General features: G+C 75.0%; 50 protein-coding genes and 1 pseudogene. 26 read left to right on the top strand and 25 right to left on the bottom strand.

Annotated elements, in window-relative coordinates:
- Window positions 1–11: 11 nt before the first annotated feature.
- Both SJ20_RS06425 and SJ20_RS06420 read right to left on the bottom strand, forming a co-directional pair.
- Window positions 12–1289: an acyl-CoA desaturase gene (locus SJ20_RS06425; protein WP_044659333.1), complete on the bottom strand. Its 1278-nt coding sequence runs from the start codon at window positions 1287–1289 to the stop codon at window positions 12–14.
- 67 nt (window positions 1290–1356) lie between these two features.
- Window positions 1357–2409: a ferredoxin reductase gene (locus SJ20_RS06420; RefSeq protein WP_044659332.1), complete on the bottom strand. Its 1053-nt coding sequence runs from the start codon at window positions 2407–2409 to the stop codon at window positions 1357–1359.
- A gap of 90 nt (window positions 2410–2499) precedes the next feature.
- Here SJ20_RS06420 and SJ20_RS06415 point away from each other — a divergent pair, with 90 nt between their 5' ends.
- The 4 genes from SJ20_RS06415 to SJ20_RS06400 all read left to right on the top strand — a co-directional run bounded on the left by SJ20_RS06415 (window position 2500) and on the right by SJ20_RS06400 (window position 5904).
- The gene (locus tag SJ20_RS06415) at window positions 2500–3729 is read left to right on the top strand and encodes a CdaR family transcriptional regulator (RefSeq protein ID WP_020624876.1); all 1230 of its coding nucleotides are present in this window, start codon (window positions 2500–2502) and stop codon (window positions 3727–3729) included.
- 99 nt (window positions 3730–3828) lie between these two features.
- A complete protein-coding gene (locus tag SJ20_RS06410; RefSeq protein ID WP_041104120.1) occupies window positions 3829–4173 on the top strand; it encodes a hypothetical protein in 345 nt (114 codons plus the stop codon).
- 267 nt (window positions 4174–4440) lie between these two features.
- Window positions 4441–5556 carry a type I restriction endonuclease gene (locus SJ20_RS06405; protein ID WP_036314529.1) on the top strand — a complete coding sequence of 372 codons (1116 nt, stop codon included), beginning with the start codon at window positions 4441–4443 and terminating at the stop codon, window positions 5554–5556.
- A gap of 135 nt (window positions 5557–5691) precedes the next feature.
- Window positions 5692–5904 carry a hypothetical protein gene (locus SJ20_RS06400; RefSeq protein ID WP_010079881.1) on the top strand — a complete coding sequence of 71 codons (213 nt, stop codon included), beginning with the start codon at window positions 5692–5694 and terminating at the stop codon, window positions 5902–5904.
- Between the two features lie 35 nt (window positions 5905–5939).
- Here the strand turns inward: SJ20_RS06400 and SJ20_RS06395 are convergent, their stop codons facing one another.
- The gene (locus tag SJ20_RS06395) at window positions 5940–6485 is read right to left on the bottom strand and encodes a GNAT family N-acetyltransferase (RefSeq protein ID WP_020624710.1); all 546 of its coding nucleotides are present in this window, start codon (window positions 6483–6485) and stop codon (window positions 5940–5942) included.
- 72 nt (window positions 6486–6557) lie between these two features.
- Here SJ20_RS06395 and SJ20_RS06390 point away from each other — a divergent pair, with 72 nt between their 5' ends.
- Complete coding sequence (locus SJ20_RS06390; RefSeq protein WP_044659331.1) at window positions 6558–7067, top strand: GNAT family N-acetyltransferase; 510 nt, start codon at window positions 6558–6560, stop codon at window positions 7065–7067.
- Here the strand turns inward: SJ20_RS06390 and SJ20_RS06385 are convergent.
- Both SJ20_RS06385 and SJ20_RS06380 read right to left on the bottom strand, forming a co-directional pair.
- Window positions 7057–7746: a M23 family metallopeptidase gene (locus SJ20_RS06385; protein WP_020624712.1), complete on the bottom strand. Its 690-nt coding sequence runs from the start codon at window positions 7744–7746 to the stop codon at window positions 7057–7059. The two genes, SJ20_RS06390 and SJ20_RS06385, sit on opposite strands and share 11 nt — an antisense overlap.
- A gap of 12 nt (window positions 7747–7758) precedes the next feature.
- Complete coding sequence (locus SJ20_RS06380; protein ID WP_041104118.1) at window positions 7759–9015, bottom strand: NAD(P)/FAD-dependent oxidoreductase; 1257 nt, start codon at window positions 9013–9015, stop codon at window positions 7759–7761.
- A 73-nt stretch (window positions 9016–9088) separates the two neighbouring features.
- Here SJ20_RS06380 and SJ20_RS06375 point away from each other — a divergent pair, with 73 nt between their 5' ends.
- The gene (locus SJ20_RS06375) at window positions 9089–9856 is read left to right on the top strand and encodes a sulfite exporter TauE/SafE family protein (protein WP_044659330.1); all 768 of its coding nucleotides are present in this window, start codon (window positions 9089–9091) and stop codon (window positions 9854–9856) included.
- Between the two features lie 21 nt (window positions 9857–9877).
- Here SJ20_RS06375 and SJ20_RS06370 read toward each other — a convergent pair whose 3' ends face one another.
- Window positions 9878–10486, bottom strand: a complete 609-nt coding sequence (locus tag SJ20_RS06370) for a TetR/AcrR family transcriptional regulator (protein ID WP_020624715.1) — start codon at window positions 10484–10486, stop codon at window positions 9878–9880.
- 72 nt (window positions 10487–10558) lie between these two features.
- Here SJ20_RS06370 and SJ20_RS06365 point away from each other — a divergent pair, with 72 nt between their 5' ends.
- Genes SJ20_RS06365 through SJ20_RS06355 form a run of 3 tightly spaced genes read left to right on the top strand, consistent with a single transcriptional unit; the run spans window position 10559 to window position 14370 of the window.
- A complete protein-coding gene (locus SJ20_RS06365) occupies window positions 10559–11344 on the top strand; it encodes an ATP-binding cassette domain-containing protein (RefSeq protein ID WP_041104115.1) in 786 nt (261 codons plus the stop codon).
- The gene (locus SJ20_RS06360; RefSeq protein WP_044659329.1) at window positions 11344–13803 is read left to right on the top strand and encodes a YhgE/Pip family protein; all 2460 of its coding nucleotides are present in this window, start codon (window positions 11344–11346) and stop codon (window positions 13801–13803) included. Before SJ20_RS06365 ends, SJ20_RS06360 begins: the two co-directional genes overlap by 1 nt.
- Before the next feature lie 6 nt (window positions 13804–13809).
- Window positions 13810–14370, top strand: a complete 561-nt coding sequence (locus tag SJ20_RS06355; protein ID WP_020624718.1) for a GNAT family N-acetyltransferase — start codon at window positions 13810–13812, stop codon at window positions 14368–14370.
- Window positions 14371–14382: 12 nt separating this feature from the next.
- Here SJ20_RS06355 and SJ20_RS06350 read toward each other — a convergent pair whose 3' ends face one another.
- The gene (locus tag SJ20_RS06350) at window positions 14383–14913 is read right to left on the bottom strand and encodes an SgcJ/EcaC family oxidoreductase (RefSeq protein ID WP_020624719.1); all 531 of its coding nucleotides are present in this window, start codon (window positions 14911–14913) and stop codon (window positions 14383–14385) included.
- Between the two features lie 29 nt (window positions 14914–14942).
- Window positions 14943–15083: a hypothetical protein gene (locus tag SJ20_RS11995; RefSeq protein ID WP_017488522.1), complete on the bottom strand. Its 141-nt coding sequence runs from the start codon at window positions 15081–15083 to the stop codon at window positions 14943–14945.
- 311 nt (window positions 15084–15394) lie between these two features.
- On the opposite strand from SJ20_RS11995, the gene SJ20_RS06345 reads away from it, so the two are divergent.
- The 3 genes from SJ20_RS06345 to SJ20_RS06335 are packed head-to-tail and all read left to right on the top strand — an operon-like array spanning window position 15395 to window position 17558.
- Window positions 15395–16645, top strand: a complete 1251-nt coding sequence (locus SJ20_RS06345; RefSeq protein ID WP_044659328.1) for a polysaccharide deacetylase family protein — start codon at window positions 15395–15397, stop codon at window positions 16643–16645.
- Between the two features lie 10 nt (window positions 16646–16655).
- Window positions 16656–17210, top strand: coding sequence for a TIGR03086 family metal-binding protein (locus SJ20_RS06340; RefSeq protein WP_036339014.1), 555 nt, complete (start codon window positions 16656–16658; stop codon window positions 17208–17210).
- A 39-nt stretch (window positions 17211–17249) separates the two neighbouring features.
- Window positions 17250–17558: a hypothetical protein gene (locus tag SJ20_RS06335; RefSeq protein WP_036314546.1), complete on the top strand. Its 309-nt coding sequence runs from the start codon at window positions 17250–17252 to the stop codon at window positions 17556–17558.
- 17 nt (window positions 17559–17575) lie between these two features.
- Here the strand turns inward: SJ20_RS06335 and SJ20_RS06330 are convergent, their stop codons facing one another.
- The 4 genes from SJ20_RS06330 to SJ20_RS06315 form a co-directional block, all read right to left on the bottom strand.
- Window positions 17576–18373 (bottom strand): TVP38/TMEM64 family protein, encoded by a 798-nt coding sequence (locus SJ20_RS06330; protein ID WP_020624722.1) that lies wholly within the window; start codon window positions 18371–18373, stop codon window positions 17576–17578.
- A gap of 162 nt (window positions 18374–18535) precedes the next feature.
- The gene (locus SJ20_RS06325) at window positions 18536–19378 is read right to left on the bottom strand and encodes a GTP pyrophosphokinase family protein (protein ID WP_044659327.1); all 843 of its coding nucleotides are present in this window, start codon (window positions 19376–19378) and stop codon (window positions 18536–18538) included.
- 65 nt (window positions 19379–19443) lie between these two features.
- Window positions 19444–19899, bottom strand: a complete 456-nt coding sequence (locus SJ20_RS06320; protein WP_044659326.1) for a thioesterase family protein — start codon at window positions 19897–19899, stop codon at window positions 19444–19446.
- Window positions 19896–21359: an FAD-binding oxidoreductase gene (locus tag SJ20_RS06315; protein ID WP_254629292.1), complete on the bottom strand. Its 1464-nt coding sequence runs from the start codon at window positions 21357–21359 to the stop codon at window positions 19896–19898. Before SJ20_RS06315 ends, SJ20_RS06320 begins: the two co-directional genes overlap by 4 nt.
- An 86-nt stretch (window positions 21360–21445) precedes the next feature.
- Between SJ20_RS06315 and SJ20_RS06310 the strand changes: the two genes are divergently transcribed.
- From SJ20_RS06310 to SJ20_RS06300, 3 genes are all read left to right on the top strand, one after another.
- Window positions 21446–22108 (top strand): GNAT family N-acetyltransferase, encoded by a 663-nt coding sequence (locus SJ20_RS06310; protein ID WP_044659325.1) that lies wholly within the window; start codon window positions 21446–21448, stop codon window positions 22106–22108.
- 1 nt (window position 22109) lies between these two features.
- Window positions 22110–23480 (top strand): glutaminase A, encoded by a 1371-nt coding sequence (gene glsA / locus SJ20_RS06305; RefSeq protein ID WP_044659324.1) that lies wholly within the window; start codon window positions 22110–22112, stop codon window positions 23478–23480.
- Between the two features lie 121 nt (window positions 23481–23601).
- The gene (locus SJ20_RS06300; protein ID WP_044659323.1) at window positions 23602–24381 is read left to right on the top strand and encodes a Pr6Pr family membrane protein; all 780 of its coding nucleotides are present in this window, start codon (window positions 23602–23604) and stop codon (window positions 24379–24381) included.
- A gap of 123 nt (window positions 24382–24504) precedes the next feature.
- Here SJ20_RS06300 and SJ20_RS06295 read toward each other — a convergent pair whose 3' ends face one another.
- From SJ20_RS06295 to SJ20_RS06270, 6 genes are all read right to left on the bottom strand, one after another.
- A complete protein-coding gene (locus SJ20_RS06295; protein WP_044659322.1) occupies window positions 24505–25170 on the bottom strand; it encodes an SDR family oxidoreductase in 666 nt (221 codons plus the stop codon).
- 101 nt (window positions 25171–25271) lie between these two features.
- On the bottom strand, window positions 25272–26327 hold the full coding sequence (locus SJ20_RS06290; protein ID WP_044659321.1) for a siderophore-interacting protein: 1056 nt from the start codon (window positions 26325–26327) through the stop codon (window positions 25272–25274).
- On the bottom strand, window positions 26324–27193 hold the full coding sequence (locus SJ20_RS06285; RefSeq protein WP_044659320.1) for an ABC transporter ATP-binding protein: 870 nt from the start codon (window positions 27191–27193) through the stop codon (window positions 26324–26326). The genes SJ20_RS06290 and SJ20_RS06285 overlap by 4 nt, the downstream gene beginning before the upstream one ends.
- Entirely contained in the window at window positions 27190–28260 is a 1071-nt protein-coding gene (locus tag SJ20_RS06280) for an iron chelate uptake ABC transporter family permease subunit (RefSeq protein WP_044659319.1), read from the bottom strand. Before SJ20_RS06280 ends, SJ20_RS06285 begins: the two co-directional genes overlap by 4 nt.
- A complete protein-coding gene (locus tag SJ20_RS06275; protein ID WP_044659318.1) occupies window positions 28257–29315 on the bottom strand; it encodes an iron ABC transporter permease in 1059 nt (352 codons plus the stop codon). The genes SJ20_RS06280 and SJ20_RS06275 overlap by 4 nt, the downstream gene beginning before the upstream one ends.
- 9 nt (window positions 29316–29324) lie before the next feature.
- A complete protein-coding gene (locus tag SJ20_RS06270; RefSeq protein WP_044659317.1) occupies window positions 29325–30401 on the bottom strand; it encodes an iron-siderophore ABC transporter substrate-binding protein in 1077 nt (358 codons plus the stop codon).
- A 202-nt stretch (window positions 30402–30603) separates the two neighbouring features.
- On the opposite strand from SJ20_RS06270, the gene SJ20_RS06265 reads away from it, so the two are divergent.
- The 4 genes from SJ20_RS06265 (at window position 30604) to SJ20_RS06250 (ending at window position 34609) form a co-directional block, all read left to right on the top strand.
- Entirely contained in the window at window positions 30604–31347 is a 744-nt protein-coding gene (locus SJ20_RS06265; RefSeq protein ID WP_044659316.1) for a ubiquinone/menaquinone biosynthesis methyltransferase, read from the top strand.
- A gap of 334 nt (window positions 31348–31681) precedes the next feature.
- A complete protein-coding gene (locus SJ20_RS06260; RefSeq protein ID WP_044659339.1) occupies window positions 31682–32410 on the top strand; it encodes a response regulator transcription factor in 729 nt (242 codons plus the stop codon).
- A 94-nt stretch (window positions 32411–32504) separates the two neighbouring features.
- Window positions 32505–34082: a cell wall metabolism sensor histidine kinase WalK gene (locus SJ20_RS06255; RefSeq protein ID WP_235281271.1), complete on the top strand. Its 1578-nt coding sequence runs from the start codon at window positions 32505–32507 to the stop codon at window positions 34080–34082.
- A gap of 140 nt (window positions 34083–34222) precedes the next feature.
- Entirely contained in the window at window positions 34223–34609 is a 387-nt protein-coding gene (locus tag SJ20_RS06250) for a WGxxGxxG family protein (RefSeq protein ID WP_044659315.1), read from the top strand.
- A 94-nt stretch (window positions 34610–34703) separates the two neighbouring features.
- Here SJ20_RS06250 and SJ20_RS06245 read toward each other — a convergent pair whose 3' ends face one another.
- A complete protein-coding gene (locus SJ20_RS06245) occupies window positions 34704–35627 on the bottom strand; it encodes an ArgP/LysG family DNA-binding transcriptional regulator (protein WP_082067595.1) in 924 nt (307 codons plus the stop codon).
- A gap of 69 nt (window positions 35628–35696) precedes the next feature.
- On the opposite strand from SJ20_RS06245, the gene SJ20_RS06240 reads away from it, so the two are divergent.
- The 5 genes from SJ20_RS06240 to SJ20_RS06220 all read left to right on the top strand — a co-directional run bounded on the left by SJ20_RS06240 (window position 35697) and on the right by SJ20_RS06220 (window position 41214).
- Window positions 35697–36527: a LysE/ArgO family amino acid transporter gene (locus SJ20_RS06240; RefSeq protein WP_227717951.1), complete on the top strand. Its 831-nt coding sequence runs from the start codon at window positions 35697–35699 to the stop codon at window positions 36525–36527.
- Between the two features lie 25 nt (window positions 36528–36552).
- Entirely contained in the window at window positions 36553–37023 is a 471-nt protein-coding gene (locus SJ20_RS06235) for an NUDIX domain-containing protein (RefSeq protein WP_002855389.1), read from the top strand.
- A 58-nt stretch (window positions 37024–37081) separates the two neighbouring features.
- Window positions 37082–38944, top strand: a complete 1863-nt coding sequence (locus tag SJ20_RS06230) for an ABC transporter ATP-binding protein (RefSeq protein ID WP_044659314.1) — start codon at window positions 37082–37084, stop codon at window positions 38942–38944.
- A 178-nt stretch (window positions 38945–39122) separates the two neighbouring features.
- A complete protein-coding gene (locus tag SJ20_RS06225) occupies window positions 39123–40118 on the top strand; it encodes a hypothetical protein (RefSeq protein ID WP_044659313.1) in 996 nt (331 codons plus the stop codon).
- A 118-nt stretch (window positions 40119–40236) separates the two neighbouring features.
- Window positions 40237–41214 carry a bile acid:sodium symporter family protein gene (locus tag SJ20_RS06220; RefSeq protein ID WP_036382369.1) on the top strand — a complete coding sequence of 326 codons (978 nt, stop codon included), beginning with the start codon at window positions 40237–40239 and terminating at the stop codon, window positions 41212–41214.
- A gap of 15 nt (window positions 41215–41229) precedes the next feature.
- On the opposite strand, the gene SJ20_RS12295 is transcribed toward SJ20_RS06220, so the two are convergent.
- The gene (locus SJ20_RS12295) at window positions 41230–42090 is read right to left on the bottom strand and encodes a VOC family protein (protein ID WP_036382371.1); all 861 of its coding nucleotides are present in this window, start codon (window positions 42088–42090) and stop codon (window positions 41230–41232) included.
- A 119-nt stretch (window positions 42091–42209) separates the two neighbouring features.
- A pseudogene (locus SJ20_RS06210) lies at window positions 42210–42689 on the bottom strand (ABC transporter ATP-binding protein); the annotation flags it as partial.
- Between the two features lie 165 nt (window positions 42690–42854).
- Here SJ20_RS06210 and SJ20_RS06205 point away from each other — a divergent pair.
- On the top strand, window positions 42855–43430 hold the full coding sequence (locus SJ20_RS06205; RefSeq protein WP_044659334.1) for a TetR/AcrR family transcriptional regulator: 576 nt from the start codon (window positions 42855–42857) through the stop codon (window positions 43428–43430).
- 13 nt (window positions 43431–43443) lie between these two features.
- On the opposite strand, the gene SJ20_RS06200 is transcribed toward SJ20_RS06205, so the two are convergent.
- From SJ20_RS06200 to SJ20_RS06185, 4 genes are all read right to left on the bottom strand, one after another.
- Window positions 43444–43710 (bottom strand): hypothetical protein, encoded by a 267-nt coding sequence (locus SJ20_RS06200; RefSeq protein WP_044659312.1) that lies wholly within the window; start codon window positions 43708–43710, stop codon window positions 43444–43446.
- 383 nt (window positions 43711–44093) lie between these two features.
- Window positions 44094–44786, bottom strand: a complete 693-nt coding sequence (locus tag SJ20_RS06195) for a response regulator transcription factor (protein ID WP_012751126.1) — start codon at window positions 44784–44786, stop codon at window positions 44094–44096.
- A 38-nt stretch (window positions 44787–44824) separates the two neighbouring features.
- Window positions 44825–46207: a sensor histidine kinase gene (locus SJ20_RS06190; protein ID WP_044659311.1), complete on the bottom strand. Its 1383-nt coding sequence runs from the start codon at window positions 46205–46207 to the stop codon at window positions 44825–44827.
- 65 nt (window positions 46208–46272) lie between these two features.
- The gene (locus SJ20_RS06185) at window positions 46273–47421 is read right to left on the bottom strand and encodes a nitronate monooxygenase (protein WP_044659310.1); all 1149 of its coding nucleotides are present in this window, start codon (window positions 47419–47421) and stop codon (window positions 46273–46275) included.
- An 81-nt stretch (window positions 47422–47502) separates the two neighbouring features.
- Between SJ20_RS06185 and SJ20_RS06180 the strand changes: the two genes are divergently transcribed.
- The gene (locus tag SJ20_RS06180) at window positions 47503–48957 is read left to right on the top strand and encodes an L-lactate permease (RefSeq protein WP_036316204.1); all 1455 of its coding nucleotides are present in this window, start codon (window positions 47503–47505) and stop codon (window positions 48955–48957) included.
- Window positions 48958–49093 lie beyond the last annotated feature (136 nt).

Genomic DNA, 49093 nt, shown 5'->3' with positions numbered 1-49093 from the left:
CCCCTCCCACCTCACGGCAGCGCCAGCCGGAACACCTTCTTCCACGCGGAGCCCACCTGCCGCAGCAGCGGGCCGGTCGTGTAGGGCAGGCCGTAGCGGGCGCAGATCTCCCGGACCCTGGGCGCCACCTCGGCGTACCGGCTGGACGGCAGGTCCGGGAACAGGTGGTGCTCCACCTGGTGGGAGAGGTTGCCGGTCATGAAGTGCATCAGCTTCGAACCGGAGATGTTCGCGGAGCCGATCATCTGCCGCACGTACCAGTCGCCGCGGGTCTCGCCGTCCACCATCTCCTCGGAGAACGTCTCCGCACCCTCCGGGAAGTGCCCGCAGAAGATGACCGCGTGCGCCCAGATGTTGCGCAGGCCGTTGGCGAGCAGCGTGCCCACGAGCGCGGCCTTGCCCGAGCCGGTCAGCACCTCGGCGACGGCCGGCGTGGCCACGTAGTCCTTCGCGAACTGCCGTGCGGCCTTGACGCCCACGGAGCGCAGATCCGTCATCAGTTCCTCGCGGGACTTCTCGCCGCTCTGCACGCGGTCCAGCTCGAGGTCGTAGAGCGCGATGCCCCACTCGAAGATCGGCGCCAGCCCCGCATTGATCACGGGGTTGAGCAGGTGGCGGGGCCGCCACGGCTCGGACTCGTCCATGCGCAGGACGTTGTAGCCCACGTCGCGGTCCTTGCCCACCACGTTGGTCCAGCGGTGGTGCAGGTCGTTGTGGGTGTTCTGCCACGCCCGCGACGGCGTCACGAAGTCCCACTCCCACGTGGTGGAGTGGATGTCCGGGTCGCGCATCCAGTCCCACTGGCCGTGGAGCACGTTGTGCCCGATCTCCATGTTCTCCACGATCTTCGCGACCGTGAGCATGGCTGTTCCCGCCACGAACGCGGCGGGGTGGCGTGCGTTGAGCAGGAGGGCGCGGCCGCCGAGCTCGAGCCGGCGCTGCCAGCGGATGACGCGGCGGATGTAGGCCGCGTCGGAGGCGCCGCGGCGGGCGAGCACGTCGTCGCGGATCGCGTCCAGCTCCCGGCCCAGCTCGGCCACCTGCGCGTCCGTCAGGTGGGCGGCGCCGGGCGGGCGCACCGCCGGGCTCCCGACGACGCCCGGCAGCCCCGGCGTCGTGGCGGCGGCACGGGACTCGGCGGTGCGGGGAGCCCAGCTCGTGGTGTCGGGGCGGTCCTGCGGCAGGACCCGGGCGGCGCGGCCGCGCACGGTGGTGCCGGGGATGGCCAGGGCCAGATCGTCCGGGGCGGTGGCGCCGGTGCGGTCGGGGGCGGTGGGGGTCTGGGTCATGTGATGCTCCTGGGGGCGGGAGGCGGGGATGGTCGGGGAGGCCCGGGTCGCGGGCCGGGCGTCAGGTTCACAGGCTGAGGCTCAGCGGGCCGGCGGCGGCGCTCACGCAGGTCTGGACCAGCTCGCCGGGCTCGCCGTGGACCTGCCCGGTCCGCAGGTCCGTGACCCGGCCCGAGCGCAGCGGCGTGAGGCACGCGTGGCAGATGCCCATGCGGCAGCCGGCGGGCGCGGCGACGCCGGCCTCCTCGGCCACCACGAGCAGCGGCACGTCGCCGGGAGCGTCCACCTCCACGTCGGCGTGCTCGAACACCACGCGGCCGCCGGCCCCCGCCACGCCCGGGGCGAAGTCGGCCTGGAACCGCTCGATGGTGAGGTCCGCGGCCGCCTCGCGCCGCCACAGGGCCTCGGCGTCGTCGAGGAACCCGGCCGGCCCGCACGCGTAGCCGGCGCGCTCGCGCCAGTCCGGGCAGAGGCCCTCGAGCTGTGCGGGGGAGGAGAGGTCGAGGCGGCCCGTCTCCGCGGTGTGGTGGTGCACCACGCGCAGGCCCGGGAACTGGTCGGCCAGCTCGGCCAGCTCCTCGCGGAACAGGGCGTCCTCGGGGGTGCGGGAGGAGTGGATGAGCACGACGTCGGCATCCCGGCGCGTCGGCACGAGCGTGCGGATCATGGACATCACCGGGGTCAGGCCCGAGCCGGCGGTGAGCATGAGCAGTGGGCGCGGCTCGTCCGGCAGGGTGAAGTCGCCCTCGGGGATGTCGAGGAAGAGGACGTCGCCGGGCTTCGTGTGGCGCACGAGCGTGCCGGAGACGAGGCCGATGTCGGACACCGTGATCTCGGGGTCGGCGCCCGCGGGAGCGGAGAGCGAGTAGGAGCGCCACTGGCGCACGCCGTCCACGTCCACCCCGATGCGGGCCCACTGGCCGGCGTCGTGGGCCCGCCAGCCCGGGCCCGGGCGGAAGGCGATGGTGGCGGTGCCGGGCGTCTCGCGCGTCACGGAGGTGACCACGCCGCGCAGCTGCCGCGAGGAGTGCACGGGGTCGAGCAGGCTGAGGACGTCCTGCGGGGCGAGCGGGTGCAGGAGCGTCGACGCCAGACGGGAGAACAGAGACGGGCCGACCATGGCTCCAGTCTATGGCTCGGCATGCCGCAGTTCTTCGTCTTCAGCGTACGATCTGGGCCATCACTTCATCGCGAGGAGACAAGATTGAGTGTGACGCAGACCACCCCCGCCCCCGACTGGCGCCCGCCCTGGCAGTCCCTCCCCGACGACCTCGCGGAGCGCCTGGCCCCGGCGATCCCCGGGATCATGGAGCGCATCATCGAGACGGTCCCGGACCAGATCCCCGCCTACGCGGCGGCGCGCGACGGCCACTACGGCAAGAACCTCACCGCCGGCGTGACCACCGCCCTCGAGCAGCTGATGAGCCTGCCCGGCACCACCCGCCCGGCCCTGAACAGCGAGTCCCGCGTCCTCATGGCCCGCCTGGGGGCCGGCGAGTTCCGCGAGGGGCGCTCCATGGACGCCCTGCTCGGCGCGTACCGCACCTCCGCGCGGATCGTGTTCCGCGAGCTCTCCGCCGAGTGCGCGCGCCTGGGCCTGGAGATGTCCGTGGTGATCGAGCTGGGCGAGTCCATCTGGGCGTACATCGACGAGCTCTCCTCCGTCAGCGCCCAGGCGTACGCGGAGGCGCAGTCCGCCCAGGCGGGCGTGCTCGAGCTGCACCGCGCCGCCCTCGCCACCGCCCTGGTCCGGGGCGGGACCGAGGAGAAGGAGGTGCAACGGCTGGCCGCGCTCGCGGACTGGCGGCTGCCGCGCCGGCTGGCGGTGGTGGTGCTGCCCGCGGACGCCGGCGTCGCCGTCCGGGAGAGGCTGGGCCGGGCCGGGCTCGTGGTGGAGCGGGACTCGGAGGTGGTCGCCGTGATCGACGCGACGCCCTCCCAGGGCCGCCGCGAGCGCATGCTGCGCCTGCTGGCGGGGACGGCCGCCGTCGTCGGGCCGGCCGTGGACTGGCCGCTCGTGCCCCACTCCTACCGGGTGGCCCGCACGCTGGCCGTCCAGGAGGCGGCGGGCCGGACGGCGGAGCCCGCGCAGGGGGAGGACGACGACGGCGCCCCGTCCCCGATCCTCGCCGCGGACCACCTGGCGCGCGTGGTGCTGGGGGCCGAGCCGCGCGTCGTGACGCAGCTGGCCGAACGCGTGCTGGCGCCCCTGGACGAGGTGAGCGAGGCGAAGCGGGCGGTGCTGGAGGAGACCCTGCTCGCCTGGCTCACGCACTGGGGCCAGCGGGCGCCGATCGCCGCGGAGCTCGGCGTGCACCCCCAGACCGTGGGGTACCGGGTGGGCCGGCTGCGCGAGCTGTTCGGGGAGGCCCTCGAGGACCCCGACGCGCGGTTCGACCTGGAGATCGTGCTGCGGGCGCGGCGGGACGGGGTCGGGTGAGCGGGGCGGCAGGGGGTGCCGTCTGACGGGGGCCTTCACTAGCGTGGGTGGACCACGCATCCCGACGAGGGACCCCGACGAGAGAAGAGGGACAGTGCCATGACGAACGCCCCGAACCGCGACGAGCTCCCCCTGCCGGACTACGACCACATCCCCAACGGCACGCTGTCGACCCGGATCACCGGCCTCGACGAGTCGCAGGTGGAGCAGCTGCTCGCCTACGAGCGCGCCCACGGCGACCGCCTGCCCGTGGTGCAGGTCCTCGAGACGCGGCTCGAGGCGCTGCGCTCCGGCGCCCAGCCCTCCGGCGATCAGGTGCCGGACACCCCGGAGGTCGGCGGCTCCCGCACCGGCTCGCCCGTGACCCCGGAGACGAGCGGCCCGCCCGTGGAGCCCCTGAGCCGCGGCATCCCGGCCGACCCGCAGCACCCCGGCAACCGCTGAGCCGGCCGGGCGTCGCCTGACAGGGCGGCCCCCCGCGGAACGCGGCCACGACGCCCCGTCTCCTTCCTGTGAGAGGCGACGCGTCGTGGCCGCCTCGCGTTCCGGGCGATCCCGCGGTCCGGCCACGGAGCGCCTGCGAGGGTCCCCGTAGCGTGTTTGTGAGCTGGGTTATATTTCGACACAGCTGCGGCGGGCCTTCGGGCGCTGACGTGCGAGGCTGCCGGATTCCCGGCTGTCCGGCTCCTACTCACGGATGGGTGAAACGGCATGACTGAATTCGAGGACAAGCTTGCGCAAGTGGCTCGGCGAGCCCGCGACTACGCAAGCTCCCTGGACACGGAAGAGGCGACGAAGAACGCGCTCGTCATGCCATTCATCTCGCAGGTGTTGGGCTACGACGTGTTCGATCCCCAGGAGGTCGTCCCGGAGTTCGTCGCAGATCTGGGCCTGAAGAAGGGGGAGAAGATCGACTACGCCATCATGCGGGAGGGGAAGGTCAACATCCTCGTGGAGGCCAAGAAGGTCGGCTCGGAGCTGTCCCTGGCGCACGCGAGCCAGCTGGTGCGCTACTTCCACACCAGTGAAGCGCGGATCGGCGTGCTCACCAACGGGCGGGTGTGGAACTTCTACACGGACCTCGACAAGGCCAACATCCTCGACGAGCGTCCGTTCCTCGTCCTCGATCTTCTGGACATCGACCCGGTCACCGTGCCGAAGCTCGAGCAGCTGGCGAAGGGATCCTTCGATCTCGACTCGGTCATCGCCGCAGCCGAGGAGCTGAAGTACGTATCGGCCATCAAGCGCGAGATTTCTGCCGAGATGGCTGCGCCGAGCGATGAGTTGGTGAAGGTCCTCGCCAAGCGCGTGTACTCCGGGTACATGAACGCCAAGGCGGTGGAGACCTTCACCCGGCTCACCGAGGAGGCTGCGCGCCAGTACATCAACGATCGCGTCAACGCGCGGCTGAAGACTGCCCTGGGCGACCAGGTCGCTCCGGTACTGGCGGCTCCCGCTGAGCCCGTGGCCACCGGCGATCAGACGGTCCTGTCCGACGAGGAGAACGGTCAGGAGGGCCAGCTCAAGCCGGGCGTGGTGACGACCGAAGAGGAGATCGAGGGTTTCCGCATCATCAAGGCGATTCTCGCCGGAATCGTGCCGATGAACCGCGTCTACATGCGCGACGCAGCCTCGTACTGCAGCGTCATCCTGGACGACAACAATCGGAAGCCGATCGCGCGCCTTCACTTCGACGGGAAGGTGAAATATCTGGTGCTGTTCGATGCGGACAAGAACAGGACGCGGGCCGACCTCGAGAACTTGGAGGACATCTACGAATCCGCCGAGGCACTGCGGAGCGTCGTCAGCTCCTACGTCGGGGCCTGAGCGGACTCTGACCCGCCTACTGACCGGATCCGGCCCGCGGGCGGGCAGGACTGTGCCCCGCCGCCGTCGATGCGCCACCCTGGTGCGCACGCCCCGGTGGGACAGACCCGCCGGGCGCCGACCCGAGAGGACGTCATGACCCATCACGAGCGCGACGACCGCCAGGCCCTGGCCGCCGGCGAGACCTACCTGATCCACGTGCTGGAGACCTCCGACCCGCCCGGCAACCCGGACCACTACCGGATCACGGACGCGGTCGAGGCCCACCACGCGTCCACCGGCTCCTACGACGTCGAGGCCGGCGGCCTGGACGCCGCCCGCGAGCTGCTCGCCCGCCACGCCAAGTGAGCGACCGGGGCTGAGACGTCCGGCCGGGCCGCGCCTCACGCGCCCGGCCGGAGCCTCATCCCCAGCACGGTGCGCGCCTCGAGCCCCAGAGCCGCGCGGGCCTCGGGCGCGCCGGTGCGGTCCTCGCCCACCACGGTCATCCCGATCCGCTCGGCCACCCGGCGCGAGGCCGTGTTCTCCGGGTGGATGATCGCCACGAGCTCGTGGTGCCCCAGCACGTCCCGGGCGTGGTCCCGGCAGGCGGCGGCCGCTTCGGTGGCGTAGCCGCGCCCCCACAGGTCGGCCCGCACGTGGTAGCCGACCTCCAGGCGAGGCTCCCCGTTGACCTCCTGCCACGTCAGGCCGCAGTCGCCCACGAAGCCGGGCCCGCCGTCGTCGTGGGTCTCGATGATCCACAGCCCGTGCCCGTCCTGCGCGTACCGGCGCCGGTTGCCCGCGATCCACGCCGCCGCCTCCGCGCGCGTGCGCGGGGCGGGGTAGAAGCGCATCACCACGGGATCGGCGAGGAGGCCGGCCAGGTGGTCGAGGTCGGCGTCGGCCATCTCGCGGAAGCGCAGACGGGCGGTGGGGGCGGGCGGCATGCGCCCAGGCTAGCGGCGGGCGGATGCGCCCCGCCTCTTGTCTGCGCGGGGCCGGGCTGGTCGACTGTGCCCATGCCGCATTCCCTCTCCCTGCGCCCGTTGCGGGTGGATGACGCCGAGGCCATGGCCGCGGTCCTCGCCGACCCGGACCTGTACACGTACACCGGCGGGACGCCGCCGGGCGAGGAGGAGCTGCGGCAGCGGTACGCGATCCTCGCGCGCGGTCGCTCCGAGGACGGCGCGGAGGACTGGGCCAACTGGATCGTGGTGCTGGAGCCGGAGGGCCGGCCGGTCGGCTACGTCCAGGCCACCATCCCCGTGGACGGGGGACCCACGCAGATCGCCTGGCTGATCGGCACGCCGTGGCAGGGCCGCGGGCTGGCGAAGGAGGCCGCCGGCCTCCTCAAGGGCGAGCTGCGGGACCGGGGGGTGCGGCGCCTCGTGGCGGATGTCCACCCCGAGCACACGGCCTCCCAGCGGGTCGCCCAGGCGATCGGCCTGGCGCCGACGGACGAGGTCGTGGACGGGGAGGTCCGCTGGGCCGGGTCCGTGGACGACGGCGGCGGCCCGGTCACCGGCTGAGGCCGCGGCGCCGCTCCGGGTAGGAGCCGCCGAGCTCCACGCCCCGCTCGGCCAGGTAGGCCTCCGGGTCCACCGGCTCGCCGTCCACGCGCAGCTCCAGGTGCAGGTGCACGCCGGTGGCGGCGCCGGTCTGCCCGACGCCGGCCAGGTGGTCCCCGGCGGAGACGCGCTGGCCCGCGTCCACCACGGTGGAGTCCGGGGCGGCGTGCAGGTAGCGCCACACGTGGCCGTCCCCGGCGTCCACGGCGAGCAGGTTGCCGCCCGCGTCCCCGCCGGCCTCCACGAATAGGACTCGGCCGTCGGACACCGAGTGGAAGGGCGTGCCCTCCGGCACCCCGCCGAGGTCCACGCCGTCGTGGCGGGTCAGGGCCTCCTCGGACACCCCCGAGGGCACCACGCCCTCGCCGAACGGGTTGGGGCGGGGCCCGAAGCGGGAGGTCACGCGGCCCTGCACGGGCTCGGCGTACCCCTGCGTGTTCACCGTGGGCGGGGCGGGGGTGAAGCCGCCGTTCCAGCGCCGCCGCTCGGCGCCCGCGCCGGCGTCGTCCCGGCCGGCCGGACCGAACGCGAGGACCAGCGCCAGGACGGTCGCGATCAGGGCCAGCGCCCCCACTGCGGCCAGCACGCCCCCGGCCACACCGCTGCCCGGGGAGCCGGCGCCGGGGGTCGGGGTGGTCATCCCCTCAGTCTGTCATGCAGGGTCGGGACGGCCCCGGCCTTCGCCCACGGCATCCCGGCCCGCCACCAGCTCCCGCCCGCGCTCGTAGTCCTCGTCCGCGTTGTAGGTCAGCACGCCCACCACGCGGTCCTGCGCGTCCATGTACCAGAGAGTGAACCCGCCGGTGCGCTCCACCATGCGGGCCTGCTCGTGGCCGTCGCCCCACGCGGCGTGCTTGAGCGTGTGCTCGCCGATGGTGCTCCAGAACCCGGGCACGGCCTCCCACCGCCGCAGGGACTCCGGGTCCGCCGTCGCCGCGTGGGCCAGCACGGAGGCCTGGCCGGCGCCGCCCGGCACGCCGACCTCGGTGCGGGCCGCGTTGTGCCCGGCGACCTCGCCCATGCCGAGGGCGTCGCCCCAGTGCTCCACGGGGATCGGCCGGCCGGCCACGGCGTGGTGGGCGCGGGCCACGTCCCCGGCCACCCACACGCCCGGCGCCGCCGCCAGGTGCTCGTCCGCCACGATCCGCCCCTCGTGCATGGTCAGCTCGGAGTCCTCGAGCCACCCGCCCCCCGGCTCGACCCCCACCGCGGCGAGGATCAGGTCCGGGGCGAGCGTGGCGCCGTCGTCGAGGTGGACGGTGCGCGGGGCGCGCACCTGCCCCACCCGCACGCCGGTGCGCAGCTCGACGCCGGCGCCGATCAGCCACTGCGCGATCCGATCGCCCGCCTCGCGGCCGAGCCGCTTCTGCTGCGGCACCTCGTCCGGGGTGACCAGCGTGGTGGCCACCCCGCGCAGGGCCAGGGAGGCGGCCGCCTCGCAGCCGATGAACCCCGAGCCGATCACGACGGCGGAGCGCGCGTGCCCGGCGGAGGCCACCAGGCGGCGGGCGTGGTCGAGAGAGCGCAGCAGGTGCACCTCGGCGTCGTCGTCCGCGACGGGCAGGGGCTTCGGGTGCGCGCCGAGGGCGAGGATCAGGCGCTCGAAGCGGACCGGCTCCTCGCCGACCCGCAGCGTCCGGGCACCCAGGTCCGCGTGGGTGACGGTCACGCCCCGGCGCAGCTCGACGGCGTCCGGCAGGTCCTCCAGCACCGTCGGCTCCGGTTCGGCGGTGCCGCGCAGGAGCTCCTTGGACAGCGGCGGACGCTCGTACGGGTGGTCCACGTCCGAGGTGAGCATGAGGACGGGGCCGGGTCCCCCGGCGTCGACGTAGGCGCGGGCGGCGCTGACGCCGGCGGGGCCGCTGCCCACGATCACGAGCGGGAACGGGGTGGAGCTGTGCTGGGCCATGCGGCCAGCATGCGCACCCGTCACGGGCGGAAGCCAGGGCCGACGGACACCCCGGCTCCGGCATACTGCCCGCATGGACCCCTCCCTGGTGTGGCTGCCGGCCGTCGTCGCGCTGGCCGCGATCACCGTGGGCGGCACGCTCCAGCGGGTGAGCGGCATGGGCGTCGGCATGATCGCCGCACCCACGCTGTCCCTGCTCCTGGGCCCGGTGGCGGGGGTGACGCTGTCCAACGTGGCCGCCTCGGTGTCCGCGGTGCTGCTGTTCGCGGTGCTCCACAGGCACGTGGACTGGCCGCGCTTCGTCCGCCTCGCACCCCTGCTCGTGGCCGGCTCGTTCACGGGGGCGTGGGCCGTGCGGGTCCTGGACGCCCACGCCCTCGAGATCCTCCTGGGGTCCTCCGTGCTGGTGGCCGTGGCCGCCGTCCTGGGCCTGCAGCAGCGCTTCACCGCCCAGGGGAACGGGGCCGTGTTCGCCTCCGGCGCCGTGGCCGGGTTCATGAACACCACCGCGGGCATCGCCGGGCCGGCGCTCGCGGTCTACGCGGTGGCGAGCCGGTGGGACCAGCGCTCGTGGGCGGCCACCCTCCAGCCCGTGTTCCTGCTGGCCAATCTCACCTCGCTGGTCACCAAGTCGCTGTTCGGCGCGGCCGTGCCCGCGGGGCTGCACGTGCCGTGGCCGGTGTGGGTCGCCGTGGTGGTGGGCGGCCCGCTGGGTGTCCTGCCCGGTTCGGTGGTGGCCCGCCGGGTGGACCCCGCGAAGGCGCGCGTCCTCGCGATCTGCCTGGCCGGCGTCGGGGGCACGCTGGCGCTGGTGCGCGGTGTGGCCGGCACCCTGGGCTGAGGCGGGGCCGGCGCGCAGGCGTCAGGGCAGGAGGGAGCGCACGGCCGCGGCCAGCGTGTCCCGCACGTCGTCCACCGTCAGGTCCTCCGGGGCCAGGTGCCGCTCGACCGACAGCGTGTGCACGAGCATCAGGAGCATGGCCGCAGTGTGCGTGACCTGCTCGTCCGGGACGTCGGCCAGCACGCGGTGCTCGCGCAGCAGGCCGGCCAGGAAGTCCCGCCGCCGGACGGTCAGCGTCCGGTAGGCTCTCCCCACGGCGGGCTCGCGCAGGCCCACGGCCTGGAACTCGTGGAGGAGCAGGGGCCAGGAGCCCGTGGTCTCGAGCACGACGTCGGCCAGGGCCTCCGCCACGCGGGCCACCAGGTCCTCGCGCGGCAGGTCGGGGTCGTCCAGGGCGTCGGCGACGCCGTCCATGGCTCGGGTGGTCGCCCGCTCGAACTGGACGGTGCAGGCGGCGGCGAAGAGGTCCGGCTTCCCCGCGAAACCGGAATAGACGGCGCCCTTCGTGTAGCCGGCCTCCGCCGCGATGCGGGCGAGGGAGGAGCGCGCGTAACCCTCCCGTCCGAACACCCGAGCCGCGTGGTCGAGGATGGCCGCGCGGACATCCTCGCGGCGGGGTCGGGTCGCCATGTTGCCCTCTCGATGCCGATGGTATTGAATACCGATGGTATTGAATCCGCCTCGACTCGGCAAAGAGGGCCCATGTCTTCCACTCCCACCGACGCCGATCACCATGGCCCCGGGCCCGCCCCCGACCCGGCGCACCTCGACGACCTCCCGCCCGCCACCCTCGTGGCGCGCGGTCTGACCCTGCGCGGCAGTCGCGGGCCGGTGTTCGGCTCCCTCGACCTCGTGCTGCCCCCGCAGACCCACCTGGCCGTGCTCGGAACCCAGGGCTCGGGCCGCTCGGCCCTGCTGCTCGCCCTCACGGGGCGCCTGCAGGGCGTGCGGGGCGAGCTCGTGCTCACCGGCGGCCCCGTGGACGTCGCCCTGGACGGGCCGGAGCGGCCCGCCGCCCGCGCGTACCGGCCCCCGATCGACGCCGCGCGCCACCCGCACGCCCTGCGCGCCCGCACCGCCGTCGCCCACACCACCGACGTGGTGGAGCTCGAGCCGGCGCTGACCGCGGCCGAGGTCGTGGACGAGCGCTGTCTCACCGACGGCGTGCGCCGCCGCGCCGGCCGCGCACGCTTCGCCCTCCTCGCGGACGCGGTGAGGCTGACCGTGGCGCCGGAGGCCGTCGTCCGGGAGCTGTCCGCGCCCGATCGCGCGCTGCTGGCCGCCGTCGTCGCCTGCCTGCGCCCGGCCCGCCTCGTCACCTTCGACGACGTGGACGCCACCCTGACCATCGATGAGCTGGTCGCGCTCCACGCGGCCCTGGACGTCCTCAAGGACCACGGCCACCCGTTCGCGGTGAGCGCCGTGGCCTCCGCGCCCGTGCCGCGCGACGCCGTCGTCCTCACCCTGCCCCCCGTCCGGGAGAACTGATGCTGTTCCGCTACGAGCTGCGACGCTTCCGCCGTGGCCTGCCCCTGCTCGCCCTGCTGTTCATCTTCCTCGTCCCCGCCATCTACGGCGCTCTGTACCTGTCCGCGAACTGGGACCCCTACGGGGCCATGGACCGTCTGCCGGTGGCGATCGTCAACGAGGACGAACCCGTCCAGCGCGGCGACACCACGCTGCGCACCGGCGCGGACATGACCGAACGCCTCAAGGACGACCGCGCCTTCGACTGGCGCGAGACCACGCGCGAGGAGGCCGAGGAGGGACTGCGGGAGGGCCGGTACTACCTCGTCCTGGAGATCCCCGCCGAGCTCAGTCGTGACCTCGTCAGCCCCGAGGGCGGCGGGACACCGCGGCAGGCGCAGATCACCCTGCGCCGAGACGACGCCAACGGCTTCGTGATCGGCTCCGTCACGAACGCGAGCCAGGCCAAGGTCGAGGCCGCCGTGAACCGGTCCGCGATCGAGGCGTACTTCGAGGCCGTCTTCTCCAGCCTCGGCGAGCTGCGGTCGGGCATGGTGGACGCCGCCGACGGCGCCGCGCAGCTGGCCGACGGCACGGCCTCCGCGGAGGACGGCGCGAGCCAGCTGGAGGACGGGATCGTCCAGGCCCACGACGGCTCGGGCAAGCTGGCCGAGGGCGCGGGCCAGCTCGCCACGGGTGCGGGTGACCTCGCGGACGGCGCCGCCCAGGCCGACGACGGCGCCCAGCGACTCGCCGAGGGCGCCGCATCCGCGCAGGACGGGGCCGGCCGCCTGGCCGACGGGCTCGACCAGGCGCGCGAGGGATCCCAGGCCCTCGCCGACGGAGCCGGGCAGCTCGCCGAGAACGCCCCCGCCCTGCGTCAGGGCGCCACGGACCTCTCCGACGGGCTGGCCCAACTGCAGACCGGATCGGCCGAGCTCACCGACGGCGCCACGCAGGTGGCCGACGGCACCCAGCAGCTCTACGACACGGTGATCCCCGGCCTGGACCAGGTGATCGAGCGGCAGGACGCGGTGGCCGCCGACGTCGCCGCGGTGGACGAGGACGTCCAGCGCGTCGCCGAGGTGGCCGGCACGGCCGAGGACGGCGCGGGCGCCCGCATCGCCGACGCGCAGGCCGCCCTGGCCGAGCTCGCCGAAGAGGACCCGACGCTCGCCGAGTCCGAGCAGTACGCCGCGCTCCAGGAGGCGCTCACCGGCGCGGACGAGCGGGTGACCGCCGTCGCCGGCCGCGCCGAGGAGGCCGCCGCGACCTCCGCGGCCGCCAACGAGCGCGTCCAGGGCTTCGTCGAGGACGACGTCGCCGCCTCCGCCAAGGCGGATCTGACGGACCTCAACGACGGCGCCCACGCCGTGGCCGCGGGCGCGGAGAAGCTGCAGGGCGGGATCGGTGAGGCGAAGGACGGGGCCGACTCCCTCGCCGACGGCGCCGGGAAGTTCGCGGACGGCCTCGAGCAGCTGGGCTCCGGCGCGACCGAGCTCGACGGCGGCCTGGCCCAGCTCCAGGACGGCGCCGGGGAGCTGCAGTCCGGCCTCGGCGAGCTGACGGACGGGGCGACCACCCTCGCCGAGGGCAACGCCGCGCTCCACGACGGGGCGCTGACCCTGCAGGACGGTGCGGGCCAGCTGGAGTCCGGCGCCACCGAGCTCGACGACGGCCTGGCCCAGCTCCAGGACGGCGCCGGGGAGCTGCACACCGGCCTCGGCACCCTCGACGACGGCGCCCACGAGCTCGCCTCCGGGCTCTCCGACGGCGTCGACCGCGTCCCCGCCCTGACCGAGGACGAGCGGGACGAGGCCGCCCTGGTGATGTCCCGGCCCGTGGAGGCCGTGATGCAGGTGGACAACTCCGCGGAGGTCTACGGCCGCGGCATGGCGCCGATGTTCTTCTCCATCGCCCTGTGGGTGTTCGGCATCGCCGCGTTCAACATCATGCGGCCCATCAGCGGGCGGCTGCTGGCCGGGCGCCGCAACCCGGTGGCGATCGCGCTGGCCGCGTGGCTGCCCGTGGGCATCGTGGCCGTGGGCGGCGGCCTGCTCATGCTCGCCGCGACGCTGCCGCTGGGCCTGGCCCCCGTCCACCCGGTGCGGGCCGTGGCCCTGACGGTGCTCGTGGCCGTGGTGTTCTCCCTCATCGCGCACCTGGTGCAGACGGCGCTCGGCACCCCCGGTTCGGCGCTGCTGCTGGTCCTGCTGATCCTGCAGCTGGCCTCCACCGGCGGCACCTACCCGGCCGAGGTGCTGCCCGGCTTCTTCCAGGCGCTGCACCCGTTCATGCCGATGAGCTACTCCATCGAGGCGTTCCGCAACGCGATCTCCGGCGGTCCGGACCAGCGCTTCTGGGTGCCGGTGGTCGTGCTGATGGGCATCGGGGCGGCGGCGCTCGCCCTGGACGTGCTCGTGGTGCGGCGCCGGCGTCGGTTCCGCATGAAGGACCTGCACCCCGCGCTGCAGGCCTGAGCGGGGATGACTTCCGCACCCCGCGCCGCCGTCGTCCGTCCGGCCCGCCCCGAGGACGCGCCCGCGATCGCCGCGATCGCCGCGGCCACCTTCCCGGACGCCTCCCCGGCCTCGCTGCCGCGTGCCGCGGTGGAGGCGCACATCGCGTTGCACCTGAGTGAGGCCGCCGTGGCCGCGTGGATCGCGGACCCGGAGCGGATCGTGCTCGTGGGCGCCGCGGCCGACGCCCCGGAGACCCTGCTCGGCTACGCCATGTACGAGACCGCCGCGGCCCCCGAGGCACCCGTCACGGAGCGGCTCGGCGACGTGCCGGCCGGCCACCTCTCGAAGCTGTACGTGCTCGCCGAGGGGCGCGGCACCGGGCTGGCCGAGGCCCTCGTGCACGACGGCGTCGAGCGGCTGCGGCGGCTGGGGTTCCGGCACGTGTGGCTCGGCACGAACGCGCAGAACGCACGGGCCAACCGGTTCTACGAGCGCCTCGGCTTCGAGACGGTCGGGGCGCGGCAGTTCGTGGTCGGCGGGGAGCGGGTCGAGGACGACTGGGTGCGGCTGCTGACGGTGGCGTGAGCCGGTCGCCGCTCAGCAGGCCTCCGGGCCGTCCGGGTCCTCGTCGGGGTCGAACCACGCGGACGGGTGATAGTGCACCGCGGCGAGCCCCTCGTCGTCGGCCAGGTGGGTCTGGGCCCCGGGCACGGAATCCGTGTTCTGCCCGGCCACCGCCTCCCACGCCCCGGTCTCGGTGCGGCGCACCACGAGCAGCAGGACGCCGGTGCGCTCGCCGGCCTCGTCGCCGTCGGGCGCGGTCTGCCCCGTCATGGTCCACGGCGCGTGCACCACTGCCACGTCCCCGAGCTCCCGCACCCGCACGCGCCCGAGCTCGAGCCGCGAGTGCGGGAACATCCAGCGGAAGCCGAGCGCGTGGTTCACCCGGATCTGCCGACGCCGCCTCCACCACACGCCCACCACGTTCACGAAGTCCGCGTCCTCGGCGAACAGCTCGGCGAGCGCGTCGGCGTCGGCGGCGTTCCAGGCGGCCGCGAAGGCTTCGGCCACCGCGGCGGGGCCGGTCGGTCGGGCCGCGACGTCGGCGGTGGGGTCCGCGGGGGACATGGCTGCTCCTGGATCGGGGAAGGGCGGGTTCAGCGGGCGGGTCCGTAGGCCAGCGTCAGCACGACGGCGGCGAACAGCACCGCCATCACGGCCAGGACCGTGAGCACGGCGCGCAGGGCCGCACGCGTGCGCGGGTCGGCCGGGGGCGGTGCATCCGGACGTCGGGTCACGCTCGCCAGTGTGGCACGCGGCACGGCGCGAGGGGCGCGTGCGTCGGCGCGCGTCGAAGGCGCCTCCCAGCCGGGGCTCAGTCGACGCTGAAGCTGCGGATGTGGTTGCTGAACACGAAGCGGTCGAACACGGTCCGCGCCGAGCTCGGGTCGTCCGCGTGACCACTCTGGGCCGTCTACGGCGGATCGAGCCCCGCCGCCGGCCGGCCTCCCATGCCCGGCCGGTTCCCACCTCCGCCCGCCCGCCCGGCAGGGGTGGTCCCGGGCCGGGCGGCCTTGGGATGATGGGTGCCCCCGGAGAAAGGTGCCCGATGCCCCCGCCCGTGCCGCAGCCGACCCGCCGACAGATGCTCCTGGCCGGTTCCGCCCTGCTCGGATCGGGACTGCTGGCCGCCTGCGGGCAGGACGGGGAGGACGCGGCGTCGTCGTCCGTGCCGACCTCGTCCGCGCCCACCTCCGCCGCCCCCGCTGGACCGCCGCCCGCCGGCGAACCGGTGGCCTGGCCGGACGTGGCCCGGGTTCCGCACCTGTTCTTCCACTCCCTCGTGGTGGACCCGGCCCGCGCCTTCGATGGCGACGACAAGGCCGGCGGCTACCTGGACTTCATGGTCACGGTGGACGAGTTCGACGCCGTCATCCGGCAGGTCTACGAGCGCGGCTACGTGCTGGTCTCCCCGCACGAGCTGTACGAGGTGGGGGAGGACGACGTCGTCCGCCCGAAGACCCTCATGGTCCCCGAGGGTCGCACCCCGCTGATCCTCTCCCTGGACGACTGCTCGTACTACCTCTACATGGACGGCGACGGCTTCGCGGACCGCCTGATCGTGGCCGAGGACGGCCGCGTCCGCAACGAGTACACGGACGCCGAGGGCACCACGCACATCGGGGCGTTCGACGTCGTCCCGCGCCTGGACGACTTCCTCGCCGAGCACCCGGACTTCAGCCTCAACGGCGCCCGCGGCGTGCTCGCCATGACCGGCTACGACGGCGTGTTCGGCTACCGCACCTCGGCCCGCGAGTTCGGGGACAGCCCCACGTTCGACGCCGACGTCGCGGCCGCCACCGAGGTTGCCGACGCGCTCAAGGACAGCGGCTGGGAGTTCGCCTCCCACACGTGGGGCCACCGGACGGTGCCGAAGCTGACCATGGAGGAGCTCGAGTTCGACATGAGGCACTGGCACGAGGAGGTCGAGCCGATCCTCGGCCCCACGGACATGCTCATCTACCCGTTCGGCGCGGACGTCACCGGCCCCGGCAAGTACACGGAGGACAACGAGCGGTACCGCTACTTCCGCGAGCTCGGCTACCGCTCCTTCTTCCTCGTGGACGGCACCTCCAAGGCGTGGGGCCAGCTCGAGCCCGGCTACTACCGCGGCTCGCGCATCAACGTGGACGGCATCAGCCTCGCCGCGGCCGTCTCGGGCGAGCGGCCCGTGCTGGAGGAGTTCTTCGACCCCCGGTCCGTCCTGGACCCGGCCCGCCCCGAGTCCATCCGCGGCCCGAAGAAGCCGAGCCCGGCGCCGTCGTCGCCCGCCGCGGCCCCGAGAACCCCGCGACCCTGAGGAGAGCACCATGTCCATCCCCGCCACCGAGGTCGAGGCCCGCTGGAACGCGGCCGCCGAGCCGTTCACCGCCGTCGTCCGGGAGGTGCGGGACTGGGACGCCGCCACCCCGTGTGAGGGCTGGGACGCGCTGGACCTGCTGGACCACGTGATCGCCGGCCAGCGCGACTTCGCCGCCCGCCAGGGCCGGGAGGTGCCCCTCTTCGACGGGTCCCGCCAGCAGCTGGCCACCCAGTGGGCCAAGCACGCCGCCGCCATGTCCGCCCTCGCCGGTGACGAGGAGTTCATCATGCGGCCCATGAAGACCGCGCTCGGGGAGATGCCCGTGGGCGAGGCGTTGATCCGCTTCCACGCGTTCGACGTGATCGTGCACCGTTGGGACCTGGCCCGCTCGCAGGGCGTGGACGCGCGGTTCACGGACGCGGAGATCGACTGCGTGGAGGAGTCGCTGGAACTGTTCGGCGACGCCGCCTACACGCCCGGCATCCTGGGCGAGCCCGTCCCCGTGGCCGACGACGCCGACCGGCAGACCCGCCTGCTCGGTCGCCTGGGCCGTCGGGGCTGAGACCAGGGCAGGACCCGTCCCCGCACCCCAGGAGGCACCGTGAGCGAGTCCACCGGTTTCAGCGCCGCGGAGCAGGCCGCGATCGCCGAGCGCGCGCAGGAGCTGCGCGCCCAGCGCGGCGGCAGGAAGAAGGCCGACGCCCTGCAGGACCTGCTGGTGAAGATCGAGGAGATGCCCGAGCAGGACCGCGCCATGGCGGTGGGGGTGCACCGGATCGTCACGGAGGCGGCCCCGGAGCTCGAACCCCGCACCTGGTACGGCATGCCCGCCTACGCGCGCGGCACGGACGTGCTCGTGTTCCTGCAGGTCAGCAGCAAGTTCGGCGTGCGGTACACAACCCTCGGCTGACGTCCGGCGCAGAGTGGTCACGACACGCCGCGTCGCGCACGCGGAGACGGCGTGTCCTGACCACTCCGCGGGCTTTCCGGCCCCTCCGAGCCCGCCGGCCCCTCCGCGGCCCGGGCTGCCCGTCGCCAGCGCCGCACCGCCCACAGGGTCAGACCGCCCACGGCGAGCCAGCCCACCCCGAGCAGCACGCCGTTCACGACGCCCGGGCGCACCGCGAACGCCCCCATCGCCACGAGGGAGAGCTGCCCGGGGATCACGCCGACCGCGGTGGAGCCGGCGAAGATCCCCAGCGGCACGGCGAGCGCGCCCGCCCCGTAGTTCACGGGCCAGTACGGCAGCCCCGGGGCGACGCGCAGGGCCAGCAGGGCGAGGAACCCGGTGTCCTCGAGCCGCCGCTCCACGGTCTCGGCGTGGCGGCCGAGCCCGCGCAGGACCACCTCGCGTCCGACCGCGCGCGCGATGCCGTACGCCCCGAGCGAGCCCAGCAGGGCTCCGACGACGGACAGCACCGTCCCCTCGATCGCGCCGAAGAGCACACCGGCGGTGACCGCCATGATCGTCACGGGGATGGGGGTGAGCGCCACGGCCGCGTACAGCACGGTGAACGCCAGCCAGCTCCACCAGCCGAAGCCGTCCAGCTGGGCGCGCAGCTCGTCCACGCCGGGCAGGCGCACGGTGAGTGCCAGCCACACGAACGCCGCCACCACGAGGACGAGGGCGGCGGTGCGCAGGATCGACACCCCGCGGTGCCCTGTGCGGGCGGGCAGGGTGGAGGCGGCGCCGGAGTCGCGCGGCGGCACGGCGGTGGAGGGCATCGGCTCAGGCTACCGGCAGCCGCTCCCTCCGCATGTCCTCCCTGGCCTGCGGTCACGCCCTGCTCTGCTTTGCTGGATCACACGCGTGTGACTCATCCACACCTGTGGACAACTCTGTGGAGAACCCTGTGCACGCGGCCCGCCGGGTGTGGACGGAGGGGCTCAGACGGTGGACGCGCCGGGCGCGTCGTCACCCGGACCCGCGTCGCCCGGCCCCGCCGCCGGCTCGTCCTCGAAGGCGGGACCGCCGTCGTCCTCCCAGGCCGCGGCGGCGTCGTCGTCCCTGTCGGTCTCCTGCACCTGGTCGTGCAGCCGCTCCATGCGGGTGTCCAGGTCAGCGGCCACGCGGGCGGCGGCCACGAGCTCGGTCGCGATGTCCGGGGGCACGCCGCCGTCGAACTTGTAGTTGATCTTGTGCTCGAGCGTGGCCCAGAAGTCCATGGCGCTCGTGCGGAACTGCATCTCCACGGTCACCGGGATCGTGCCGGTGGACAGGTGGATCGGCACCTGCACGAGGCAGTGCAGACTGCGGTAGCCGGAGGGCTTGGGCCGGGAGATGTAGTCCTCCACCTCGAGCACCCGGATGTCCGGCTGCTGCGTGAACTGGCGGAACACGCGGTACACGTCCCGGGCGAAGCTGACGATCACGCGCGCCCCGGCGATGTCCGTGACGTTGGTGCGCAGCGCGTCCAGGTCCAGGGACAGCCCGCGGGCGGAGGCCTTGCGCAGGATCGACTCCGGCGACTTCACCCGCGTGACGATGTGCTCGATGGGGTTGTAGTCGTGCAGGTGCGTGAACTCGTCCCGCAGCACCTCGAGCCGCGCCTCCACCTGGAGCAGGGCCGAGCGGTACTCGAGGTCGAAACGCTCCACGTCCTTGCGCAGGCGATCCAGCGCCTCGGACATCGCGGGGGAGAGCTGCGTCAACTCGGACACGGGGGTGCCGCGCAGCGCCTCGACGTCCGCCGAGGGCGTGGGCGCGTCCGGGGAAGGGTCCTGCTCCATGGCCTCAGAGCCTACGGCGGGATCCTGCGAGACGGCTGGCCGTCCACAGGCCCGACGGCGGCCCGTCAGTCCTCGGCGGGGATCAGCACGCGCTCGAAGGCGGCGCGCTCCTCGTCGGAGACGGCCACGGGCCGCCCGACCGCCGGGTCCACCTGCACGAACACGGCGTCGCACAGCACGCAGCGCCGCCCGTCCTGCCACAGCTCGTGGCGCAGCGTGAAGGACGTCCGGCCGATCCGCAGGATCCACACCCGCGCCGTCACCTCGGGCCCGGCGTAGACCACGGGCGCCTCGTACTGGACCTCCATGGACCGCACGACGCGCTGGACGTCCGGGGACGCCGTCGTCGTGGCCCACGCGGCCAGGGCGCGCACGCGCGCCTCCTCGGCGAGGGTGAGCAGGCGGGCGTTGTTGACGTGGCCGTAGCGGTCCTCGTCGGACCAGCGCAGCTGCAGCCCGACCTCGAACGGGGTCGGCGTGCCGGCGTCGGCGGGGGTCTTGGGGGTGGTCGGCTGAGTCACGGGGTGAACACCTTTCCTGGGTTGAGGATGCCGTGCGGGTCGAACACGGCCTTGATGCGCTGCTGGAGGTCGTGCTGGGCGTCGCCGAGCTCGTCCCGCAGGAACGCGCGCTTGAGCAGGCCCACGCCGTGCTCGCCGGTGAGCGTGCCGCCGAGTTCCAGGCCCGCGCGGAACAGCTCGCGGGCGGCCTCCCACACGTCCGCCGGGATCGACGCGGCGTCCTCGGCCGCGCCGCCCACCTGCGCCGCGGCGCCGAACAGCAGGATCGGGTGCAGGTTGCCGTCCCCGGCGTGGGCCGTGGTGGGGATGGCGACGCCGGTGCGTGCCTCGATCTCACGGATCCGCGCGAACATCTCGGCCATGCGGCTGCGCGGGACGGCCACGTCCTCCACGAGCGGGGTGCCGAGGCGCTCGAGCGCGGGGAACGCGGTGCGGCGCAGGGCCATGAGGGCCTCCCCCCCGGCGGGGTCCACGGTCACGGTGACGTCCCCGCCGTGGGCGCGCATGAGGGCGGCCATGGCCTCCCCGTCCGCCTCGGCGCCGGCACCGTCGGCCTGCACCAGCAGGAACGCGCCGGACTCGGGCAGGGCGGCCCCGCGTTCGGGCCCCGCGTGCGCGCGCACCGCGGCGAGCGTCGCCTCGTCCATCAGCTCCATCAGGGCGGGCACGTGACCGGCCCCGGTGATCGCCTCGGCCGCGGCGGCGCCCGCGACGACGTCCGGGAAGAACCCGCCGAGCGTCACCGGCACGCCGCGCACGGCCGGCCGCAGCGCCAGCGTCGCGCCCACGATCACGCCGAGCGTGCCCTCCGAGCCGATCATCAGCGCGACCAGGTCGTAGCCGGTCACCCCCTTGACGGTGCGGTGGCCCAGCCGCAGCAGGGTGCCGTCCGCGAGCACCACGTCCAGGCCCAGCACCGCCTCACGCGTGACGCCGTACTTGGCGCACAGCAGCCCGCCGGCGTTCATCGCGATGTTGCCGCCCACCGTGGAGATGTCCTTCGACGCGGGGTCCGGGGCCCACCACAGCCCGTGCTCGGCGAGCGCGGCGTTCAGCGCCCCGTTGAGGATCCCCGGCTCGACGACGGCCACGCGGTCCGCGGGGGAGACCTCCAGGATCCGGTCCATCGCGGTCATGTCCAGGACGATCTCGCCCGCCCCCGCGACGGCGCCGCCGGCCAGCCCCGTGCCCGCTCCGCGGGTGACCAGCGGGGTGCGGGTCCCGTGCGCGATCCCGCACGCGGCCTGCACGTCCTCCACCGTCCGCGCGCGGACCACGGCCAGCGGCGCGGCCGGGGAGCGATGCCCCGAGCGGTCCGCACGGGCGGCCTCGAGTGCGGCGGCGGAGACGTCCACGCGGCCGGGCAGCTCCGCCTGCAGGCGGGCGACGACGTCGGCGGGCGGGGCGTTCGCGGCAGGCGGGGCGGCGGGGGTCGGGTCGAGGGGTGCGGAGAGGTCCATGTCCACCAGTGTCGCCGATCACACGGGGTGGAACGTGCGTCGGCCGGTCCGATGACGCGTCCGGCCCCGTCCCTAGACTGGCGGCCATGACCTTCCCGGACCCCGCTGCGCCGCGCCCCCGCGTCCACGTGCTCACCCTGCGCCCGGGTGGAGCCCGCGAGGACACCGTCCACCGCGTGGGCGCCGTCCTCGCCGAGGCCTTCGCCACGGACCCGTACACGCTCGGGCTCGTGCCCGAGGACCGGCGCGAGGCCCGCCTCGAGCGCAAGTTCACCGCCGCCGTGCGCCACGGGCTGCGCGCGGGGGCCGACGGCGCCCCGCTCGGCGCCGTGGACGTCGCCGTGGACGCCGACGACGGCACGCTGCTCGGCGCCGCCGTGTGGACCTCCCCCGCCACACCCCGCGGGGTCGACGTGCCGGGCCTGGTGGCGGGGCTGCCCGCCGCCGTCGCCGTCCACGGCCGCCACACCCTCGCCCTGAAGCGCATCCAGGCCGCCTGCGAGCGGGCCCGCCCGGCGGGCCGGCACTGGTACCTCGAGGAGGTCGGCACCGTCCCGTCCGCCCGTGGACGCGGGGCGGCGAGCGCCCTGGTGCGCCACGGCCAGCGCCGCGCGGCGGGCCTGCCCGTACACCTGGAGGCGTCCGTGCCCGCAACCGTCCCGTTCTATGAGAGGCTCGGCTTCCGTGCCACCGGCCACGTGCCCGTGCCCGGGGGCGAGCCCCTGACCTGTCTGCGCTGGGAGGCCTGAGATGAGACACCCGATCCCCGACTACCTGGCGAACCTGATCACCGAGCTCGGCGCCGTGAACCCGGGCGAGACGGCCCAGTACATCCCCGTGCTCGCGGAGGCGGACCCGGACCGCTTCGGCATCGCGCTCGCCACCCCCACCGGGCGGCTGCACTGTGCGGGGGACGCGGACGTGGAGTTCACCATCCAGTCCGTGTCCAAGCCGTTCACGTACGCGGCCGCGCTCGTGGACCGGGGCTTCGCCGCCGTGGACCGGCAGGTGGGGCTGAACCCCTCGGGGGAGGCCTTCAACGAGCTCTCCCTCGAGGTGGAGTCGCACCGCCCGGACAACGCCATGATCAACGCCGGCGCGCTCGCGGTGCACCAGCTGCTGGTGGGGCCGGAGGCGAGCCGGAAGGAGCGGCTGGACCGGGCCGTGGAGATCATGTCCGTGCTCGCCGGGCGTCGGCTCTCGGTGGACCGGGAGACGTACGAGTCCGAGATGGCGGTCTCGGACCGCAACCTCTCCCTGGGACACATGCTCCGCAGCTACGGGGTGCTGCAGGACTCCGCCGAGGAGATCGTGGCCGGGTACGTAGCGCAGTGCGCCGTGCTCGTCACCGCCAAGGACCTCGCCGTGATGGGCGCGTGCCTGGCCACCGGGGGCATCCACCCGATGACGGGTGAGCGCGTGCTGCCGTCCATCGTGGCGCGGCGCGTCGTGTCCGTGATGACCTCCTCCGGCATGTACGACGCCGCCGGCCAGTGGCTCGCCGACGTCGGGATCCCGGCCAAGTCCGGCGTGGCGGGCGGCGTGCTCGGCGCGCTGCCGGGCCGCGTGGGGATCGGCGTGTTCTCCCCGCGCCTGGACGAGGTGGGCAACTCGGCGCGCGGCGTGCTGGCGTGCCGCCGCCTCTCCGAGGACTTCCGGCTGCACCTCATGGACGGCGACAGCCTGGGCGGCACCGCCGTGCGCTTCGTGGAGCGGGAGGGTGACCGCGTGTTCCTGCACCTGCAGGGCGTGATCCGGTTCGGCGGTGCGGAGGCGGTGCTGGACGCGCTCACGGACCTGCACACCGGTGCGGAGAAGCCCGGCACCGGGTGGGACGCCGCCGTCTACCCGCGGTGGCAGGAGGCCGCGGCGGACAGCGCGGCGCTCTCGGCCGCGACCGGCGGCGGGGCGGTGTACGAGGCCGCCGCCGTGGCCGCCCGAGACGAGGACGACGGGCCCATCCGCACCGTGGTGCTCAACCTCGCGCGGGTGGACCGGATCGAGGATGTCGGCCGGCGGCTGATCGCCGAGGGCGTGCGTCGGCTGCAGGCCGACGGCGTGCGCGTGGAGGTCGAGGACCCGGAGCGCATCCTGCCGCTGGAGGAGCCCGCCGTCCCCTGAGGCGGCGGCGCGGGCGGGAGGGGACGCGGCGGTGTTCTCCGTCTCGCTCCCTTTCGTTCATCTGCTGTTCATGTGAGAATGGGCGGTCTGATCCCTTGACCCCCGTTCGAGGACGACCCCCATGCCCCTTTCCACCCTCCGCGTCAGCCTGCCCTCCGTCCGCCGCACCCGTCCCGCCCCGCAGGGGGTCCGGGGGCGGATCGCGCACGCCGTCGTGTCCCGGCTGCGCCCGCGCCCCGTGCCGCCGGTGGACCGTCGGACCCGCCTGGCGTGGCAGGTCTCGGGGGCTCTGCCGCTGATCGGGTGCCTGACCTCGTTCCCCATCGGGATGTCCAAGGACTCCATGGTGATCCCGGGCGTCGGCTATCAGGGCGGTTTCCCCGCGGGCTGGTCGCACGCCCTCAACCAGCCGGCGTACTTCACGTGGCTGTCCAACGCGCTGGTCGCGGGCACGTCGCTGACGCTGGCCGCGCGTCGTGAGGCGCCCACGTCGGACGCGTTCTGGGCCGTGCGCACCGCCGGCCTCGGCTCGGTGATGGTCACGGGGATCGTCTACAACGCGGTGCTGCGCGGCCGCGAACAGGACACCGTCCTCTACCGGTTCAACGACGCGCTGCAGCACATCGTCAACCCCGTGCTCGCCCCGGCGGTGTGGGCGCTGTTCGACCCGCGCGGGCAGATCACGCCGCGGCGCGCCGGGCTGGCCTCGGTCATCCCGCTGATGTGGGCGGCGGTGACCATGGCGCGCGGACCCCGCATCGACTGGTACCCGTACCCGTTCCTCGACGTGCCGCGGCTCGGCCGCCGCAGCGTGGGCGTCGTGCTCGCCGGGATCCTGGCCGGCTTCACCGGGCTCATGGGCGTGCTCGGCACCGTGGACCGCCGCCTCGGCCTGGCCTGAGCAGGGGCCGTCCCCGGCGCTTTCGAACGTGAGAGAGGGCCTATCTCACGTTCGAAAGCCCCCATTCGCCCCCTTTCACGTTCGAAAGCGCGGGTGGGGAGGGCCGGCGACGACGGCGGCGCGTCAGTCGCCGCGGACGGCCTCAGCCACGGGCACGTCGCCGTCCACGAAGTCGATCTTGCGGCCCACCGTGCCCGGCTCATCGAGCACGGCCACGATCACGCGGGCGACGTTGCCGCGGCTGGCCTCACGCTGTGAGGCATCGGAGTCGGAGAGGTCCGGGTCCACGGTGATGCGGCCGGACGGCTCCGCCTCGGTCAGGGTGCCGGGGCCGAGGATGGTCCAGGCCAGCCCGGAGTCCCGCAGTGCCTCGTCCGCCTCGGCCTTGGCCTGCGCGTACGTGTAGAAGGGGTCGTCCTCGGGCACGTCGTGGTGCAGGGACGCGCCGAGGTAGGACACCATCACGTAGCGCCGCACACCCGCGGCCTCGGCGGCGCGCATGCTGGCGACGGCGGCGTCGTGGTCCACGGCCCGGGTGCGCTGGGCGTCCCCGCCGCCGGCGCCCGCGGAGAACACGACGTTGTCCGCGTCGCGCAGCGCGTGGACCAGCTCCTCCTGGTCCGCCTTCTCGATGTCCAGGACGAGCGGTTCGGCGCCGGCGGCGCGGACGTCCTCGGCGTGGTCGGGGTTGCGGATGAGGGAGACGACGTCGTGGCCGGCCTCCGCCAGCAGGGGCGCAGCGAGCAGGGCCACCTTGCCGTGGCCGCCGATGATCACGGTGCGGGTCATGGGGATCTCTCCTTCGGTTCGATCGGGTGCTGGACTTCCACAGTAGGGAGAGCCCGCCGCCGGTACGAGGGTGGAGCGGCGCGCGACCGCCACCCCGCTCCTCAGCTCTCCGCCTGGCCCTCCCGCCAGTAGCCCATGAAGGAGACGTGCTTCTTCGGCACGCCGCCGGGGCCCACGCTGAGCCGGCGCAGGGCGCGCACCATCGCGGACTCCCCGGCGAGGAACACGTAGGCCTCGGGCCGTTCGTCGGCCTCGAGGGCGGCGACGGTCCACTCGCGCTCGACGGAGGCCGCGGGCGGCGCGACCGGCCCGCCGGCGTCGTCGGGGTCCACGCCCAGCAGGGCGGCGAGGCGGGCGTGCGCCCAGGACCCCGACGGCGCCCCCGGCGCCCGGCGGCCCACGTGCAGGCGCACGCGGCCCCGGTCCGCCAGCTCCGTCACGGCCCGCCAGTCCCACGGCTCGGGGACGGCCAGGCGCTCGGCGATCAGGTCGGCGGCCTGTCCGTCGTGGGGCAGCTCGAGCACGAGGTCCGCCTCGCCGTCGAACCCGCCGAACGGGTCCGCGAGCTCCTCCGCCACGGACACCAGGGCGGGGACGGCGGTCTCGTCGCCCACGGCCAGCACCCGGTGCGCCCCCGTCTGCCGCCAGCCGGACCACGCCGGCGCCTCCGCCGAGGGCACCAGCACGTTCACCGCGTCCCCGGCCTGGACGGCGCGCGCCCAGCGCAGGCCCGGCCCCTGATGCGGGTCGGCGGGGTCGTCCGGGTCGCCGTGCAGCACCACGTCCACGGTCAGCGAGGGCACCTGCCGCCCGTCGAGCCGCACGAGCCCGGCCGAGCGCACCGTGTACGTGCGCATCCAGCCGCGCTCCTCCTCGGGGATGGCCAGGAACCCGGCGCGGAACCCGGCGGACAGGTCCGGGTCCGCCGACGTCCCGCCCGGCGGGGGGATCAGCAGCTTCACATAGGCGTCCCGGCGTGGCCGCGCGCCCCGGTACAGGGCGTGCAGGTCGGCGACGCCGGGCGGCAGCAGTCCCAGCAGGTCCCCGCTGGCGGCCTCCAGGTCCGGGCCCGCCAGCACGATCCGCCGGAACCCGCGGCACGGCTGCTCCACGGACACCACGCGCGTGTGCACCACGATCATGCCGTCGGCGCTCATCGGCGGTCCCCGGCCCCGCGCGGCAGCACCACGGGGTGGCCCAGCAGCGGGTCGGCCACCACGTCCGCGTCCAGGCCGAACACCTCGGCCAGCACCTCCGGCACGATCACCTCGCCCGGCGTGCCCTGCGCCACCACCCGGCCCGCGGCCATCGCCACGATGTGGTCCGCGCTGCGCGCCGCCAGGTTCAGCTCGTGCAGCACCGCGACGACGGTCGCCCGGCCCTCGCCACGCGGGTCCGGGAGCGCGCGCACCAGGTCGAGCACCTCCACCTGATGGCTGAGGTCGAGGTAGCTCGTGGGCTCGTCGAGGAGCACCACCGGGGTCTGCTGGGCGAGCACGAGGGCGAGCCACGCCCGCTGCCGCTGCCCGCCGGAGAGCGTGTCGGCCTCGCGCTCGGCGAGCTCGACGAGGTCGGTGCGCTCGAGCGCCGAGGCGATCGCGGCGTCGTCGCCGGCCGCCCGGCCGCCCAGGAGCCCGCGGTGCGGGTGACGGCCGCGCGCCACGAGCTGCGCCACCGTCATGCCCTCGGGCGCCACGGGATGCTGGGGCAGCAGCGCCACGGTGCGGGCGTAGTCGCGCGCGGACACGCGGGCGGCGTCCCGGCCGAGCACCTCGATGCTCCCGGCGCGCGGGGCGAGCTGGCGGGTCAGGCCGCGCAGCAGCGTGGACTTGCCGCAGCCGTTGGCGCCGATGATCGCGGTGACGCGCCCGGCGGGCACGTCCAGGTCGAGGTCCTCGACGATCGGCGGTGCCGAGACCGGGCCGTAGCCGAGCGTCAGGCCGCGCAGGCGGATCGCGACGTCGTCGGCGGCCCCGGCGCGCGGTGCGGCGGGGGACGGGGCGGTGAGCGGGGGAGCGGTCATGCGGAGCGCACGCCTCCTGGGGTCCGGCCCTGGCGCAGCAGCAGCCAGAGCATGAGCGGGGCGCCGGCGGCGCCGGTGAGCACACCGGTGGGCAGGGCGGCGCCGGTGAGCAGGGGGACGGCCTCGCCGGCCACGAGGTCCGCGAGCAGCACGAGCGCGGCGCCCGTGAGCGCCGCCGCGGGCAGGGAGGGCAGGCCGCGGGTGAGCCCGCGCGCCACCGGGGTGGCCAGCAGCGCCACGAACGCCAGCGGTCCCACGACGGCGGTCGCCACGGCGGCCAGCACCGCGCCGAGCCCCAGCGCCGCGGCCGAGGTGGGGCGCGGTCGGGCGCCGAGGGCGTGCGCGAGGTCCGGGCCGACGTCGGCGGGGGCCAGCCGCGCGTGCAGCACCCCCGCCAGCGGCAGGGCGGCCACGAGCACGCCCGCGAGCAGCGCGATGCGCCCCCACGTGACGCCGTTGAGCGAGCCGGCGATCCAGACGGTGGCCGACTGCAGGTCGTGCTGGGCCAGCGAGAGCATGGCCCCGGCCACCACGGCCTGGCCCGCCGCCGCCACCGCGATGCCGGCCACCACGAACCGTTCGCCGCCCACCGAGCGGGCCGTGGCGAACACGGCGACCACCGCCGCGAGGCCGCCGATCAGTGCCGTGGCGGCGCGCGTCAGGTCCGATCCGCCGCCGGTCTGCCCGGCGGTCGCCAGCATCCCCAGCACGACCGCCGCCGCGGCGCCCTGGGTGACGCCCAGGATGTCCGGCGAGGCCAGGGGGTTGCGCAGGGTGCGCCGGTAGAGCGCGCCGGCCGCGCCCAGGGCGGCGCCGGTGAGCACCGCGGCCACGGCGCGGGGCAGCTTCTCCTCCAGCACGATGAAGCTCGCCCCCGGGATCGTCTCCCCGGCCAGGATCCGCACGAGGTCCGGGACGGTCACCTGGTACGTGCCCCACACCACGCGCAGCAGTGCGAGGACCAGCACGGCCACGGCGAGGCCCGCACAGGCCCATCCGAGGCGGCGCCGGTCGGAGCGGCGCAGGCGGGCGACGACGTCGGCCGCGGCGGTGCGCTGGAGGCTCATGCGGCCACCCCCGGGCGGCGCAGCAGCGCCAGCAGCACGGGCACGCCGAGCAGGACGGTGGTCACCCCGAGGTGGATCTCCCCGGGTGCCACGACGAGCCGCCCGGCGAGGTCCGCGAGGATCACGAGGACGGCGCCCCACAGGGCGCAGCCGACCATCAGGGCCCGCGTGCTCGGCGGCCGCAGACGGCGCAGCGCGTGGGGCACGAGCAGTCCCACGAACCCGACCGGCCCGGCCAGCGCCACCGCCGTGGCCGTGAGCAGCACGACCGCGCCCAGCAGCACCGCGCGCACCCGCTCCGGGCGCCCGCCCAGGCCGTGCGCGAGGTCGTCGCCCAGGGCGAGGGCGTCGAGCCCGGGGGCCACGGCGACGGCGGCGAGCAGCCCGACGGCGATCACGGGCGCCAGGGCGAGCGCCTCGCCGAGGTCGGCGCGGGCCACCGTGCCCACGGCCCAGAACCGCAGTCGGTCCTGGACCGTGGGGGAGAGCACGAGCAGCGCCGTGGTGCCGGCGGTGGCGCCGGCGGTGATCGCGGCGCCGGCCAGCACGAGCGCCATGGGGGAGGGGGCGCCGGGTGTCGTCCGGCCCCTCCGCGTGGCGGCCGCGGCCACCGCGTAGCCGAGCGCCGCCGCGACCAGCGTCCCGACGGCGGCCAGCGCCAGCACCCCGAACGTGGAGCCGGCGACGCCGAGCGCCATGCCCGCCGCCACGGCCAGCCCCGCGCCGGCGGAGAGCCCGAGCAGCCCCGGGTCGCCGAGCGGGTTGCGGGTGGCCCCCTGCAGGGCGGCGCCGGCCACGGCCAGCGCGGCCCCCACGAGCGCCCCCGTCACCACGCGGGGCACGCGGGAGGCCACGGCCGCCGCCTCGATGCCCTCCGGCACGGGGTGCCCGGTGATGACCGCGCCCAGGGTGTCGAGCGCCGTCGTCGCCGGCACGGTGCGCGCGCCGAGGGCGACGCCGGCCACGAGCGCCGCCAGCAGCAGCGCCGCGGGCAGGGCGCCCATCAGCACGCCCGCGCGGACGCGGGCCGGGGAGGCCAGGGCCGTGGACGGCATGGGGAGGGATCAGCCCTGCGCGGTCTTCGCGGCCTCGGCGATCGGCGGGACGACCTTCTCGAGCGCGAACGGGATGGACAGCGGGGAGATCGCGGAGACGGAGAGGACCTCCTGCTCGTCCGTCTGCAGGACGAGGGCGCCGGCCTCCACGGCCGGGATCGAGCCCAGCAGGGGGTCGGACTCGATGGCCTCGCGGACCGAGTCTTCGGCGGCCCAGGAGACGAACACGTCCGACTCCAGCTCGTCCGCGCGCTCGGGCGACCACGTGAAGAAGAACGCCTGGTCCTCCGGGGAGTTCTCCGTCACCACCGGCGCCTGCTCCATGCCGAGCAGCTCGAGGAACTTCGGGCGGTTGTCCACGTCCGTGTAGATGCTGATCTGGTCCGCGGCGGCGGGGTCGATGGTGCCGTAGACGAAGGACGCGCCCTGGAGATCCGCGTGCTTCTCGCCGGCGTCCTTGATCTGCTGCTCGAGGTCCGCGATGAGCTCCTCCGCCTCCTGCTCCTTGCCGAGCACGCGGCCGATGACCTCCGTGGACTGCTGCCACGAGGTGCCGTAGGCGGGGACGTCCTTCGGGTAGGCCACGGTGGGGGCGATCTTCGAGAGGCGGTCGTAGTCCTCCTGCGTGATGCCGGAGTAGACGGCGAGGATGACGTCCGGCTTCACGGCGGCGATCGCCTCGGCGTCGATGCCGGAGGCCTCGGACCACTGCACGGGCTTCTGGGCGCCCTCGGTCTCGGCGAGCTTCGCGTCGAACCAGTCGGTGGACTTCTCCGCGTTCCCGCCGAACTCCACGGCGGCCATGCCCACCGGCACCACCCCGAGGGCGAGGGCCACGTCCTGGTTCACCCAGGACACGGTGGCCACGCGGGTCGGGCGCTGCGGGATCTCGGTGGTGCCGTAGACGTGCTCGATGCTGCGCGGGAACGCGGCGTCCCCGCCCGCGGCGTCCGACGACGACGCACCGGCCGACGAGGACGAGGCCGAGCCTCCGGCCGGGCCGGTGGAGCACGCGGCGAGCAGGAGGGTGAGGCCGACTCCCCCGCCGGCGAGGAGGGAGCGGCGGGACAGGGGGGACGGTGCCATGGTGGTGGCCTTTCACGGTCGCGACGCGCGGGCGCCGGGCGGAGGGGGTCGGGTCTGCGGTCGGAGGATGCGTCGGCCCTGCCGGGCCGGCATTAGCAAACACTGACGTGAGGTAACTCCGGAAGGTTAGGGCAACCTAACGCCCCTGTGCAATCCCGGTGAGGGGCGTCGTCGGGGGAGGTGGGCGGGATACGGTGGCCTGGTGAGCCAGAACCCCCTCCCCGCCCCGCGCGGCGACGCGCAGCGCGGCGCCGCCGACCACCACGACCGGGTCTCCGCGATGTTCGACGCCATCGCCGGCCGCTACGACCTGATGAACGCCGTCATGACATGGGGTCAGGAGCCGCGCCTGGTGCGCCACACGGTGGCGCGGGCCAACATCCCCGCGCAGGCCCGCGTGCTCGACCTGGCCACCGGCACCGGCGACCTCGCGTTCGAGGTGCTCAAGCAGCACCCCGACGCACAGGTGGTGGGCGCGGACATCGCCGCCGAGATGATGGAGGTCGGCCGTGCCCGCGCGGGCGGGGACCGCATCGAGTGGGTCGTCGCGGACGCGACGGACCTGCCGTTCGAGGCCGACTCGTTCGACGCCGTGACCCACGGCTACCTGCTGCGCAACGTCGCGGACATCCCGGCGACTCTCGCCGAGCAGTTCCGCGTGCTGCGGCCCGGCGGCTGGGTCGCGGCCCTCGAGACGTCGCCGGCGCCGGACAACGTGCTCAAGCCGTTCTCCTCCTTCTACATCCACCGGGTGATGCCGCAGCTCGCGAAGCTGATCGCCGACCGGCCCGAGGCCTACGCGTACCTGTCCTCCTCGACGAAGGCGTTCCACACGCCGGACGAGGTCGCGGACCTCTTCGCCGAGGCCGGCTTCGTGAACATCGGCCACGAGACCCACATGTTCGGCACCCTGGCCACGCACTGGGCCATGAAGCCGGTCGACTGACGCCGGCCACGCGGCGCGGCGTCAGCACAGGGCGGCCCCGGTGGCGCCGCCGGATGCGTCAGGGCTGTGACGAGTCACGCTGATGTCCGCAATCCGAGAAGACTCTGGGCCGACCCGGCTGATCCGCGTAGCATGGGGCTCCGTCGAGGGGGGATCCGCGCACCCCCCGGCCTCCGGTCGCCGCCCGTCCGCCATCCCCCGGAACGGCGTCGCCCCTCCGTCGCGAGGCGCTCGTCCCCCGCAGCCCGCGACGTCCGCGTGGGCACCGTGAACCGTCTCTTGAACGTAGAGGAACCTTGTGAGCCCCATCCAGAGCACCACCGGCCCGTCATCCATGGCGGAGCTGAAGAAGGTCCTGCCCGAGCTCTCGCACCCGGACGGCGCGCCGGTGCGGGTGCTCGTCGTGGACGACGAGCCGATGATCGCCGACCTGCTCTCCATGGGCTTCACCCTCTGCGGCTGGGAGGTGATCGTGGCCCACGACGGCGCGACCGCCGCCGAGCTGGGCACCGCCGGCCGTCCGGACCTGGCGATCCTGGACGTCATGCTGCCGGACATGGACGGCCTGGACGTCCTGGATCGCCTGCGCGCCCACTGGTCGGAGATGCCCGCCATGTTCCTCACCGCCAAGGACGCGACCGAGGACCGCGTGGCGGGCCTGGCCGCCGGCGGCGACGACTACGTGACCAAGCCCTTCTCCATGGAGGAGGTGCTCATCCGCGCGCACCGGCTCGTGCAGCGCTCCGGCGTGGTCTCGGGCGGCTCCGAGGTGCTCGTGGTCGGCGACCTGGTGATGAACACCCGCACCCACGAGGTGACCCGCGGCGGCGACGAGATCGAGCTGACGGCCACGCAGTACAACCTGCTGAAGTTCCTCATGGCCAACGTCCGCACGGTGCTCTCCAAGGAGCGCATCCTGCAGGACGTCTGGGGCTACGACTTCGGCGGCCGCGCGAACATCGTCGAGCTGTACATCTCCTACCTGCGGAAGAAGATCGACGCGGACCGGGATCCCATGATCCACACCATCCGCGGCGCCGGGTATGTCATCCGGCCTGCCTGAGACCGCCGCGGTCCCGTCGGGGCACGGCAGCACCCGCCGCAGGCGGCCCACGTCGCTGGCCCGACGCATCGGCGCCGGCGTCCTTCTGATCCTGATGGCCACCATCCTGGCCTACTCGTTCTACGCGGCCGGCATCACGAAGGCCCTGCTGACCGAATCCGCCTCCCGGGACGCCTCCGAAGCATGGATCCGCGCCTCGGAGCAGCTGACGGCCCCCTCGCCGGGCGGAGGGGGCGACGGCGGCCCGGGGCAGGGGGACCTCCGCGTGCCGGGCACCCTCGGCCAGCCCGAGGGCACGGTGGTCGCGCTCGTCCCGCTCTCCGGTCTGGAGGAGCATCAGCAGGACGCCCTCATCGGGCACCGGGTCGGTGACGCCGGGGAGTCCGTGCCGCTCACGGCGCGGGAGGCCCACGACCTTCTGCACGCCCTCCGGGACCGGCCGGGCGGGCCGATGCTGGACGCCGTCGTCGGCGACGTCTCCTATCGCGTCCAGGCCCAGACCCTGACCGCGCCGGGCCCCTGGGTGGCCGCGGACCAGGTGCTCGTGGTGGGGGCGCCGACGGGCGCCATGTCCGACGTCACACGGCAGGCGCTGCTCGCGGTCGCCGTCGGACTGTCCGTCACCGTCCTCACCACCGCGATCCTGGTGACCCTGTGGCTGCGTCGGGGACTGGCCCCGCTGCGCGAGGTCGCCGCCGTCGCCGAGCGGGTCGCCCAGGTGGACATGGCCCGCGCCGGGCTCGATCCGGAGGACTCACGCATGCCGCCTCGGCTCCTGCAGGGGCCGGACGAGGTGGCCGTCGTCGCCCAGGCGCTCGACCGGTTCACCGGCTCGGTCGAGGCGGCCCTGGAGCAGCGCCGCGTGCAGGAGCAGCAGATGCGCCGGTTCATGGCGGACGCCTCCCACGAGCTGCGCACGCCGCTCGCCTCGGTGCGCGGCTACGCCGAGATGATCGCGATGACGGAGGAGCTCTCCGCGACCGGCCGGCGGTCGCTCGACCGGGTGCTGTTCCAGGCCGACCGGATGGCCGCCCTCGTGGACGACATGCTCCTGCTCGAACGGCTCGAGTCCGTCTCGCGCGGCCGGGCCATGGGCCTGAAGCCCTCCGGGGAGGTGGCGCTGGCCGAACAGGTGGACCTGTCCGAGGTGGTCCTCGAGGGCGTGATGGACGCCCGCGCGGCGTGGCCGGACCACACATGGGTGGTGGACCTGCCCGAGGGGGCGGAGCCGGGCACCCAGCGGTCCGTCACCGGCGACCGGTCGCAGCTGGCCCGCGTGGTCGGCAACCTGCTCTCCAACGCGGCCAAGCACACCCCCGTCGGGACCACCGTCACGGCCTCCGTGCGGGAGGACCGGCCCCGGCCCGGCCTCATGCTCGTCAGCGTCCACGACGACGGCGGCGGCATCCCGGCCGACCGACACGCCACCCTCTTCCACCGCTTCGTCCGCGGCCCCGGGAAGGGCCGGACGAGCGCCTCGGGCACGGAGCCGTCCACGGGTCTGGGTCTGGCCATCGTGCGCTCGATCGCGCGCAGCCATGGCGGGGACGTGACCGTGGCGTCCGAGGGCGGGTGGACGCGTTTCGACGTCGTCGTGCCCTGCACCCCGGGGCGCGCCGGGCCGGGGGCTGCGGGCTCCTGCTGCGGCTCCGCCCGGGCCGGCCGGCCCTGACCCCGGGACGGCAACCGTTGACGTATCCCCACCCCCCTGTGCGTACGGTGCCTGTGTATGACCGAAAGGGTCGTCCGGGACTTCCGGCCGATCCACCCCGACGCCGGTCGGCGCAGGCCGCCGGTGAGAGGAGCACGATCATGACTGACATCCGCCGCACCGCCACCGCCCTGACCCTCGGCGCCGCCGTCGTCACCGGCCTCGGTGCCCCCGCCGCCGTCGCGCAGACCACGGCCCCGGCCACCGAGACCGCCACCACGGCACCGGCCTCCGAGTCGCCCGCCCCCCAGGAGGAGGAGAAGGACGACAACGGCAACTGGGGCCTGTGGGGCCTGGCCGGCCTGCTGGGCCTGGCGGGCCTGGCCGGTCGCCGCAAGCGTGAGGTGCACGCCGAGCACGTGCGCCGCGACCACCACGTGGCCGGCGCGCACCGTGACCACGACGTGCACCGCGTGGACGACCGCGCCGGCGACGTGCGCACCGAGGGCGACGCCACCCGCCGCCCGGGCACCGGCGACGGCCGCTGACCCGACCCCGGCCGCCCGGAGCGGCCCGTGACCGCGACCCCCGTCCCTCCGGCGGGGGTCGCGGCGCGTCCGGGGCGGGTCTCGAATGCGCCCGTCAGTCCGCGGTGTCCCCGGCGGAGGGCGCGGCGCGCAGCACCGCGTCCGTGAGGCGGTCCAGAGCCGCGGTCCCGGCCGTCCAGCGCTGCCAGTGCAGGTGCACGTCGGCCGCGCCGAGGGCCGGGATCGTCTCGAGGTCGGGGTGCCGGCCCTCGAGCACGCCCGGCGGGATCTGCACCGAGGGGAGCATGCCCCAGCCCAGCCCGAGCTCCACCGCCCGCAGATACGCGTGCACGGACGGCACGAGGTGGGTCGGTGGGTCGGCCACGGGCCGGCCGCGGGTGACGCGGCGCAGCACCGTGTGCTGCAGGCCGTCGCGGGGGCCGTAGTCCACGATCGGCAGCGTGCCGAAGTCGACCCGGCCCCGCGCGTCGCGGTGCAGCTCCAGCAGGAAGGACGCGCACACCGCGTGATAGCGCATCGTGCCCAGCGGGGTGGAGGTGCACCCGGCCACGGGCGTGGGGTCGTCCGTCACGGCCGCCACGACCGCGCCGTCCCGCAGCAGGACGGCGGTGTGCTCCTGGTCCTCGGACTGCATCTGCAGGACGACGTCGTCCCACGTCGCCGCCTCGCGCAGCACGGGCTCCCACCACGTGTCGAGGGAGTCCGCGTTGAGGGCCACGCGCAGCGGCACGCGGCCGCCGTCACCCCGGCCGAGCGCGGCGAGCGCCTCGTCCTCGAGCGCGAGGGTCTGCCGGGCGAGACGGAGCATGCGCTCTCCGGCCGCGGTCGGCCGGACGGGGACGGTGCGGGCCAGGAGCACCTGGCCCACCTGCCGCTCCAGGGCCTTGATCCGCTGCGAGAAGGCCGAGCCGGAGATCCGCAGGGAGTCCGCGGCGGCGTCGAAGGTGCCGTGGTCGACGGCCGCGACGAGGGCGCGCAGGTGGTCGGAGTTCATGCGGTCCAGGGTAGGGGTGGCCATGAAGGATGTCTTCAGATCCTGAAGAAGATCGCGATGGCACGGACGTGGGACGGCTCCTATCCTCGCTCGGTGACCATCTTCGCCACCGGATTCCTGACCTACCTCGCCCTCATCGTCGCCATCGGCGCGCAGACCCTGTTCCTGCTGCGCCAGATCGTCCGACGCGACCGCGTGTGGACCGTCCTGACCGTGTGCTTCGTGGCCGATGTGGCGCTGCTCGTGCTCGGCGCCGGCGGCGTGGGCGTGGTGGCCGAGCGCTGGCCGTGGCTCGTGCCCGCGCTGACCGTGGCCGGCGTGGTCTACCTCCTCGGGTTCGCCGCGGGCGCGCTGCGCTCCGCCTGGCGCGGGGACCGGACCCTCAGCACCGCGGCCGCGGACGTCGAGGGGACCGGGCACGGCCCCGACCGCATCGACCTCGCGGTCCTCACCGGTGAGCTGCCGCTGATCGACCCGGTGACCGGCCGCCTGGCCGAGCGCGAGCCGGCCGGGGCCGGCGTCGGGCATCACGACGACGGCGCGCCCGGCTTCGGCGCCCCCTCAGGCGGCGGGTCGGTGACGGTGCGGCAGCGCGTGCAGCCGCGCCGCGTGGCGCTGGACCGCCCGCAGACGCCGCTGCCGCGGATCATCCTGCTGGCGCTGTCCGTCTCCCTGGTGAACCCGCACGCCATCCTCGACACCGTGGTCATGATGGGCACCTTCGCGCAGACGTTCGGGGCGGCGAAGTGGGCGTACGTGGGCGGTGCGGTGGCGGCCTCGCTCGTGTGGTTCACCGCGCTCGGCTGGGGCGGCACGAAGCTCGCCCCGTCCATGGACTCGGCGCGGACGTGGCGGATCGTGGACGCCGTGGTGGGCGTGCTCATGCTGGGAATCGCCGTGAAGGTGGGGCTCACGCTCCTCTGAGCCGCGCGGGGAGGATGATGGGGGCATGAGTCCTTCCCCCTCCGACTCCGCCCGCACCCCGACCGTCGCGGCCGGGGAGGTCATCCGCGTCTCCGCCGTCGTGCTGGCCCGCCCGGACCGCCGCGTGCTGACCGTCCGCAAGGCCGGCACCGCCATGTTCATGTTCCCCGGCGGCAAGCACCTGCCGGGCGAGGACCCCGTGGACACCGCCGTCCGCGAGGTGGCCGAGGAGACCGGGCTGCGCCTGCGCCCGGACGAGCTGACCCGCCTGGGCGCGTGGGACACCGCCGCCGCCAACGAGCCCGGCGCCGCCCTGCACTCGGAGGTGTTCGCGCTGTGGCGGCCCGTCGCCCGGCACGAGGTCCCCGAGCCGACGGACGAGATCGTCGAGCTGCACTGGATGGACCCCGCCGCCCCGGCCGCACCGGGCGGGCACGGCGTGGCCCCGCTGCTGCACCCCGTGCTGGCCGCCGTCGCCGCAGCGCCCCCGTTCTGACGTCCGCGCGGGCCGGCCGGCCCGCGCTGATGTCCGCCCCGGCCACTAGCCTGGCCCGGTGACGTCGCTGCTCCGCATCCTGCGCTTCGCGCCCCAGCTCCACCGCCTCTACCTCGGCATCGCCGTCAGCTCCGTGCTGGCCGCGGTGCTGGCCCTGGCCACCCCGTTCCTGATCGGTGCGGCCACGGACCGGATCGTCGCCGCCGTCGCGGGGGAGACCGGTGTGGCCGAGGCCGTCACCGCGGTGACCTGGCTGGCGGTCGCGTTCCTCGCCGTCGAGGTGGCGACCACCCTGGTGGCGAGTGTCGGCGGCTACTGGGGCGACGTGATGGCCGCGCGCATGCGCGCCATCCTCTCCACGCGGTACTTCGAGCAGCTGCTGCACCTGCCCCAGCGGTACTTCGACACCGCGATCACCGGGCAGGTCGTCAACCGGTTGAACCGCACCATCAACGAGCTCACCCAGTTCCTGCAGTTCTTCGCGAACAACGCGTTCACCATGCTCATCACCACCGCTGCGGTGCTCGTGATCATGGCGTTCTACTGGTGGCCGCTGGCGATCCTGCTGGCCGTCGTCTTCCCCGTGTACATGTGGCTCACCGCGCGGACCTCCGCGAAGTGGCAGGTGTGGGAGGGGGAGAAGAACACGGAGGTGGACATCGCCTCGGGGCGGTTCGCCGAGGTGGTCTCCCAGATGTCCGTGGTGCGGGCCTACAACCGGCAGGAGCAGGAGCTCACCGGGTTCCGCGACCGGTTCCTGCGGACCGTGGGGATCACCCGGCAGCAGTCCCGGTTCTGGCACGGCATGGACGCCGGGCGGCGGCTCGCCCTGAACGTGGCCTTCGGCGCGATGTACCTGATCGTGTTCGTCCGCACCGCGCAGGGCCTGTTCTCCGTGGGCGACATGGTGATCCTCCTGCAGCTGATGAACATGGCCCGGCAGCCGATCTTCTCCATGAGCTTCCTCGTGGACTCCGCCCAGCGCGCCGTCGCCGGGTCGAAGGACTACTTCGAGGTGCTCGCCGAGGAACGCGAGCGGGCCGGCGGGGCGGCGCTCGCGGTGGCGAGCGCGGACGCACCGCGCGTGCCGGCGGAGCCGCGGGCCGACGTCGTGCCGGGTGCGCCGGACGTCCCCGCGGACGTGCCGGCCGTGCGCTTCGACGAGGTCTCCTTCGCCTACGACGCCGACGCCTCCCGCCCCGTGCTGGACCGCGTGTCCTTCGACATCCCGCGGGGTGCCAGGGTGGCGCTCGTGGGCGAGTCGGGCGGCGGGAAGTCGACCATCGCGCACCTGCTGCTGGGTCTGTACCCGGTGACGAGCGGACGCATCGAGGTGTTCGGACAGGACGTCGCCGGGCTGGACCTGGCCGTGCTGCGCGGGCGGATCGCCACCGTGTTCCAGGAGCCGAGCCTGTTCTCCGGGACGGTGCGCGAGAACATCGCCTACGCGGACCCCGACGCCTCCGACGAGCGCGTCCGGGCCGCCGCCGAGGCCGCGTACGCGCACCGGTTCGTGGAGGCGTTCGACGACGGCTACGACCAGGTGATCGGCGAGCGCGGGCTGCGGCTGTCCGGCGGGCAGAAGCAGCGGATCGCGGTGGCGCGGGCCGTGCTCAAGGACGCACCGATCCTCGTGCTGGACGAGGCCACCTCCGCACTGGACACGAAGTCCGAACGGCTCGTGCAGGCGGCCCTCGAGGACCTGATGGTGGGGCGGTCGAGCCTGATCGTGGCGCACCGGCTGAGCACGATCGCGTCCGTCGACCGGATCGTCACGCTGCGCGGCGGGCAGGTGCAGGAGATCGGGACCCCGGCCGAGCTGGCCGAGTCAGGCGGGATCTACGCGCAGCTGCTCGAGCTGCAGAGGGCCGGCACCCAGGAGGCCCGGAAGATGCTGAAGGAGTACGGGCTGAGCGGATGATCCCGGAATCTTCTGCGGATCCGACCCTTCTGGGCGCTCCGCGGAGGCCCAGAAGGGTCAGATGCGCAACGGATTCCCCGCGCGCGGCAGGACGCCCACGACGACGTCGCCCCGACGTCTCCGCAGGGCCTGTGGACAACCGGGCCCGCCGGCGTCGGGAGCGAGCAGGATCGGGGCCATGCGCGTGCCCGGACCCTTCCCCGCCCACCTCCAGGACGCCCCGTTCACGCGGGCGCAGGCGCTGGCCGCCGGGGTGTCGGGGTCGCGGCTGCGCAGCCGGGACGTCGAACGCGTCACGCACGGCCACTACCGCTGGATCGGCCCCGTCACCGGGGCGACGCCGCCCGCACGTCCCCTCGCCACCGAGCTGTCCCGGCTGCAGGACCTGGCGGCGATGCGTCCCGACGTCGTGGTGACCGGCGAGTCCGTGGCCCGGCTGCTGGGCTGGCCCCTCCCGGACGACGTGAAGGCCCGGGTGCGCCCCACCGTCCTGCGGTCCCGCACCCGCCGGGTGCTGCGGGAGCCCGGCGTGCGCACCCGGCTCGTGGACCTGGACCGCGTCATCGTGCGGCGGGACCGGCTGCATGGGCTGCGCTGGACCTCTCACGCCGACACCTGGTTCCATCTGGCCACCGTCCTGGACCGGGACGCGCTCGTGGCGGTGGGGGATCGGCTGGCACGGGAGGACGAGCGGCGGGGGAAGGTCGCGCTGGCCACCCGCCGCGAGCTCGGTGCCGCGCTCGAGCGGCACACGGGCGAGGCCGGGATCGTGCGGGCGCGGGAGGCGCTGGCGCTCGTGCGCACCGGGTCCGACTCCCCGGCCGAGACCGAGCTGCGCCTGGCCCTGATGGCCGCGGGGCTGCCCGAGCCGGACCTGCAGATCGAGCTCTGGGACCCCGACTACTCGCTGTGGCACCCCGCCAGCGCGGACCTCGGCTACCGGCGGTGGCGGATCGCGATCCACTACGAGGGCAAGACCCACGACGGCGCCGCGCAGGTCGGCAAGGACACCCGCCGGGACGCGGTGTTCCTGCGTCAGGGCTGGCTCAACATCCGGGTGGCGGGGACGGACCGGTGGCGGGGATTCGTCGAGACGGCGGGGCTGGTGCGGGCCGCGATCGCGGAGCGTGGCGGTCTCGACGCCGGTGGCGCGGAGGATCGTCTGCGGAACTGACCCTTCTGGGGCGGGAGCGGACGTCCAGAAGGGTCAGGGGCGCAGAAGATTCCGGAAGGCCGACGACGGCGCCGCGTCACGCGACGACGCACCGCGGTCGCGCTCCTACCATGACGGGATGACCGCACCGGATCCCGCCCCCACCGACGCCCGCCGCGCGGAAGACCGCTCCGCACGCATCGCCGTCACCGTCTTCCCGCTGCTGGTGCTCGCCGCCGCGCTCGTGGGCTTCCTCGCCCCGACCGCCGCGAAGACGCTGCTGCCCCAGGTCAACCTGTTCCTCGGGATCATCATGTTCGGCATGGGCCTGACGCTGACCCTTCCGGACTTCGGCCTCGTCGCCCGCCGGCCGCTGCCCGTGCTGCTGGGCGTGGTGGCGCAGTACGCGATCATGCCGCTGCTGGGGCTCGGCGTCGCCGTCGTGCTCCAGCTGCCGCCCGAGCTCGCGGCGGGCGTGATCCTCGTGGGCTCGGCCCCGGGCGGCACGTCCTCGAACGTGGTCAGCTACCTCGCCCGCGCCGACACCGCCCTCTCCGTGGCCATGACCTCCGTGTCCACGCTCCTGGCCCCGCTGCTCACGCCGTTGCTCACCCTGTGGCTGGCCGGCCAGTACATGGCCGTCGACGGCGGCGCCATGGCCAAGTCCATCGTGAACATCGTGCTCCTGCCGGTCCTGGGCGGACTCGTCGTGCGCCTGCTGCTGCGCCGCGTCGTCGACCGCGTGCTGCCCGCCCTGCCGTGGGTCTCGGTGGTGTTCATCGCGCTGGTGGTGGCCGCCGTCGTCGGGAACAGCGCCTCCCGTGTGCTGTCGGCGGGCCTGCTGGTGTTCGCAGCGGTGGTGCTGCACAACGGGCTCGGCTACCTGCTCGGCTACGGCGCGGCGAAGCTGTTCCGGCTGCCCACGCCCGTGGCGCGCACGGTCTCGATCGAGGTCGGCATGCAGAACTCGGGCCTGGCCGCGGGCCTCGCCGCGCAGTACATCTCGCCGGCCGCAGCCCTGCCGGGCGCCGTGTTCTCGATCTGGCATAACCTCTCCGGGGCCGTGCTCGCGATGGCCTACCGCCGTTCCGACGGCCGGCGCGCCGCGCAGGAGTGAGGGCCGCGGCGCAGGTCAGCCCTGCGCGGGCGGCTCGTTGATTTGGAACGTGGCCCCGGCGGGGTCCTGCACGGTGGTGACGCGGCCGAACGGGGAGTCCTGGGGGCCGTCCAGGACCGTGCCGCCGTGCTCGCGGATCACCTCGAGCGCGCGGTCCGTGTCCGCGACGGCGATGTACATGCGCCAGTACCCCACCGCGTTCGGCGGCAGCCAGGCCCGCGCGTCGCACAGGCCCGCGGTCGCGCGGTCGAACGGGTGGTTCGTCGCGTAGCGGGGGCCGTCGTGGGCCGCGTCCTCGGCGTCGGCCGCGGTCTGCGTGTCCTCCGGGGCGCCGTCGTCCCCCAGCGGGGTGGGCTGCCAGCCGGCCACGGCGCGGTAGAACTCGGCGGACTCGTCGAAGCGGGTCGTCATGAGCTCGAACCACACGGAGGTGCCGGGGGTGAGCGGCAGGTCATGGCCGGCCAAGGTGCCGGACTGCCAGAAGCCCACCACCTCGTGGCCCGGGCCCTCGGCCATGGCCATCACACCGAGGTCGCCGACGGGCATGGCGTCCACGAGCACGGCGCCGCCGTTCTCCCGCACGGCGGTGAGGGTGGCGTCCATGTCCTGTGTGCGCAGGTACACGGTCCACGCGGCGGGCGGGGCGTCCTCGCCGGTCATCTGCGAGAGCTGGTCGGCGTCCATGGCGCCGCCCACGGAGGCGCCGTCCTTGGTGATCATGCGGTAGTGGCCGAACTCCTCGCCGGAGTCGGTGAAGGACCAGCCGAAGAGGGCCTCGTAGAAGGCCTGCTGGCGGGCGAAGTCGGGGGCGGTGTAGTCGATCCAGGCGGGGGAGCCGGCGGGGGCGGCAGGGGCAGCGAGGAGGGTCTCGCTCATGCGGCTCAGCGTAGGGCGCGCCCGGGACCCCGTCACGAGGTCTCGGGCGCGTCGCCGGGGCCGCGGACCGGCGCCGAGCTGTGGGGCGCGGCTCGCACGCACCGCGCCCCGCCTGCTCACACCTCGGTGGAGGTGGCGGTGTCCAGGTTGCCGGTGGGCTCGTCCCCGAACACGACGCCCGGTCGGGTGAGCAGGGCGCGGGCGACGGCGACGCGCTGCTGCTGACCGCCCGAGAGCTCGTGCGGGCGGTGGCGCAGGCGGGTCAGGGCGGTGTCGGCCAGGCCGGTGATCTCGGTGCCGCCAATCCTCACGGAGCCCGAGGTCGGCGTGTCCAGCCCGGCCAGGCAGTGCATGAGCGTCGACTTGCCCGAGCCCGAGGGCCCCATGATCGCCGTGAACGCGCCCGAGGCGAAGTCCACGTCCACCCCGCGCAGGGCGTGCACCTGCGCACCGCCCCGCCCGTAGGCGCGGGTGAGGCCGCGGGCGCAGACGGTGGGCGCCGTCGTCGTGGCGGCGGACGACGACGGCGTGCCCGGCCCCGGCGCGACGGGGCCGGGGGTCGTGGGGGAGGCGGGGTGCGAGGTGGGTGGGGTGTCCATGGATCCCACTCTTCCGCGCGGACGCGGCGGGGCGGATCGGAGGAGGGGACCACCTCTGCGGGCGGCGGGTCATGCCCGGGGATGAGGCGGGCCGGCGAGGCGTGGACCCGAGGGCGTCAGGCCCCCGCCGCCGGGCGGTGCCGGGCGGAGTGGGATGATGGGGACATTAGAGCCGACGCCCGCGCCAACCGCCAGGACCTGCTGGCGGCCGCCGGCCGTCTCATCGCCACCCAGGGGGCCGCGATGTCCCTCCGCGGGGTGGCGCAGGAGGCCGGGGTCGGCGTGGGCACGCTGTACCGGCACTTCCCCACGCGTCGGGATCTGCTGGACGCCGTGCTCGAGGACGTCGTGGCCCGCACCGGAGGGATCCTGCAGGCCTTCCTCGACGGGGCGGCCGGGGACGAGCGCGACGGCGGGGCCGAGGCGCGGTGGCGGCGGCTCGCCGAGGACCTGGGGGCCGTGAACCTGGCCTCGCTCGCGGCGGCCCGGGACGACTTCGACCCCGCCGACCGGCCGCCCGAGGCCCTCATCGCCGAGGCCGAGCGTGTGATCCTCGAGCTCGCGGACCAGGTGGTGGCCGAGGCGCGGCGGGCCGGGCTCGTGGGCCCGGACGTGACCGGGGCGGACTACCTGTTCGGCCTGCTCATGGTCACCCGGTCGCCGGAGTGCGCGCTGCTGGGCCACGGCCCGGACCAGCGGGGCTGGCTGCTGGACACGTACCTGCGCGGCCTGCGGCCCTGAGGGCGCGGCCGGGTCAGTCGCCCGGGGCGTCGTCCTCCAGGACGGGGCGGGCGGTGGCCCACGCGACGGCGCCGGCGAGCAGGCCGGCGCCCGCGGTGAGCGCCAGGCGCAGCAGCCCCTCGACGCCCGTGAACAGGCTCAGGCCCAGCATCACGACGGCGGCCGTCACCAGTGCGACGAAGAAGGCCACGCATTCGCTGTCCCGCTGCGCCCGCTCGGCGGCTGGGTCGGAGGCGCGGGACGTCGTCGGGGCGGGGTGGTCCAGGATGCTGCCGGTCATGGTGCCTCTCCTCCAGTGCGCGTCGGGCCGGGGCGGCCATCGGCGCGTGCACCCCGGCGGCGGACCCGCTGCGGGGCCTGCGTCCAGCATCGCGGAGGGGGTGGGCGCACCGGCAGGGCCATGAGGATGAACCTCGGGGCGTCCGACTCATACCCAGGTATGACCTGTGATTGTGCTGACAGGCGCCTGGGGAGAGGCTCAGGGAAGGGCCCCGCCGCCCAGGCCGGCCGCCGAGGCCGGCCGTTGAGGCCGGCCGTTGAGGCCCGCCGCCCAGGCCCGCAGACACGCCGCTACGACGACGGCGTAGCGGCGCGTCTGCGGGCCTCGACGAGGGGTGGGGCAGGGGCTAGGGCGGGGGCTGCAGGGCGTGCCGGAACGGCGGGTCAGAACTGCACGAGGCCCGCGCGGTGGGCGATGAGCACGGCCTGCACGCGGTCGCGGGCGCCGAGCTTGGCCAACACCCGGCCCACGTGCGTCTTCACCGTCGCCTCGGAGAGCACGAGCTCGGCGGCGATCTCCAGATTCGCGGCGCCCTGCGCCATGAGCACCAGCACCTCGCGCTCGCGCGGGGTCAGCGACGCCACGGCCGCCTGCTGCTCCTCGCACTCGGCGCTGCGGACCTGGTCCGAGCGCAGACGCGGGGCCATGTGCGTCAGGAGCCGGCGCGTCGTGGACGGGGCGATCACGGCGTCGCCCCGGTGCACCGTGCGGATCGCGGCGAGCAGCTCCTCGGGAGGGGCGTCCTTGAGCAGGAAGCCGCTGGCGCCCGCCTCGATCGCGTCGAACGCATACTCGTCCAGGTCGAAGGTGGTCAGCACCACGACGCGCGGGGCATCCGGCCGGCGCAGCAGCGCGCGGGTGGCCTCGATGCCGTCCATCTCCGGCATGCGCACGTCCATCAGCACGACGTCGGCGCCCGCCACGGACACCGACGCCACCGCCTCGCGCCCGCTGCCCGCCTCCGCCACGACCGTCAGGTCCGGCTGCGAGTCCACGAGCATGGCCAGCCCGGACCGGATCAACGCCTGGTCGTCCACCAGGGCCACGCGGACGGGGGCGGTCTCCTCGGAGCTCATGGGGTCATCCTCTCAAGTCGGGCGGGGGCGGCCACCCCTCACACCGCCGAGTACGGCAGGTGGGCGGACACGCGGTACCCGGTCCCGACGCGCGGCCCCGTCTCGAGCGTCCCGCCGAACAGGGCCGTCCGCTCGGCGGCCCCCCGCAGACCCTGGCCGCTGCCCCGGGTGGCGGGGTCGGCGGCGGCGCCGCGGCCGTCGTCGTCGATCTGCAGGTCCAGGCCGCGCGCCGTCCAGGCGAGCGTGACGAACGCATCCGCGTCCGGCCCGCCGTGGCGCAGCGTGTTGGTGAGCGCCTCCTGCACGATCCGGTACGCGGCCAGCTCACCGCCCGCCGGCAGCGCACGGCGGGGCGTGTCGGTCTCCAGCAGGGACACCTCGAGTCCGGACAGCCGCATCGTCTCCACGAGCGCGGGCAGGTCCGCGAGCCGCGGCTGGGGCCGGCGGCCCGGGGGCAGGCGGGCGCCGCGGCCGTCGGGGGCGGCGACGACGTCGGGACGCGTCCCGGTGGGGTCCGCGCGGTCCGGGGCGGGGTCGGCGGGTCGCCGGGTGTCGTCGTCCGTCACGCCGGGCACCCCGGCCACGGTCTCGCCGGTCTCGCGGAGCACGCCGGGCAGCTGGCGCATGTCCGCGAGCGCGGAGCGGCCGGTCTGGCCGATGGTCTCGAGCGCGGTGACCGCGAGCGCGGGCTTGGCGGCGGCGGCGTACCGGGCACCGTCGGCCTGGGAGATGATCACCTGCAGGGAGTGGGCGACGATGTCGTGCATCTCCCGGGCGATGTGGCTGCGCTCGTCGGCGGCGGCGAGCTCGCGCTCCTGCCGGGACTGCACCTCGAGGCGGTGGGCGCGGTCCTCGAGGGCGCGCACGGTGAGGCGGCGGTTGCGCACGACGTCGCCGAACGCCCACGCGGTGAGCACCATGAGTCCGCAGCCGATCGCCATGATGACCATGGCCAGCGGCTCCGCGGGGGAGCGGACGGTGAGGCCGTCGGGGGTGACGAACTGCGCCGGGAACAGCCACACCTTCACCCCGTTGGCCACGCCGCCGACCAGCCCCGTGAGGAGCCCGGCCACGGAGATGCTCCGGGGCGCGTTCGCGGCGAGGTTGTAGACGGTGAGCGGCACCATCAGCAGGGACAGGCTGAACTCGGGCCCGGCGAGCAGGTGCAGGACGGCCGCGGCCGTCACGACGGCGGCCGAGGCCACCGGGCGCACCCGACGCACGGCCCACGGCAGGACCATGCCGGCCCCGGCCAGGAGGGAGACGGCCGTCTGCCGGCCCTGGGGGTCCGGGGCGACCATCGGCCCGAGCGCGATCCACGGCAGCGCCACGAGCACGGTGAACAGTGCCGCGGCGGCCATCACGTCGGTGCGCACGGGGTGCAGGCGCGTCCACTGGTCGAGGCGGCGCAGGGGGTTCACGCGGGCCAGCCTAGGCCGCAGGCCGAGTGGCCGGCGTCAGTCCGCGGGATGATCCGGGACGGTCCTCAGGGCGCGAGGGAGGCGAGGACGTCGGCGGCCGGCGCCTCACGGACCCGGTGCGCCTCGGTGCCGGCCCACAGGTGGACGCGCTCGAGGTCGCCGACGGCCGCGGCGGCGGCGCGCAGCCCCTTCGTCAGGACGTTGACCTCGGGGTACGCGGCGGGGGCGTCCGGGTGCTCCGCCATGAACGCGGTGGCCAGCGACCGCGCCCACCGCCCCGTGTAGGCGCGGGTCAGGGCGGTGCGGGCCCGCCCGTCGTCAGCGGAGAAGCGTGTCCCGGCCGCACACGCCGCGACGGCCGCCCGGTGCGCCGCCGAGGTGCCCGCCTCCGGGGTGAGGAGGAACGCGGTGCCGGCCGAGACGGCGTCGGCGGTCAGCAGGGCGCGCACGTCCTCGGCGGTGCCCACGCCGCCGGCGGCCACCACGGGTACGGCGCCCGCGGCCCCCGTCCCGACGACGTCGCGCACCGCCGCCAGCACCGTCGGCAGCTCGGCGCGGGTCGGCTCCGCGGCCGGGTCCGACGTGCCCCGGTGCCCGCCGGCGCGGTGGCCCTGCACCACGAGGAACGCGGCCCCGTGCTCGAGGGCGGCCCGCGCCTCGGTCGCGTCCGTCACGGTGGCCCCGGCCGGGATGCCCGCGGCGGCCAGCCGGGCGAACACGTCCGCGGCCGGCAGGCCGAACGTGAAGGAGACCAGCGGCCACGCCTGCTCCTCGGCGGCGGTGAGCAGGGCGTCGAAGTCGGCCCGTTCGGCGTCGGGGTCCGGGACCACGTCCGCGGCCGTGGGCAGGTCGGCGGCGCCGTCGGCCGTCAGGTCCGCCCGGTACGCGGCGACGGCCGCCGCCCGCGCCGACCGTGCCGCCTCCGTGCGCGCCGCGTCCGGGATGGCCGTGTTCACCGCGTCCGGCACGAACAGGTTCACGCCCCAGCGGTCCGGCCCCTCCGCGCCCAGCAGCGCGCGCAGCGCGTCCACCTGCGCGCGCATCTGCGCGGCCGTCCGCATGCCGCCGGCGAGGAACCCGCCGCCGCCTGCGCCGACGACGGCGGCGACCAGCTCCGGGGTCGAGGGGCCGCCGGCCATCGGGGCCACCGCCACGGGCACGGGCGGGATCAGGCGGGCGCGGGTGACGTCGTCGGGGTGGGATGGCTGCGTCATGACCCCCAGAGTAAGGGGAGGGGTGTCGGCCCCACCCCGCGCCTACAGTGGGGCGCAGTACACGAGGAGAGGGGGTGCGCCGTGGAGGTGCTGCTCGCGCTCTCACCCATCCTGCTCACCCTCGTGCTGCTGCTCACCCGGCTGCCCGCGTGGGTGGCCCCGGCCGCCGGGACGGCCGTGGCCGTGCTGCTGGCCCTCACGGTCTTCGGCGTGGCCCCGGGCGACCTGGGCGGCGCGGTCGGCGCCGGCGTGCCCACGCTGCTCGAGATCCTGGCGATCATCGCTGGCGGTATCACCCTGTCCCGCGTCATGGAGTACTCGGGCGGGCACGCGCGCCTGGCCGCGTGGCTGTCGGCGGGCAACGGCCCCACGATCGCGACCGCGCTGCTCATGGTGCACGGCGTCATCCCGTTCCTCGAGACCGTGACCGGGTTCGGCGTCTCCCTGATCGTGGGTGTGCCGCTGCTGCTGGGTCTGGGCTACACGGCGTTCCGGTCCGCGCTGATCTCCGTCCTCGCGCTCACCATCGGCCCGTGGGGGTCCATGGCGCCGGGCACGCTCATGGGCGCCCGCCTGTTCGGCCTGGACTTCCGGGAGATCGGGGTCACCGCCGCGGTGTTCAACCTGCCGGCCTGCCTGGTGGCGGGCGTGGCCACGGTGCTGCTGCTGCGCGGGGCGCGCGGCATGCGAGTCGACGTCGGCCCGGCCCGGACACTGCCCTGGCTCGGCGTCGCCGTGCTCTCCGGGGTCGCCCAGTGGGCGCTGATCCTGGGGGCGAACCTCGTGGTCGGCACCGCGCCGGCGGGCGCCGTCGCCACGTTCGTGCTCACCGTGGCCTGGCTGCTCGTGATCCGCGGCGGCCGGCTGCTGCCCGGGCCGGGGCGGGACGTGGTGCCGTACCTGACGCTCATGGCCGGCACCGTGCTGGGCACCACCGTGAAGGGCGCGTTCGGGCTCGAGGGGGCGGCGGCCCTCGTGGGGACGCCGGCGCTGTGGGCGTTCGTGGCGGTGGGCGTGGGCGTGCAGCTGCTCCACCTCGACGCCGCCGCCCGCCGCCGCGTCCCCCGCGAGGCCGGGAAGCTGTGGGTGGGCACCGCCATCCCCAACGCGCTCTACGTGGCGTTCGGGCTCATCCTTTCCGCCGGCGGGGTCTCGCAGGCGCTCGCGGGCGCGCTCAGCGGGATGGGGGAGTCCTACCTGGTGGCGATGCCGTTCCTCGGCGCGTTCGCCGGCTTCATCACGGCCTCGAACACCGGGGCCATGGCCCTGATCGGCCCCCTGCAGATGGACACGGGCGCCGCCCTGGGCGTCCCCCCGCCCTGGTCCAACGGCCTGCACAACGCGGCCGCGGGCTGGGGCATCGTCGCCGGGCCCGCTCGCATCCAGGTGGCCCACGGCATGGCCGCGGGGGCGCAGTCGCCGCAGATGCCCGGCTGGGCCGTGACGCGGCGGAACCTGTTCGTGGTGCTGCTGCCGGCCATGCTCGCCGGGATCCTCGGCATGGCCGTGATGGGCTGGTTCCTGCTGCCGCGGTGACGCGCGGGGGGTGGAGCGGGGCCCGGGTGGGGCGGCCCGGTTCCGTGGGCGGAAGCGGCAGGCCAGAGCGTTCCGTGGGCAGAAGTGCCCTCTCTTCTGCCCACGGAGGCGACGGGGTTGTGGGTTCTGCCCACGG

This window comes from Micrococcus sp. MS-ASIII-49, from assembly GCF_000946635.1.
GTDB lineage: Bacteria > Actinomycetota > Actinomycetes > Actinomycetales > Micrococcaceae > Micrococcus > Micrococcus luteus.
This window is presented reverse-complemented; position numbering and strand designations above follow the sequence as displayed.

Bases quoted from the DNA above. Each gene is read 5' to 3' on its own strand.
- SJ20_RS06300 (WP_044659323.1), top strand. From the start codon at position 23,602: ATGCCCCTTTCCACCCTCCGCGTCAGCCTGCCCTCCGTCCGCCGCACC.
- SJ20_RS06295 (WP_044659322.1), bottom strand. From the start codon at position 25,170: ATGACCCGCACCGTGATCATCGGCGGCCACGGCAAGGTGGCCCTGCTC.
- SJ20_RS06425 (WP_044659333.1), bottom strand. From the start codon at position 1,289: ATGACCCAGACCCCCACCGCCCCCGACCGCACCGGCGCCACCGCCCCG.
- SJ20_RS06375 (WP_044659330.1), top strand. From the start codon at position 9,089: ATGGACCCCTCCCTGGTGTGGCTGCCGGCCGTCGTCGCGCTGGCCGCG.
- SJ20_RS06290 (WP_044659321.1), bottom strand. From the start codon at position 26,327: ATGAGCGCCGACGGCATGATCGTGGTGCACACGCGCGTGGTGTCCGTG.
- SJ20_RS06260 (WP_044659339.1), top strand. From the start codon at position 31,682: ATGGCGGAGCTGAAGAAGGTCCTGCCCGAGCTCTCGCACCCGGACGGC.
- SJ20_RS06275 (WP_044659318.1), bottom strand. From the start codon at position 29,315: ATGCCGTCCACGGCCCTGGCCTCCCCGGCCCGCGTCCGCGCGGGCGTG.
- SJ20_RS06245 (WP_082067595.1), bottom strand. From the start codon at position 35,627: ATGGCCACCCCTACCCTGGACCGCATGAACTCCGACCACCTGCGCGCC.
- SJ20_RS06340 (WP_036339014.1), top strand. From the start codon at position 16,656: ATGTCCATCCCCGCCACCGAGGTCGAGGCCCGCTGGAACGCGGCCGCC.
- SJ20_RS06385 (WP_020624712.1), bottom strand. From the start codon at position 7,746: ATGACCACCCCGACCCCCGGCGCCGGCTCCCCGGGCAGCGGTGTGGCC.
- SJ20_RS06185 (WP_044659310.1), bottom strand. From the start codon at position 47,421: ATGACGCAGCCATCCCACCCCGACGACGTCACCCGCGCCCGCCTGATC.
- SJ20_RS06345 (WP_044659328.1), top strand. From the start codon at position 15,395: ATGCCCCCGCCCGTGCCGCAGCCGACCCGCCGACAGATGCTCCTGGCC.
- SJ20_RS06225 (WP_044659313.1), top strand. From the start codon at position 39,123: ATGCGCGTGCCCGGACCCTTCCCCGCCCACCTCCAGGACGCCCCGTTC.
- SJ20_RS06310 (WP_044659325.1), top strand. From the start codon at position 21,446: ATGACCTTCCCGGACCCCGCTGCGCCGCGCCCCCGCGTCCACGTGCTC.
- SJ20_RS06360 (WP_044659329.1), top strand. From the start codon at position 11,344: ATGCTGTTCCGCTACGAGCTGCGACGCTTCCGCCGTGGCCTGCCCCTG.
- SJ20_RS06195 (WP_012751126.1), bottom strand. From the start codon at position 44,786: ATGAGCTCCGAGGAGACCGCCCCCGTCCGCGTGGCCCTGGTGGACGAC.
- SJ20_RS06410 (WP_041104120.1), top strand. From the start codon at position 3,829: ATGACGAACGCCCCGAACCGCGACGAGCTCCCCCTGCCGGACTACGAC.
- SJ20_RS06405 (WP_036314529.1), top strand. From the start codon at position 4,441: ATGACTGAATTCGAGGACAAGCTTGCGCAAGTGGCTCGGCGAGCCCGC.
- SJ20_RS12295 (WP_036382371.1), bottom strand. From the start codon at position 42,090: ATGAGCGAGACCCTCCTCGCTGCCCCTGCCGCCCCCGCCGGCTCCCCC.
- SJ20_RS06220 (WP_036382369.1), top strand. From the start codon at position 40,237: ATGACCGCACCGGATCCCGCCCCCACCGACGCCCGCCGCGCGGAAGAC.
- SJ20_RS06255 (WP_235281271.1), top strand. From the start codon at position 32,505: ATGGCCACCATCCTGGCCTACTCGTTCTACGCGGCCGGCATCACGAAG.
- SJ20_RS06285 (WP_044659320.1), bottom strand. From the start codon at position 27,193: ATGACCGCTCCCCCGCTCACCGCCCCGTCCCCCGCCGCACCGCGCGCC.
- SJ20_RS06280 (WP_044659319.1), bottom strand. From the start codon at position 28,260: ATGAGCCTCCAGCGCACCGCCGCGGCCGACGTCGTCGCCCGCCTGCGC.
- SJ20_RS06325 (WP_044659327.1), bottom strand. From the start codon at position 19,378: ATGGAGCAGGACCCTTCCCCGGACGCGCCCACGCCCTCGGCGGACGTC.
- SJ20_RS06235 (WP_002855389.1), top strand. From the start codon at position 36,553: ATGAGTCCTTCCCCCTCCGACTCCGCCCGCACCCCGACCGTCGCGGCC.
- SJ20_RS06200 (WP_044659312.1), bottom strand. From the start codon at position 43,710: ATGACCGGCAGCATCCTGGACCACCCCGCCCCGACGACGTCCCGCGCC.
- SJ20_RS06355 (WP_020624718.1), top strand. From the start codon at position 13,810: ATGACTTCCGCACCCCGCGCCGCCGTCGTCCGTCCGGCCCGCCCCGAG.
- SJ20_RS06400 (WP_010079881.1), top strand. From the start codon at position 5,692: ATGACCCATCACGAGCGCGACGACCGCCAGGCCCTGGCCGCCGGCGAG.
- SJ20_RS06350 (WP_020624719.1), bottom strand. From the start codon at position 14,913: ATGTCCCCCGCGGACCCCACCGCCGACGTCGCGGCCCGACCGACCGGC.
- SJ20_RS06330 (WP_020624722.1), bottom strand. From the start codon at position 18,373: ATGCCCTCCACCGCCGTGCCGCCGCGCGACTCCGGCGCCGCCTCCACC.
- SJ20_RS06270 (WP_044659317.1), bottom strand. From the start codon at position 30,401: ATGGCACCGTCCCCCCTGTCCCGCCGCTCCCTCCTCGCCGGCGGGGGA.
- glsA (WP_044659324.1), top strand. From the start codon at position 22,110: ATGAGACACCCGATCCCCGACTACCTGGCGAACCTGATCACCGAGCTC.
- SJ20_RS06420 (WP_044659332.1), bottom strand. From the start codon at position 2,409: ATGGTCGGCCCGTCTCTGTTCTCCCGTCTGGCGTCGACGCTCCTGCAC.
- SJ20_RS06390 (WP_044659331.1), top strand. From the start codon at position 6,558: ATGCCGCATTCCCTCTCCCTGCGCCCGTTGCGGGTGGATGACGCCGAG.
- SJ20_RS06370 (WP_020624715.1), bottom strand. From the start codon at position 10,486: ATGGCGACCCGACCCCGCCGCGAGGATGTCCGCGCGGCCATCCTCGAC.
- SJ20_RS06380 (WP_041104118.1), bottom strand. From the start codon at position 9,015: ATGGCCCAGCACAGCTCCACCCCGTTCCCGCTCGTGATCGTGGGCAGC.
- SJ20_RS06315 (WP_254629292.1), bottom strand. From the start codon at position 21,359: ATGGACCTCTCCGCACCCCTCGACCCGACCCCCGCCGCCCCGCCTGCC.
- SJ20_RS06250 (WP_044659315.1), top strand. From the start codon at position 34,223: ATGACTGACATCCGCCGCACCGCCACCGCCCTGACCCTCGGCGCCGCC.
- SJ20_RS06395 (WP_020624710.1), bottom strand. From the start codon at position 6,485: ATGCCGCCCGCCCCCACCGCCCGTCTGCGCTTCCGCGAGATGGCCGAC.
- SJ20_RS06365 (WP_041104115.1), top strand. From the start codon at position 10,559: ATGTCTTCCACTCCCACCGACGCCGATCACCATGGCCCCGGGCCCGCC.